Annotated in this window: 50 protein-coding genes (1 of these 50 running past the window's edge); 10 read left to right on the top strand and 40 right to left on the bottom strand. The window is 45.4% G+C overall.

From position 1 onward, the window contains the following. Positions 1 to 1,482 carry the 3' portion of a carbon-nitrogen hydrolase family protein gene (locus LZZ85_RS18970; protein WP_237874927.1) on the top strand. It extends 66 nt beyond the left edge of the window, so only the last 1,482 of its 1,548 coding nucleotides appear in the window; its start codon lies off the left edge, out of view; it ends in the stop codon at positions 1,480 to 1,482. 153 nt (positions 1,483 to 1,635) lie between these two features. On the opposite strand, the gene LZZ85_RS18965 is transcribed toward LZZ85_RS18970, so the two are convergent. The 7 genes from LZZ85_RS18965 to LZZ85_RS18935 all read right to left on the bottom strand — a co-directional run bounded on the left by LZZ85_RS18965 (position 1,636) and on the right by LZZ85_RS18935 (position 10,531). Continuing rightward, positions 1,636 to 1,989 carry a hypothetical protein gene (locus LZZ85_RS18965; protein WP_237874926.1) on the bottom strand — a complete coding sequence of 118 codons (354 nt, stop codon included), beginning with the start codon at positions 1,987 to 1,989 and terminating at the stop codon, positions 1,636 to 1,638. Between the two features lie 1,045 nt (positions 1,990 to 3,034). Continuing rightward, a complete protein-coding gene (gene mnmE, locus LZZ85_RS18960) occupies positions 3,035 to 4,411 on the bottom strand; it encodes a tRNA uridine-5-carboxymethylaminomethyl(34) synthesis GTPase MnmE (RefSeq protein ID WP_237874925.1) in 1,377 nt (458 codons plus the stop codon). Positions 4,412 to 5,940: 1,529 nt separating this feature from the next. After that, the gene (locus LZZ85_RS18955) at positions 5,941 to 6,768 is read right to left on the bottom strand and encodes an energy transducer TonB (RefSeq protein ID WP_237874924.1); all 828 of its coding nucleotides are present in this window, start codon (positions 6,766 to 6,768) and stop codon (positions 5,941 to 5,943) included. A 61-nt stretch (positions 6,769 to 6,829) separates the two neighbouring features. After that, on the bottom strand, positions 6,830 to 7,456 hold the full coding sequence (locus tag LZZ85_RS18950; RefSeq protein WP_237874923.1) for an ExbD/TolR family protein: 627 nt from the start codon (positions 7,454 to 7,456) through the stop codon (positions 6,830 to 6,832). 18 nt (positions 7,457 to 7,474) lie between these two features. After that, entirely contained in the window at positions 7,475 to 8,137 is a 663-nt protein-coding gene (locus LZZ85_RS18945; RefSeq protein WP_237874922.1) for an ExbD/TolR family protein, read from the bottom strand. A 57-nt stretch (positions 8,138 to 8,194) separates the two neighbouring features. Further along, entirely contained in the window at positions 8,195 to 9,052 is an 858-nt protein-coding gene (locus LZZ85_RS18940; RefSeq protein ID WP_237874921.1) for a MotA/TolQ/ExbB proton channel family protein, read from the bottom strand. 201 nt (positions 9,053 to 9,253) lie between these two features. Further along, complete coding sequence (locus LZZ85_RS18935; protein WP_237874920.1) at positions 9,254 to 10,531, bottom strand: ABC transporter permease; 1,278 nt, start codon at positions 10,529 to 10,531, stop codon at positions 9,254 to 9,256. 211 nt (positions 10,532 to 10,742) lie between these two features. Here LZZ85_RS18935 and LZZ85_RS18930 point away from each other — a divergent pair, with 211 nt between their 5' ends. Then, positions 10,743 to 10,904: a hypothetical protein gene (locus LZZ85_RS18930; protein ID WP_237874919.1), complete on the top strand. Its 162-nt coding sequence runs from the start codon at positions 10,743 to 10,745 to the stop codon at positions 10,902 to 10,904. Positions 10,905 to 11,056: 152 nt separating this feature from the next. Here the strand turns inward: LZZ85_RS18930 and LZZ85_RS18925 are convergent, their stop codons facing one another. From LZZ85_RS18925 to LZZ85_RS18845, 18 genes are all read right to left on the bottom strand, one after another. Next, the gene (locus LZZ85_RS18925) at positions 11,057 to 12,427 is read right to left on the bottom strand and encodes an NADH-quinone oxidoreductase subunit N (RefSeq protein WP_237874918.1); all 1,371 of its coding nucleotides are present in this window, start codon (positions 12,425 to 12,427) and stop codon (positions 11,057 to 11,059) included. 9 nt (positions 12,428 to 12,436) lie between these two features. Beyond that, positions 12,437 to 13,912, bottom strand: coding sequence for a complex I subunit 4 family protein (locus LZZ85_RS18920; RefSeq protein ID WP_237874917.1), 1,476 nt, complete (start codon positions 13,910 to 13,912; stop codon positions 12,437 to 12,439). Positions 13,913 to 14,006: 94 nt separating this feature from the next. Next, complete coding sequence (nuoL, locus tag LZZ85_RS18915; protein ID WP_237874916.1) at positions 14,007 to 15,926, bottom strand: NADH-quinone oxidoreductase subunit L; 1,920 nt, start codon at positions 15,924 to 15,926, stop codon at positions 14,007 to 14,009. Positions 15,927 to 16,050: 124 nt separating this feature from the next. Further along, positions 16,051 to 16,380, bottom strand: a complete 330-nt coding sequence (nuoK, locus tag LZZ85_RS18910; RefSeq protein ID WP_237874915.1) for an NADH-quinone oxidoreductase subunit NuoK — start codon at positions 16,378 to 16,380, stop codon at positions 16,051 to 16,053. 125 nt (positions 16,381 to 16,505) lie between these two features. Beyond that, entirely contained in the window at positions 16,506 to 17,003 is a 498-nt protein-coding gene (locus tag LZZ85_RS18905) for an NADH-quinone oxidoreductase subunit J family protein (RefSeq protein ID WP_237874914.1), read from the bottom strand. A gap of 70 nt (positions 17,004 to 17,073) precedes the next feature. Beyond that, positions 17,074 to 17,619 carry an NADH-quinone oxidoreductase subunit NuoI gene (gene nuoI, locus LZZ85_RS18900; RefSeq protein WP_237874913.1) on the bottom strand — a complete coding sequence of 182 codons (546 nt, stop codon included), beginning with the start codon at positions 17,617 to 17,619 and terminating at the stop codon, positions 17,074 to 17,076. A 127-nt stretch (positions 17,620 to 17,746) separates the two neighbouring features. Beyond that, a complete protein-coding gene (nuoH, locus tag LZZ85_RS18895) occupies positions 17,747 to 18,784 on the bottom strand; it encodes an NADH-quinone oxidoreductase subunit NuoH (protein ID WP_237874912.1) in 1,038 nt (345 codons plus the stop codon). Between the two features lie 6 nt (positions 18,785 to 18,790). After that, a complete protein-coding gene (locus LZZ85_RS18890) occupies positions 18,791 to 19,903 on the bottom strand; it encodes an NADH-quinone oxidoreductase subunit G (RefSeq protein ID WP_237874911.1) in 1,113 nt (370 codons plus the stop codon). A gap of 39 nt (positions 19,904 to 19,942) precedes the next feature. Next, positions 19,943 to 20,182: a four helix bundle protein gene (locus tag LZZ85_RS28860; RefSeq protein WP_432422775.1), complete on the bottom strand. Its 240-nt coding sequence runs from the start codon at positions 20,180 to 20,182 to the stop codon at positions 19,943 to 19,945. Positions 20,183 to 20,359: 177 nt separating this feature from the next. Continuing rightward, positions 20,360 to 21,718, bottom strand: a complete 1,359-nt coding sequence (gene nuoF / locus LZZ85_RS18885; protein WP_237874910.1) for an NADH-quinone oxidoreductase subunit NuoF — start codon at positions 21,716 to 21,718, stop codon at positions 20,360 to 20,362. 160 nt (positions 21,719 to 21,878) lie between these two features. Further along, entirely contained in the window at positions 21,879 to 22,379 is a 501-nt protein-coding gene (locus tag LZZ85_RS18880; RefSeq protein ID WP_237874909.1) for an NADH-quinone oxidoreductase subunit NuoE family protein, read from the bottom strand. 88 nt (positions 22,380 to 22,467) lie between these two features. Next, a complete protein-coding gene (locus LZZ85_RS18875; RefSeq protein WP_237874908.1) occupies positions 22,468 to 23,691 on the bottom strand; it encodes an NADH-quinone oxidoreductase subunit D in 1,224 nt (407 codons plus the stop codon). 101 nt (positions 23,692 to 23,792) lie between these two features. After that, a complete protein-coding gene (locus tag LZZ85_RS18870) occupies positions 23,793 to 24,383 on the bottom strand; it encodes an NADH-quinone oxidoreductase subunit C (protein ID WP_237874907.1) in 591 nt (196 codons plus the stop codon). A 50-nt stretch (positions 24,384 to 24,433) separates the two neighbouring features. After that, positions 24,434 to 25,018 carry an NADH-quinone oxidoreductase subunit B gene (locus tag LZZ85_RS18865; protein ID WP_284698430.1) on the bottom strand — a complete coding sequence of 195 codons (585 nt, stop codon included), beginning with the start codon at positions 25,016 to 25,018 and terminating at the stop codon, positions 24,434 to 24,436. Between the two features lie 212 nt (positions 25,019 to 25,230). Beyond that, complete coding sequence (locus LZZ85_RS18860; RefSeq protein ID WP_237874906.1) at positions 25,231 to 25,626, bottom strand: NADH-quinone oxidoreductase subunit A; 396 nt, start codon at positions 25,624 to 25,626, stop codon at positions 25,231 to 25,233. A 169-nt stretch (positions 25,627 to 25,795) separates the two neighbouring features. Beyond that, complete coding sequence (locus LZZ85_RS18855) at positions 25,796 to 27,541, bottom strand: tetratricopeptide repeat protein (protein WP_237874905.1); 1,746 nt, start codon at positions 27,539 to 27,541, stop codon at positions 25,796 to 25,798. A gap of 46 nt (positions 27,542 to 27,587) precedes the next feature. Then, complete coding sequence (locus LZZ85_RS18850) at positions 27,588 to 28,520, bottom strand: PstS family phosphate ABC transporter substrate-binding protein (protein WP_237874904.1); 933 nt, start codon at positions 28,518 to 28,520, stop codon at positions 27,588 to 27,590. Further along, the gene (locus LZZ85_RS18845; protein WP_237874903.1) at positions 28,517 to 28,759 is read right to left on the bottom strand and encodes a DUF2116 family Zn-ribbon domain-containing protein; all 243 of its coding nucleotides are present in this window, start codon (positions 28,757 to 28,759) and stop codon (positions 28,517 to 28,519) included. The genes LZZ85_RS18850 and LZZ85_RS18845 overlap by 4 nt, the downstream gene beginning before the upstream one ends. 262 nt (positions 28,760 to 29,021) lie before the next feature. Here LZZ85_RS18845 and LZZ85_RS18840 point away from each other — a divergent pair, with 262 nt between their 5' ends. The 5 genes from LZZ85_RS18840 to LZZ85_RS18820 all read left to right on the top strand — a co-directional run bounded on the left by LZZ85_RS18840 (position 29,022) and on the right by LZZ85_RS18820 (position 34,499). Next, the gene (locus LZZ85_RS18840; protein ID WP_237874902.1) at positions 29,022 to 29,510 is read left to right on the top strand and encodes a low molecular weight protein-tyrosine-phosphatase; all 489 of its coding nucleotides are present in this window, start codon (positions 29,022 to 29,024) and stop codon (positions 29,508 to 29,510) included. A 4-nt stretch (positions 29,511 to 29,514) separates the two neighbouring features. Then, entirely contained in the window at positions 29,515 to 30,888 is a 1,374-nt protein-coding gene (hisS, locus tag LZZ85_RS18835; RefSeq protein ID WP_237874901.1) for a histidine--tRNA ligase, read from the top strand. A gap of 24 nt (positions 30,889 to 30,912) precedes the next feature. Then, positions 30,913 to 32,556, top strand: coding sequence for a DUF4836 family protein (locus LZZ85_RS18830; protein WP_237874900.1), 1,644 nt, complete (start codon positions 30,913 to 30,915; stop codon positions 32,554 to 32,556). A 92-nt stretch (positions 32,557 to 32,648) separates the two neighbouring features. After that, positions 32,649 to 33,290 carry an ATP-binding cassette domain-containing protein gene (locus tag LZZ85_RS18825; protein WP_237874899.1) on the top strand — a complete coding sequence of 214 codons (642 nt, stop codon included), beginning with the start codon at positions 32,649 to 32,651 and terminating at the stop codon, positions 33,288 to 33,290. 9 nt (positions 33,291 to 33,299) lie between these two features. Next, the gene (locus LZZ85_RS18820) at positions 33,300 to 34,499 is read left to right on the top strand and encodes a hypothetical protein (RefSeq protein ID WP_237874898.1); all 1,200 of its coding nucleotides are present in this window, start codon (positions 33,300 to 33,302) and stop codon (positions 34,497 to 34,499) included. Between the two features lie 84 nt (positions 34,500 to 34,583). Here LZZ85_RS18820 and LZZ85_RS18815 read toward each other — a convergent pair whose 3' ends face one another. The 4 genes from LZZ85_RS18815 to LZZ85_RS18800 all read right to left on the bottom strand — a co-directional run bounded on the left by LZZ85_RS18815 (position 34,584) and on the right by LZZ85_RS18800 (position 41,147). Then, positions 34,584 to 35,171, bottom strand: a complete 588-nt coding sequence (locus tag LZZ85_RS18815) for a DUF4843 domain-containing protein (protein WP_237874897.1) — start codon at positions 35,169 to 35,171, stop codon at positions 34,584 to 34,586. Between the two features lie 21 nt (positions 35,172 to 35,192). Continuing rightward, complete coding sequence (locus LZZ85_RS18810) at positions 35,193 to 36,701, bottom strand: RagB/SusD family nutrient uptake outer membrane protein (RefSeq protein WP_237874896.1); 1,509 nt, start codon at positions 36,699 to 36,701, stop codon at positions 35,193 to 35,195. 23 nt (positions 36,702 to 36,724) lie between these two features. Further along, positions 36,725 to 39,736, bottom strand: a complete 3,012-nt coding sequence (locus LZZ85_RS18805; protein ID WP_237874895.1) for a SusC/RagA family TonB-linked outer membrane protein — start codon at positions 39,734 to 39,736, stop codon at positions 36,725 to 36,727. Positions 39,737 to 39,953: 217 nt separating this feature from the next. Further along, positions 39,954 to 41,147 carry an acetyl-CoA C-acyltransferase gene (locus tag LZZ85_RS18800; RefSeq protein WP_237874894.1) on the bottom strand — a complete coding sequence of 398 codons (1,194 nt, stop codon included), beginning with the start codon at positions 41,145 to 41,147 and terminating at the stop codon, positions 39,954 to 39,956. Positions 41,148 to 41,299: 152 nt separating this feature from the next. On the opposite strand from LZZ85_RS18800, the gene rlmN reads away from it, so the two are divergent. The 3 genes from rlmN to LZZ85_RS18785 all read left to right on the top strand — a co-directional run bounded on the left by rlmN (position 41,300) and on the right by LZZ85_RS18785 (position 44,219). After that, positions 41,300 to 42,352 carry a dual-specificity RNA methyltransferase RlmN gene (gene rlmN / locus LZZ85_RS18795; protein WP_237874893.1) on the top strand — a complete coding sequence of 351 codons (1,053 nt, stop codon included), beginning with the start codon at positions 41,300 to 41,302 and terminating at the stop codon, positions 42,350 to 42,352. 154 nt (positions 42,353 to 42,506) lie between these two features. After that, positions 42,507 to 43,466 (top strand): pseudouridine synthase, encoded by a 960-nt coding sequence (locus LZZ85_RS18790; RefSeq protein ID WP_237874892.1) that lies wholly within the window; start codon positions 42,507 to 42,509, stop codon positions 43,464 to 43,466. A 36-nt stretch (positions 43,467 to 43,502) separates the two neighbouring features. Continuing rightward, a complete protein-coding gene (locus LZZ85_RS18785; RefSeq protein WP_237874891.1) occupies positions 43,503 to 44,219 on the top strand; it encodes an RluA family pseudouridine synthase in 717 nt (238 codons plus the stop codon). A gap of 590 nt (positions 44,220 to 44,809) precedes the next feature. Here the strand turns inward: LZZ85_RS18785 and LZZ85_RS18780 are convergent. The 11 genes from LZZ85_RS18780 to LZZ85_RS18730 form a co-directional block, all read right to left on the bottom strand. Beyond that, on the bottom strand, positions 44,810 to 45,982 hold the full coding sequence (locus LZZ85_RS18780) for an O-succinylhomoserine sulfhydrylase (protein ID WP_237874890.1): 1,173 nt from the start codon (positions 45,980 to 45,982) through the stop codon (positions 44,810 to 44,812). 134 nt (positions 45,983 to 46,116) lie between these two features. Then, positions 46,117 to 47,031, bottom strand: a complete 915-nt coding sequence (locus tag LZZ85_RS18775) for an aldo/keto reductase (RefSeq protein WP_237874889.1) — start codon at positions 47,029 to 47,031, stop codon at positions 46,117 to 46,119. Positions 47,032 to 47,109: 78 nt separating this feature from the next. Continuing rightward, positions 47,110 to 47,664 carry a carboxymuconolactone decarboxylase family protein gene (locus LZZ85_RS18770; RefSeq protein ID WP_237874888.1) on the bottom strand — a complete coding sequence of 185 codons (555 nt, stop codon included), beginning with the start codon at positions 47,662 to 47,664 and terminating at the stop codon, positions 47,110 to 47,112. 342 nt (positions 47,665 to 48,006) lie between these two features. Next, positions 48,007 to 49,509 carry a TSUP family transporter gene (locus LZZ85_RS18765; RefSeq protein WP_237874887.1) on the bottom strand — a complete coding sequence of 501 codons (1,503 nt, stop codon included), beginning with the start codon at positions 49,507 to 49,509 and terminating at the stop codon, positions 48,007 to 48,009. Positions 49,510 to 49,518: 9 nt separating this feature from the next. After that, positions 49,519 to 51,189 (bottom strand): assimilatory sulfite reductase (NADPH) hemoprotein subunit, encoded by a 1,671-nt coding sequence (gene cysI / locus LZZ85_RS18760; protein ID WP_237874886.1) that lies wholly within the window; start codon positions 51,187 to 51,189, stop codon positions 49,519 to 49,521. Between the two features lie 20 nt (positions 51,190 to 51,209). Further along, a complete protein-coding gene (locus LZZ85_RS18755; RefSeq protein WP_237874885.1) occupies positions 51,210 to 52,940 on the bottom strand; it encodes a diflavin oxidoreductase in 1,731 nt (576 codons plus the stop codon). 10 nt (positions 52,941 to 52,950) lie between these two features. Then, positions 52,951 to 53,769: a uroporphyrinogen-III C-methyltransferase gene (cobA, locus tag LZZ85_RS18750; protein WP_237874884.1), complete on the bottom strand. Its 819-nt coding sequence runs from the start codon at positions 53,767 to 53,769 to the stop codon at positions 52,951 to 52,953. A gap of 38 nt (positions 53,770 to 53,807) precedes the next feature. Next, positions 53,808 to 55,049 carry a sulfate adenylyltransferase subunit 1 gene (locus tag LZZ85_RS18745; protein WP_237874883.1) on the bottom strand — a complete coding sequence of 414 codons (1,242 nt, stop codon included), beginning with the start codon at positions 55,047 to 55,049 and terminating at the stop codon, positions 53,808 to 53,810. Between the two features lie 157 nt (positions 55,050 to 55,206). After that, entirely contained in the window at positions 55,207 to 56,115 is a 909-nt protein-coding gene (gene cysD / locus LZZ85_RS18740) for a sulfate adenylyltransferase subunit CysD (protein ID WP_237874882.1), read from the bottom strand. A gap of 12 nt (positions 56,116 to 56,127) precedes the next feature. Then, positions 56,128 to 56,856, bottom strand: coding sequence for a phosphoadenylyl-sulfate reductase (locus tag LZZ85_RS18735; RefSeq protein ID WP_237874881.1), 729 nt, complete (start codon positions 56,854 to 56,856; stop codon positions 56,128 to 56,130). Between the two features lie 101 nt (positions 56,857 to 56,957). Further along, a complete protein-coding gene (locus LZZ85_RS18730; RefSeq protein ID WP_237874880.1) occupies positions 56,958 to 57,593 on the bottom strand; it encodes a peroxiredoxin in 636 nt (211 codons plus the stop codon). Positions 57,594 to 57,671: the final 78 nt, after the last annotated feature.

Raw genomic sequence — 57,671 nt, 5'->3', positions numbered from 1 at the left:
TCTGTTATGAAAGCATCCTACCCCGAATGGGCTGGAAGCTACTGGAGCCTTACTTCGATCAGTAATCTGATACAGAAATTTTCAGATGGCCAGATCGTAATAAAAGCAGATGGAAAAGTGATCGGGTGTGCGCTCTCGATCATAGTGAACTATGAAAAGTTCGAGGATGAACATACTTACAAGCAGATCACGGGAAATTACACGTTCAGCACGCATGATCCAAAAGGAGATACTCTTTACGGGATAGAGATCTTTATTCATCCCGACTTCCGTGGCTTGCGCATGGGGCGGCGCCTGTATGATGCGCGCAAGGAGCTTTGCGAACGGCTCAACCTGCAGAGTATTATTTTCGGTGGAAGGATCCCGAATTATTATAAACATGCAACTGAATTAAGTCCGAAAGAATACATCCATAAAGTACGAACAAAAGAGATCTATGACCCGGTGCTCAGTTTTCAACTGTCCAATGATTTTCACGTAAAAAAGGTATTGAAAGGATATATGCCGGATGATACCGAAAGTAAAGAGTTTGCAACCTTGCTGGAATGGGATAATATTTACTATTCGCCACGTGCAAGAAAAGCTTTCGGTCCCTCCAGTTATGTACGGCTTGGTTTGATACAATGGCAGATGAGACCTTATGCCGATCTGAATGCACTTTTTTCGCAAGTGGAGTATTTTGTGGATGCTGTATCTGGTTATAAAAGTGACTTCGCCTTATTTCCTGAACTATTCAACGGGCCATTGATGGCACCATTCAATCATCTCGGAGAAGCGGAAGCAATGCGTGCTATCGCGCAGTTTACACCAGAGATAAAGGAAAAATTCCTTTACCTCGCTATCAAATACAATGTCAACATCATTACCGGCAGCATGCCAAGTATCGAAGATGGTCAGCTGAAGAATGTTGGCTTTCTCTGCCACCGGAATGGCAAACTTGACACTTACGAAAAGATCCACGTTACGCCGGACGAATCACTATACTGGGGAATGCAGGGCGGCTCACAACTGCAGACTTTCGACACAGACGCAGGCCGGGTGGGCATACTGATCTGCTATGATGTCGAATTTCCAGAACTGGCACGGCTACTGGCCGGCCAGGGAATGCAGATCCTCTTCGTTCCTTTTCTTACCGACACCCAAAACTCCTACATGCGTGTGCGTTGCTGTGCGCAGGCAAGGGCGATAGAAAACGAATGCTTTGTGGCTATTTCAGGGAGCGTTGGGAATTTGCCGAATGTAGAAAATATGGATATCCAGTACTCGCAATCGGTAGTGTTCACGCCTTGTGATTATGCGTTTCCATACAATGGTATCAAAAGTGAAGCAACTCCGGGAACGGAGATGGTGGTGATCTCTGATGTTGATCTTTCATTACTGGATGAATTGCATTCATTGGGTAGTGTACGTAATCTGAAGGACAGGAGGACGGATGTGTATGAGTTGAAGTATATAGCGAAGGGGAAGGAAGGATCGTCCTGAGTGAGGCTAGATTCAAAAAGGGTTTTTGCTCTTATGATTGAATGGCTGAAATTCTTTGAAATATCTAGATTAAATTCCGGCCATTGCCAGGTTTTCTCAGACACCTACTTTACATTGATAGCCATATTTTGATTGTATTTTGTTCTCATAGGTCTAATTTATTTTTTCAAGCTTAAACTCCTCAGCTCTACTAATGCGGTCATTGGTTTGCCCGGGCAGCACACCTGTTGGCTTATTCCGAACTAAACTATACTGACTGTATATCCCGTAACTACTGTTTGTTGAACCAATATTACCATAAGCCGCCATTTCATAAAGAGCACCTCTTTCGAAGGGTGGCAACGGTACACCAAAAGCAGATAGCCCAACATGATCATCCGCTGCAGTACCTGATGATAAGTTATTTGCAAATGCACCAAAATGTATCGCAGCCAAATGTTCTACAAGTCTCCTTGCAAAAGCCATCACGCCTGAAATAGCTCCGAACAATATTATTAGTTCTTTCATACTTAATCGTGTTTTATTCAGTCGAATAAATTCCCTGAGGGAAGTGGTGCATGAGCCTTTTCAAGCGTACCAAACAAAAGCTCCAGGAGTTCTTTCACCAGAACATCCCGCGAAATATGGCATAAAAAAGTCCGGCAAGCACCGGACCCGATAAATTCTATTCATTGACGATAGCCCTTTCCTCAACCGAGGACAAACAGTCCTTTCAAAAACATATTCAGCCAGACTACAACGTATGATTCTTTAAGATTGAAAAGGCTCTTCGGGATACCATTGGAATGTATTCTACTTGTCTTTTAGTTTAAAATACCACCGAACGGCCAAGACCCCTGCAACTGTTTGGAATAAAAATAAAATAACTATTTGTATAATCAAATTATTAAAGACTCCTTCACTCAAGTCTTGCTTCGTAAAAAGCCGATATCTCAATGATTGTAAAATTGCTATAATCAGTGAAAAAAATATAATAAAAATATATCCTCTTCTCATTACATTAATTTAAATTATGCCACCCTTTATTTGCTATTCGAAGGTGCCCTGTTTTCCAATGGATGTACAATCACTATCCCCTTTTTACCTTGACTCCCATCACTACTCGTTGTGCCTGTATAGTTCGTTATCGCTACTATTGACGTAAAATGTAATCTATAGTTAAGCCAGTACAGACACCCGCAACATCTACAACCCTGTCTAGAATTTGAGCAACATTTGTCGTTGGCTGCCCACTTGAATATTTCACAAATTCATTTGTGTTCCCTCTTTTCCACCAATTAGACCGTACCGCCTTTGCTGCGCATGTAAGGCTACCAGCCGAAAAAAAAAAGACAACTAAATTCTCATTAAATACGTATAGAAACCTTGAAGAAAACAAGCAGGAAAAAGTTATCATTCCGATAAATCATCCTCATTCTTGTCACGGGTCAACCGCATTTCTTTACCAGGAGGCTATTAAATAGATGATAATACTACTGGCAAGCTTTATCGCGTGCTACAAGTACAATTCTACAAAACAGGAAGGCAAAAAACATCAAAGAATAGAGCCCCTCTATTTCCCAATACAGAACTTACTAAAAATATAATCCAGCATATCCTCATTACTCACCTGCCCCGTGATCTCTCCCAGGTAATGAAGGGCGCGCCTGATGTCCGGTGCCAGCAGATCTCCGGGGATCAGATTATCCAGGCCGGTCTGTATATCCTCCAGCGACTGCAATGCTTGTTTCAATGCATGGTAGTGACGGGCATTCGTGACAATATTATTTTCGGATTGCACCTCTCCTTCAACTACCGTTGCCGTCATTTGCTCTTTCAGTTCTTCGATATGCAAATGCTGTCTTGCTGAAATAAAGATCAGATCTTCCCATCCGGCAAACTTCTCTTTATGACCCGGGGCCTGATCTATTTTGTTTGCAACAAGCAGATATTTTATCTGTTGTTGTTTCAGGTCATCAACACGCTGAGTGATCTCAGCGAGATCATCAGATGCATCAAACAAAAACAGTACAAGATCGGCCTGCTTCATTTTTTCGAGGCTACGTTCAACACCGGCCGTTTCGATAATATCACTGGTATGCTGACGTATACCCGCTGTATCGATCAGCCTGAATAGTATTCCGCCGATATTGATCACCTCTTCAATAGTATCGCGCGTTGTTCCCGGTATATCGCTAACGATCGCGCGATTCTCATTCAGCAGGGTATTCAGCAAAGTTGATTTGCCTGCGTTTGGTTTTCCTATGATTGCAACACTCACTCCATTTCGGATCACGTTGCCAAGACGGAAGGATTCTATCAGTTGTTTTGTGGAATGGGTCAGTTCATTAACCAGCGAATAAAAGGCTCCGCGATCTGCAAACTCAACATCCTCCTGTGAGAAATCCAGCTCCAGTTCGATCAATGCCGAAAAACGTATCAACTGCTCACGGAGATCCTTTAGCCGTGCAGAGAATCCACCCCGCATCGCATGCAGTGCAGTTTTAAGAGATGCTGCTGTATTGCTTGCAATAATATCTGCTACGGATTCTGCTTGCGCAAGATCCATTTTACCGGCAAGGAAAGCCCGTTGAGTAAACTCTCCCGGTTTTGCAAGTCGTGCTCCTTTCCGCATACATGCATCGATCACCTGTTGATGAATGTAAGGCGAACCATGGCAACTGATCTCGATCACATCTTCACCGGTATAGGAACGCGGACCGCGAAAAAGGGAAAGCACCACCTCATCTACAGGCTTACCGTCTTCCTGCAGGTAACCAACCTGGATCGTATGAGAGGCCGCTTCCAGCAGATTTTTAGAAGGGAAAAGTTCATTCACTATTGGAAAGCTGAGCTTTCCGCTCAGTCTTATCACGCCTATTGCCCCAATACCCGGTGGCGTTGCCAGGGCGATAATTGTATCATCCCAACCTGAAAGTGAGTTATTCATGTGCACCAAAATTAAGAAACGCGGATTTCATAACGCGAATTTCGCGAATTAGATAACAAGAGATGAAACAGTGCGGGCCATACGAAAGTTCAAACCCAATTTTGATCAGCGGAAAACACCGCTCACTGAGCTAATGAAGTATATTTTTATTCAATACTTATCGCGTTTTTTCAACTGATTTTCCTGTTATTTTCTGCTGAGATCTTGTGTTTTACCCTTGTTTTGCCCTACTTGTTGGAGCGATATTTACAGCAGAGAAATTTCTTTAGTCACCGTCATTTTCAGGACTGGTGGAGGAGGGCAGTCCTGAAAAGGGCGGTGCTTTTATTTTTCATTGTTGGTGTAATCAAAAAAGGAAAAGTGAGATAGGAAAGTGGAATTATATACAGATGAAAGTGGGCGACGACGGTCAGACGCAGTAATGCGGTTGCTGTCGTATGCCCATTTGCAGCCGATACTCACTATTTTAGACTGAACGAGCTGGAAGCAATCGCTGTGGCAAGTGGAGCGCAACGATCATTCACTGCGCAGGTAGAAAGCGCGGCATTCATTGGCGGCCCATGCCTGGCTGTTGTCAGCCCCTGCATATGGCTGGTGCGCCTTCAGATAAAGCCCTCGCAACCAAACGCTCTCCCGCCCATCCTGGTTGCGCTACGCGGCCCAGTAAACGATCCACAGCAGGCACTTTCGACCACTTAATCTCGAAAAAACGGATCAAGCGTAAAAGTTGTGGGATGGTTGTCTAAGTGTTTAATGGTTTAAAAGTTTAAAGTTTTTGCTTTTGCTTCGGTCCCTCGCCTGATTTGATCAGGCTTGCCGGTATCCTGCAAACGGGTTATTATACTTGTCCACTTAAAAGTTTTTAAGCGATAGCTGTCTGATCGGGCACAAAAAACGTGAGCACGCCTTGAAGCGATGTATGCTCCTTAGATACGACATTCTGGCACGTGAAGCCAGCTGATGTGTTGACTGATGATGATCATTCAGGGTCAAACTTCGCGTGTTTTTGAAATGCTTGTTAGTCGTCGTTAGTTCGTCTCTTGGTCGTCCTTTGGCCGTCCAAAGTTTGACGGGATTTTAAGCAGTGAAAAATGGTGACAAGCTGACACGCTGAGGGCGATAAATCTTTTGAGCGACTGGCCCAGGTGCCCTCCTCCGCTTCGCTACGGTGGAAGGGCCGGCAGAAGTTTATGCGAGCGATGCTCCCGAACATTTCAACGGAAGCCATTTTGCAGACCATCCCCCAACTTTTCAACCTGATCACTCCCTTGCCCCAACCTTTGTTCCTGATCCGAAAAAACTCTCTTCCTCCTACCAATCAAGTATTCAACTAATTAATAAAAGCAGAGGCCTTACTTCGTCAGTAAGGCCTCTGCTTTATAAGGTCTATTCGCGATCATTCGCGGCCATTCGCACTCATTCGCGTTAAATGAAAAATCCTCCTCCGAACTTCGGAGGAGGATTCAATTTATTACCAGCCTATTCGCGGAATCCGCGTTAAGAGATTCGCGTTAAGAAATTCGCGTTTCTTATTCGCCAGTCACCTGGAAGGTGATCGGTTGTTTACGGTAGGCGTTTACGCTACGGCCGTTTTGAACCGCTGGAGTCCAGGATGGTGCTTTTTTAATTACACGCATCGCTTCCTGTTCCATACCAAAGCCGTGGTTTGTAAGAGGTTTGATATCAGAGATAGAACCGTCTTTACTTACAACGAACTGGATATAAACAGTGTAGGTACCTTCAGCTGCACCATTGTCCACTGGTGTGTTACCGTTCAGGTTTCTTTCGAGGAATTTCCTCCAGGCACCTTCACCACCTTTAAAAGATGCTTCGATCTCCACTTTTTCGAAGATCTTGTTCTCATCTTCTACTTTTTTCTCTTCCACAACACCTTTACCGTCATCGATCACGGCAGGGGCAACGATACCTTCGTCTTTGATACCTTCCTGGCTCACCACGTCAATTTTAGCTTCTTTCAGCTCTTCCTGAGCGGGTGGTGGTTCCTGCACTTCCTCATCTTTTACGATCTTAGGAGGTGTGAACTGTTTCATTTCAATTTTCGGAGGATCTGGTGGCTTCGGCGGAGGCGGCGGAGGCAGCTCTTTTGGCTCCTCTTGCTGTTCCACTTTCTGCAGCGTTACTTCTTTGATTTCCAGCTTTCCATCGTCTGAAGGCTTCAGCTCACTGGCTATAATAGAGCCGATGAGGGCCAGCAGCGCAACGGAGCCTGTGATGATCAAAGCCAGCGTGATCCGCTTGTTATAGCGTCTGCGCAGCTCATAAGCCCCATACTCCTTGTTCCTGCCCTCGAATACGAGGTCAAGAAGATCGGAGGATAATATTTTATTGGCTTCCATTTTTGCTTTTTATTTAAGATTAGATGCTTGTCCTGGTTCATTCCATAAGGAAAATCAGGATTTATTTCGTGGCCGGAGCACTTCCCTCAGTAGCTCTTACCAGGTCTCTCTCAGTATCAGAGATTTTAACCATGGCAAAACGCTTTACTGCATTGATAGTCATTTCGTCAAGGATATCCACCGTGTTCTTGTAAGTGGCATCTTCCATTGGTTTGATCACTATCACCAGGTCTTGGTCCTGGCATTCAGCTCTTGGGTCAGCTTTACCTTTTTCGCGGGCTTTTTGCTCGCAAGCAGCATCTCCGGTGTAAGCAGCGATAACTGCTTTTTTCTTTCTGATGATCTCGTCGCGAATACCTTTGAAAGTAGTCTGCTTAAAGTTCGAACCATCGGGCAACAATTCGCCTTCGTAGTAATAGACCTGGTCTTTACTACCCAGCATGATTGTCAGAGCGCCAGATTGCTTAACCTTGGTTTCTTCTTCCTGTTTATCCGTATCCTTCGGCATATTGAGATCCATGGTTGTTGGAGAGCTCATTGTTGCGGTAAAGATGAAGAATGTGATCAGCAAGAATCCAAGATCCACCATCGGAGTCATGTCCACACGGGTAGACATTCTCTTGGCTTTCTTCACGCCCGGGCCTTTCTTGTGGCCGCCACTATCGCCGCCGCCTTCTATACTTGCCATAATAAATTAATTTACAGATTATTGTTGCTTTTTAAGTCGTTGAATGAACAACTCAGTTCCTTCAGGAGCTCCTTCCTGTGCAGTGATGAGGTTGTATTTGAACTCCTCATTACGACGCAGGGCGTTGATCACTGCTTCAAAAGCTGGATACTTGGAAGTATTGTCACCTTTGATCAGATAAAGCAGTTTTTCGCCGGCGAACGCCTTCTTGGTTTCAGCGATCCACCAGATCAGCTCATTATTTAATGAGTCGAGAACGGGGATGCCTGGCTGAGGCGTTGCACCTTGTTGAGCGTTAGGGATATCGAGGTAGCTTTTAAGGCTTGCAAAAGGAACACCGAGGATCGGCGCGCCCTTAAAGTTCTGCTTTTCAGCATCAGTAAGAGCAATTCCTCTTGAAGTAGCCACTCCGTCGATAATAGTGCCCAACTTATCCTTATTCGCATCATTTACAGACGAGAAGTTCACATATACTTTGCTGTCTTTGTCGATCGTGATCAGCATCGCATTGCTTTCCTTCAAAATGTCTGAAGAAACCGAGTTCGGAGTCTCAACCTTAACGGGCTCTTCAGGTTTAAACTTTGTTGCCATAATGAAGAAGGACAGGATCAGGAACGCGATATCCACGAATGGAGTCATGTCCGTGTCCGTACTCTTCTTAGGCATTTTAATACTTGGCATTTCTACTTCAGTTTAGTATGAGATGAATGATTGGGAAAAATCCACAAACCCGCCTGATTATTTATACAGGGAAGCAAAGCTTTGGGTAAGTGTGAAACCAGATTCATCAATACCATAAGTGATAGAGTCGATCTTAGTAGTAAATACGTTGTACATGATCAGAGCCAGGGCTGAAGTACCGATACCCAGTGCTGTATTATAGAGGGCCTCAGAGATACCTACCGCGAGGTCAGCTGAGTTACCACCACCTGATTCACCAAGAGCAGAGAACGATTTGATCATACCGATTACCGTACCGAGAAGGGCAACGAGTGTACCTACTGAAGTGATCGTAGACAGGAACACCAGGTTTTTCTGCAGCATAGGCAGCTCCAGTGCAGTTGCTTCTTCTACTTCTTTCTGGATAGAAAGAACTTTTTGCTCAGTATCCAGACCAGTTTCGTTGATCATTTCTTTGTAACGACGCAGACCAGCTTTCATAACGTTAGCTACAGAACCGCGTTGTTTGTCACACTCAGCCAGCGCAGCGTCAACGTTGCGGTTAGCGAGGTGATATTGTACTTTACGAACGAAGTCAGAGATAGAACCTGCACCCAAAGCTTTCTGGATAGTCAGGAATCTTTCAATAGAGAAAACGATTACCATCAGGAGCATACCAATCAACAAAGGAACGATGATACCACCTTCGTAGATCCTGTGAAGGGCATCTTTTGGTCCTTTGTGCTCAGGCCAGAAACCACCAGCTGCATCAGGATTATTAAACCCGCTGGCAGCACCAAGAACAAAACGCCAGATTAAAAAACCGGCAATCACACAAACGAGAGGAGCAATCCAGGAAATAGCATTGCCGCTTTTTTTAGGTTGAACAGAAGTAGCCTTAACCGATGCGGTGGCAGTTGGTTTAGTCTCAGCCATGATCTTAATTTTTAGTGTTTTTAAATGTTAAATGAGCCTTACTTTAAGGCTACAATTCTACTGAAAAAGTTTATACAAAAATCTCCTCGCGATGTTTTTTTCAACGAAGGGGGGTCAAGGTAAGGATTTTTTTAACTGAACAACCCGTTCGGCTGAAGAAAATAACGTCATAACATTCTTATAATATAGAAATTTCATTTGTTATTCATACCTCAATGCCTCTATCGGATTTAGCTTACCCGCTTTGAATGCCGGGTACAATCCTGCTGCCAACCCAACCAGGCTGCATATCAGTATTGCCAGACCCACCCAATCCCATGGTACAACAAAACCCGTGTTTAATACAAGCGAAAACACATTTCCCACTACAACCCCCAGAATAATTCCGAAAAATGCACCCATCAAACTAATGATGATCGCTTCCAGCAGAAACTGCATGCGTACCATTCTTTTCTTACCGCCTATCGCTTTTATAAGGCCGACCTCCTTCGTTCTCTCCGAAACGGATACCAGCATGATATTCATCAATGCAATGCCCGCTCCGATCAACGTGATCATCCCGATGATCTTGGAAGCCGTTGTCAGAAACCCAAGGCTGTTCATCGCTTTCTCCGCAACACTATCGCTTCTTTCCAGGATAAAGTTATTGTCCTCTATCGTGGTCAACCTTCTGATCGGCCGGAAGATCGCCTCCGCCTCCCCCATTGCCGCAGGCACCTGCGTCATATTGTTTGTCATTACCGCGATCGTATAAGAACTGTTCGATGGAAATACCCTGTCCATCGACGTATAACTTGTCACGATCATATTATCCCTGCTGAAACCAAACGACGATCCCCTGCTCGCCATAATGCCTATGACGCGAAAAGGAATATTATTCACACGGATCATGGCGTTTGCCGATGCGACGATCTTGTCTTCCCCAAAAAGTTTCCTTGCCACATCATAACCCAGAAGACACACATACGACCCTGTTTGCACCTCGGAGCGATTAATATTTCGTCCCGCCGCCAGCGAAAAACTGTTCAGCAACAGGTAATTTTCGTCGCCACCCATTAATGTAAGATTGGGACTGGTCTTGCGATCCCCAAATGAAGCAATGGCATTCCTGTTACCAAATACTGAAATACCCACCGTTGCCGGATAACGAAAATTAGTCACAAAAAGCTCTGCCTCTTTTTTGTTGATCCGTTTTCCCAGGTTAGATTTCTTCTCTTTCCTGTTGGTCTTTTTTGACAGCTTAACCTCATTGCCGCCACCGCCAAAACGGATATTCCTTTCCCTGAACCGGATCGAAAAAGCATTCGCTCCCATCGTGGAAAAGCTTTCCGAAAACTTCTGGTTCATTGCTTCTATAGCAGTGATAATGCCGACCAGCGCCATGATGCCGAATGCGATGATCGCCACCGTAAGGCCGGTCCTAAGTTTATTATTCCGCACCGTACGGAATGACAGCGAAAAAGTATCGTAGAAATTCATATTGGAGCGTATCCCTACAAAGCTAAGCGTTTGAGAGGCACAAAAGCGGAAAAAGAGAAGTTTGGGATTTCCCCGTCGGCGAAGGCCTGAACGACAGGCCTGACGACTGAAATGAGCACTTCAGCTTCGCCTGGCGGGCTCCCGGGACCCGGCTGAACTTACATAACCAAAATACAAGCAAGGTAGCCTCCTGGGCCGCGTAACAGCTCTTGTGGGCTTAAAGGATCGTATTCCGTCGGGATCTGACCTGAATAACTCCTTTCTTTTTCCGTTCATCGTCCATTATCCTCCATTGAAAAACGGAAGAACAACGGAAGATGAGTGGACGATGAAAGGAGAAAGCCAGATGAGATCCGCATCAGGGCAGCCATAAACATCCATTTAAAGGGTTGGCCAGCAATACTATAGATGAAGACTTCCCGGATCTCCGGGAAATGCTCAGTTTAAGCCGTAAAAAAGAGGCTAAAATGCAAAAAGAGGCCCTGAGGGCCTCTTTTTGACTATGCGGTAATATGCAGTGCCGGCTTAAAAATAAAGCCAGTTGATGAGTATGTTGGGGAAGGTGCCCAGGATGATGATCAGCGCAGCGATCGTCACAAGAGCCCATTTGAAACGTCCGGTTACCGTAATATCCGCCTTGCCCTCTTTAAAGTACATGGCCTGTATCACCCGGAAATAATAATAAACGCTTACTGCCGCCATCAGTACAGCAAAGATCACCAGCCAAAGACCTGTACCTGTATCGATCACAGATTTCAGCATAAAGAACTTGGCAAGAAATCCTGCGGTTAACGGGATACCCGCAAGGGAGAGCAGAAAGATCGTCAATGCACCGGCGACCACCGGCTGCTGTTTTGCCAGCCCGTTAAAGCCTTCGAATGTATAATCATTCAGTTTATTCAGTACAGAGAAGATCCCGATCGTAGCAAGGCTGTAAGCTGCAGCATACAGCAGGATCCCTTCTTTCGCGGAAGTATTCATGGCATACACGGCAAGCAGCATAAAGCCAGCCTGGGCAATACTCGAGTAAGCGAGCATACGCTTGACGCTTTGCTGGAATACTGCGGTGATATTGCCAATGAACAAGGTCACGGCCGCTATCACCGCAAGCCACATCTGCCATTTTACCTGGAATGTTCCAAACGTTTCATCAAACAAACGGATGAAACCAATGAATACAGCTGCCTTCACCACTGTTGCCATGAAAGACGTAAATACAGTCGGGGCTCCATCATAAACATCAGGCGTCCAGAAATGAAAAGGAGCTGCGGAAACTTTGAATGACATAGAGAACAGCAGCAGCAGCATACCTGTTACGGGAAGTACAGCCGGCGTTTCAATCGCAAACTTCATTTTCTCTACATCAAACGTACCCGCGGCACCGTATATCAGGGCGATACCCATCAGCATCAGGCCGGTAGAGAAGGCACCCATTAAAAAGTATTTCAATGATCCTTCATTTCCCTTAAGGTTCCGTTTATCCGCGCCGGTAAGTATATACAATGGAATAGAAATGATCTCGATACCAAGGAACAGGATCAGCAACGATTTGAAGGAAGCAACCAGGATGATTCCGCAAATGATAAAAAATATCAGTGCAAAATATTCGGCATAGTCTGCCCCTACTTTCTCCATATCTTTTGCAGACAGGATGAAATAGACCAGGGTGGCAAACAGCGCGATCGAAATAAATAACAGGGCAAACCTGTCAAAATACATCATGCCCGCAACATCGATCTTAAAGAAATGGATGCCGCGCAATTCAAGAATGTTAACAAGGAGCAAGGCAGCAAGGCCGGTAATAGCTACGCCGCGAACAGCGCTTTTCTGTTTCAGCAGGATCCCGCTGAACATCATGATCACCCCTAAAACTGCCGATAATATTAATGCGTTCATACCTTTCTCTTACTTCTTTAACAGATGTTGTACGTCTGTAATTTTTAAAATCGAATCGCTTATCTCGTTGGTGAGGTCAAGCATTGGCTTCGGATATACACCCATCCAGATGATCAGCGCCACAATCGCACCCAGTGCAATTTTTTCATTCAGACGAAGATCTGTTGCCGTTGCCGTTAATGTATTTGCCTCTCCGAAAAATATCTTGCGGATCATGTTCAATGTATAAACCGCTGCAAGAATGATACACAAACCAGCGAGTACAGTGAACAGGATATTATACTTTGTTACAGTTGATGTAAATACACCTGTGAACATCAGGAATTCACCAACGAATGCATTCGTGAGTGGAAGCGCAATGTTTGCCAGTGAAATGATCACAAAGAAGATGACCATTGCAGGAGCTTTCTGGGCCAGACCACCCAGCTCAGACATCTTGCGTGTTCCGAACTGGCGTTCGATGAGCTCAACCATTATCCAGAGCCCTATAATGTTCACCCCGTGGTTGAACATCTGCACCATAACACCCTGAAAACCGATCTTATTTTCTGAGAAGATCGTCAGGCACATCAGGCCGATATGCGCGATAGATGAGTAAGCGATCAGTCGCTTGATATCATCCTGCCGTATAGCAATGATCGAAGCATAGATCATACCGATGATCGCCAGTCTGGAAACCGTATCTCCATAAGAGTAGGAAGCAATAGGCAGTACAGGCAATAACCAGCGCAGCAAACCAAGTACTCCCATTTTAACCATGATACCGCTCAGCACCATTGTGGTTGCGGTCGGTGACTGCTCATAAGCGTCCGGTTGCCATGTATGCAGCGGGAAGATCGGCATCTTGATCGCGAAGGCTACAAAGAACAGCCAGAACAACCAGTGTTGTGAACCGAGGGGCAGATTGGCTTTATAAAAAGACCCGATCGCAAAAGAATGATCAGCCGTATGTGTGTAAACAAACAGGATCCCGATCAGCATCAATACAGAACCTACGAACGTATAAATAAAGAATTTGAAGGTGACCTGGATCCTTCTTTCACCACCCCACTGAGAGCAAAGGAAATAGACAGGGATCAGCGCAAGCTCCCAGAAGAAGTAGAACAACAGCGCATCCATCGCGAGGAATACACCCATTAATCCCGCCTGAGCAAGCAACATCAAGGCAAAGAAGTTGTTTGCCTTTTTGTAGTTAGAGTGCCAGGTAGATAAAAAGATGATCGGATAGGAAACAGCTGTCAGCAAACAAAGGATCTGCCCCATCCCATCCAGACCAACTGAAAAGCTACTACCTAAACCCTGCATCCACTCACACTGATGGGAAAGATATTTTGCCTGCTTGAGAACGGTCAATCCCAGGATCGAAACCGCCAGCGTTAACACCGATGAGAACAGTGCCCATGAACGGGCTGCCTTTTCATTCCTGAAAAAGAAAGCCGCCAGGCCCGTTAACAGCGGAATCAATATCAATAAAACTGCAATCATAATTCCTGTCACCCCGTTTACGACGGGGTTCTGTTTTAAAAATTAGTTATATCAACAGCCAGGGAATACCCTGCGTCATTTATTATTTCGATGCTTACTTCCTCAGGAAGAATTGCAATGCGAAGATCAACAGCATGCTGATCACCATCAGCAACACATAGCTGCCAACCTGACCGCTCTGCAATAAGCGCAGCTGACGGCTGCTGTAGTTCACAAGCTTACCAACACCGTTCACCAATCCATCGATCACAGGTTTCTCGAGCATATTATCGAGGAAGTCTCCAAGCTTATTCAACGGCCTTACTACTGCCGCGTCATAGAACTCATCCACATACCATTTGTTAGCGAGAATTTTTCCAAACCCGGTTGGTTCGGCTGTATCAGGCTTTTTGCTGAACCTGGTCCAGGCGAATACCACCACAATAACGATCAGTGCGGTAGAGATACCGGTAAGCATCCATTCTTCAGAATGAGATAGGTGTCCTGCCGCATGCGCTGCACCATGATCAACCGAAACAATGACCGGAGCAAGGAAATCATTGAGCGAATGCGCTCCATGCATGATAAATTCAGGTACGCCAACATAACCGCCAACGATAGAAAGTATAGCCAGAACGATCAGCGGAAAAGTGATCGCTGCGGGACTTTCATGCAGATGATGCTCCTGCTCATGTGTTCCCCTGAAGCTGCCTTTGAAGGTGGTAGCATAAAGACGGAACATATAGAATGCTGTCAGCAATGCGGTAAATAAACCAATGCCGTACAGGATCGGTGACTTCATGAACGCACCAGCCAGGATCTCATCTTTGGAGAAGAAACCAGACAGGCCGGGAATACCTGCAATGGCGAGACATCCGATCAGGAACGTGATGTTCGTGATCTTCATGTATTTCGCCAGGCCACCCATTTTACGGATATCCTGTTCGCCACCCATTGCGTGGATCACACTACCACTTCCAAGGAACAACAGCGCTTTGAAGAACGCGTGCGTCATTACATGGAATACAGCAGCGATATAAGAACCGGTTCCCAGAGCCAGGAACATATAACCAAGTTGGGATACAGTTGAATAGGCCAAAACCTTTTTGATATCGTTCTGCTTCAGCGCGATCGTTGCAGCAAGCAATGCTGTCGCGAGACCGACGATCGCAATGACATTCAAAGTAACCGGCGAAAGCGAATAAAGAACATTGCTTCGCACGATCATATAGATACCTGCGGTAACCATCGTTGCAGCGTGGATCAGGGCAGAGACAGGTGTAGGACCCGCCATCGCGTCCGGCAACCATGTATATAACGGGATCTGGGCACTTTTACCGGTGGCACCCACAAAGAGCAACAATGTGATCACCAGGATATCGGTGTTATTCAACCCGGATGTTCCCTCTTTTACTGCAGGAAGAATGGTATCATAAGAAACAGAACCTGTCTTCCAGATCAGCCAGAATACAGCGATCAGGAATGCAAGGTCACCAATACGGTTCATGATAAAGGCCTTGTTCGCTGCTTTATTGTACTCTGGTTTTTTGAACCAGAAACCGATCAGCAGATAAGAACAAAGACCCACGCCTTCCCAACCGATGAACATGATCACGTAGTTACCACCCATCACGAGCAGCAACATAGAGAATACGAAGAGATTCAGATAGGCAAAATATCTTCCAAAGTGTTCGCGTTTTTCTTCATGCATGTAAGACGTTGAGTATACATGTATGAGAAAACCAACGCCGGTAATGATCAACAGGAATAGAGAGGAAAGCTGATCGATCTTGAATGCGAACGGGATCGTGAGTTTATCGGCTGAGATGAAATTGAAGTACTCAGCAGTGAACGTGTTTCCGCCTTTTACCTGCATGAAGATCCAGACACTCACAATAAACGATGCGAGTATGGCCCCACTACCAACGATACCGATCAATGATTTCGACATGGATTTCCGTCCGAGTCCATTGATCAGAAATCCCAGCAAGGGAAACAGTGGCACTAAGTAAGCCAAATGTAAAACGTTGTTCATAAAACCCATTTATCCCGGATCTCATCCCGGATTTTATCCGGCCTTGATCCGGAAGTATTAGTCCCCGGCTTTCACCGGGATTTCATTTATTCATTGAACCATATCCGCTTTTCAACGTTATGATCTAGTGTTTCAACCTGTTCAGGAAGTTTACATCCACAGAATGGATATTCCTGTACATCATCACAATGATCGCCAGGCCAACGCTTACTTCAGCTGCGGCTACGACCATGATGAAGAATACAAACAGCTGCCCATCTGTACCCGCAGTTTCCAGCACAGCTTTACCTGCCAGGTGATGCATTTTGGAAAATGCCACCAAAAGAAGATTCACTGCATTCAGCATTAATTCGATGCACATGAAGATAATGATCGCATTGCGGCGTGTCAGTACTCCCACTATACCAATGCAGAATAATGCTATCGATAAGATTATGTAATAATTAATTGGCATCTTTTCTTATAATTTGTTATCGGCCGACAGAAGAAAGTAAAAAAATCTCGTCTCGCGTAAGTCAGTTTCAATTTGAAGACCCCATTTTCTACTTTTGAATTCTTACTTTTTAATTAGCCACTTTTTTAATCTTTCTTTCCAATTAGAACAGCTCCAACCATTGCGCTCAGGAATAAAATGCTGCTTATTTCAAATGGCACTACATAAGTGCTGAATAATTCTTTTCCAAGATTTTTGATAAGGCCTATACCTCCGGTTGCTACTTCTGCTGTCTGTTGCTTGATCTCGGTATCTTTTAATGCCGCGACGAGCACCAGTAACAAACATCCTCCCGCCACAACGCCGGCCAGTTTGACCCATCGGTTCTTTTTTGGCTCGGCAGTATGATTAAGGTTCATGAGCATGATCACGAAGAGGAACAGTACCATGATAGCACCAGCGTAAACAATGATGTTTACGATAGCGAGGAATTGTGCATTCAGCAAAATGTAATGGCCTGATATGGAGAAAAATGTAAGGATCAGCCATAATACGCTGTACACGGGGTTCTTGCTGGTGATCACCATCATTGCCCCGAACAATGCCATTACTGATAAAATCCAAAATAGTATTTGTGTAATCATCTTCTCTAAGCTGTTGGCTGAGCTGTATGCTTAAGCCATTCGTTTATTTAATCCGTTTAACAGATGCGTCTTATGCGTTGCCGCCTTTTTCGCCCAGTGCTTTCTTATAAGCTTCCGGGTTTTCTATCGGGTGTGGGATCAACAGGTCTTCTTTTTTATAGATAAAACCCTCGCGTCCGTAGTTTGAAGGCGCAAATGTTTGTGACAGATAAATGGCGTCTTTCGGGCAGGCTTCTTCACAATAGCCGCAGAAGATGCAACGCAGCATGTTGATCTCATACTTTGCCGCATATTTTTCTTCTTTGTACAGATGCTCCTCTCCCGCCTGCCGCTCTGCTGCTTCCATGGTTATGGCTTCAGCCGGGCACGCAACAGCGCAAAGTCCGCATGCAGTGCATTTCTCACGTCCTTCTTCATCGCGGTTCAGGATCTGAACACCACGAAACACCTTGGAGAATGTTCTTTTCTCCTCAGGATACTTGATCGTTGCTTTACGTTTGAACAGGTGACTGATCGTGATCATCATTCCCTTCAGGATATTCCAGAGGTATATCCTTTCCAGCAATGTCATCGGTTTACGATCTACCTGTTTAGCTCTTTGTGTCAGTTGCGTCATGTTGCAAATATAATTGCTAAGTATAGCTAAGTAAAAAGTCAAAATTAAAAATTAAAAAAGCTTGAACCGTGCAGGTCTCTACTATCTTAAGTCTCTATTTTTTGAACTTTTACTTTTTAATTTTTAATTATTTTTTCAGCCAGAGTACAATTGCCGCAGTCAAAATCATATTCAGCAATGCCAATGGGATCAATCTTGTCCAGCCCAGTTTCATCAGCTGGTCATAACGGAACCTCGGGATCGTCCATCGTATCCACATGAACACGAATACAAAGAAGAACGCTTTTGACAGCAATACGACGAATCCTATAATAGCAAGCAGGTTCTGGTTCAGTCCCCAGCTTGCTTCATTAACAAATGGAATATCATACCCACCAAAGTACAGGGATGCCATTACGACGCCGCTGATGAACATGTTGATGTATTCAGCGAACAGGTAGAAGCCTAACTTCATGGATGAATATTCCTGGTGGTAACCGAAGTTCAATTCGTTTTCCGCTTCAGGCAGATCGAATGGTGTACGGTTACATTCAGCCAGTGCACAGATAAAAAAGATCAGGAATCCCAGTGGCTGATAGATGATATGCCAGCCATTCTCCAACTGGTTAGCCACAATGGAACTCATGCGGAGATCTCCCACCAGCATCAATACGGCAATCAGGGCAAGGCCCATCGGCAGTTCATAAGATACCATTTGAGAAGCACCCCGGATAGCTGCGAGCAGAGAGAATTTATTATTTGAAGCCCAGCCACCGATCATGATACCATATACACCCAGACTCACGACACCGAATACAAACAGGATCCCAATATTCACATCTGCTACCTGCAGATCGATATTGCGATCAAACAAATGCAGCGGCGTACTCCAGGGAATAACCGCGCTTGTAAGAAGTGCGGTGATCATTGCCAGCGCAGGCCCGAGAATGAACAGGAATTTAGAAGAAACCAATGGGATGATCTCTTCCTTAAAGAACAACTTACCGCCATCGGCAAGAGGTTGGAACAATCCAAAAGGTCCTGCACGGTTCGGACCAATACGATCCTGCAGCCATGCGGCCACCTTGCGCTCGCCCCAGGTTGCGTACATGGCCACCACCATCGAGAGTGAAACGATCAAGCCGACGAGTAGTAACTTTTCAAGAATCAAATAGAATAACTCCATGTCTGCTTATTGTTCTTTTGTTTTAGTAAAAGTTGCACCAGTTGCCGGACCAGGCAATAAGCTCAGGTCTACTTTCGGGTCATTCACATCACTTACATCATGAATATCCATCAACATTTTCGGATTACGTCCCCCCATCAGCTCTGGCAGGAACTCAGCAGGTTTTTGTGCGCCTACGTAATGATTTGTTGAGATAACAGAATGACGGTTGATGTTTGCCGGGCCTTCGATCGTCCAGTCGCTCATCTTCTTTTTATCGAAGCGGCAGGTATTGCAGATCCATCCTGGTTTGCCATCATAGCTTTCCACTTCACCCCATTCGTCTTTTCTTGCTGTTACGCGCAACACTTCATCGCCACGGTTCCAAATGGTCACTTTACCACAGCATTTATCGCAGTTACGATGTGCTGAAACCGGTTTGGTAAACCAGACCCTGTTCTTGAAGCGGAAGGTTTTATCAGTCAATGCGCCTACAGGGCAAACATCGATCATGTTTCCGCTGAAGTCGTTGGAGATCGCTTTTGATATATAGGTAGAGATCTCTGCGTGATCACCACGATCCAGGACACCATGCACGCGGTTATCAGTCAGCTGTGCTGCCACGTATGTACAACGATAGCAAAGGATGCATCGTGTCATATGCAGCTGGATGTATGGTCCGATATCTTCTTTCTCAAATGTGCGGCGGGAGAATTCGTAGCGTGTACCTTCCTTTCCGTGCTCATATCCGAGATCCTGGAGGTGACATTCACCAGCCTGGTCACAGATCGGGCAGTCCAATGGATGGTTCAGGAGGAGAAATTCAACCACACCTGCGCGCGCTTCAGGAACTTTTGCACTGGTGATATTCTTCACTTCCATTCCGTCCATCACCGTAGTGCGGCAGCTTGCGACAAGCTTAGGCATCGGGCGTGGATCTTTCTCTGAACCTTTGCTCACCTCTACAAGGCAGGTACGGCATTTACCGCCACTTCCCTGCAATTTGCTATAGAAGCACATAGCAGGAGGCGTGACATCACCACCGATCTTGCGGGCCGCCATGAGGATGGTCGTTCCCGGCTCCACTTCAACAGTGATGTTGTCTATCGTAACCTTGAATAATTGTTGTTCGTCAGCCATTATGTTAATTCAAAAGTCAAAATTAAAAATTAAAAAATCTTAGAGCCGCGAACTAATAATGATCCGGGCAATGATTTTTGATATTTCATCCGCTTCTTTGATAAGCGATTCAATCACTTCTTTATCGATCAGATCTATTGTATCCCTTATCAGACATAACCAATAAATCGTTTCATTAGCTGATTTCAATGCTATCGAGAAAAAGTTTCTCCAATCTTTCCGGGAAGTTCCTGCTTTACCTTCAATAACGTTAGCTCCTATTGAAGTGGCACTCCTGATCAGCTAATCAAATAAAGAACTATATACATGGTTATATCTGCAAGACTTTACAAACAGTATAACTTCTTTTGAAAAGTAAAAACAACGATGACTTATTTTATACGGTTTTTTATTCTCTGCCTCCTGTTCACTCTTCACGTCTGCCATATTTTTAATTTTTACTTTTTAATTTTTAACTCACACAGTGGCCGCTATCTCCAGCGGATCCGCATAATGCGCAAGCCCGTAATTCCGCTTCACTGCTTCATCCGGATTCAACACGTGCCATTCAAACTCATCCCTGAAGTGACGGATCGCTGCCGCCACCGGCCATGCAGCTGCATCACCTAAAGGACAAATTGTATTTCCTTCGATCTTGCGCTGGATATCCCAAAGCAGATCGATATCACTCATCTTGCCCTGGCCTTTCTCCAAACGCAGCAATAATTTCTCCATCCACCCTGTTCCTTCACGGCATGGCGAACATTGTCCGCAGCTTTCATGACGGTAGAAACGCGCAAGTGTATATGTATTCTTAACTACGCACTGATCTTCGTCGAGTACGATGAAACCACCAGACCCCATCATGGTACCGGTCGCAAAACCGCCATCACTCAGGCTTTCATAGTTCATCATACGTGTTTCGCCTTTTGCTGTTTTCAGCAGGAGGTTGGCAGGAAGAATAGGAACAGATGAACCACCCGGGATACAGGCTTTCAATCTTTTTCCATTTGGAATACCGCCACAATATTCATCGCTGTAAATGAACTCTTCCACACTGATGGTCATATCGATCTCGTATACACCCGGCTTGTTTATATTGCCGCAGGCAGAGATCAGCTTCGTACCGGTTGACTTACCCACACCGATCTTCGCATATTCATCACCACCTTCATTGATGATAGGAACAACCGCACAAATGGTTTCAACGTTATTCACTACCGTTGGACGATCCCATACACCTTTGATCGCAGGGAACGGAGGCTTGATACGCGGGTTACCTCTTTTACCTTCCAGGGATTCGATCAACGCTGTCTCTTCACCACAGATATAGGCACCGGCACCACGATGTACATAGATCTCACAATCAAAACCGGTTCCCAGTATATTCTTACCCAGGAATCCATTGCTGCGTGCCTCTTCGATAGCCTGTTCAAGGATATCGACTATCCACCAGTATTCCCCGCGGATATAGATATAGGAGTTATTGCTGCCTAATGCAAAGGAAGCAACGATCATTCCTTCGATCAGGATATGCGGAAGGAACTCCATCAGGTAACGGTCTTTGAATGTGCCTGGCTCTGATTCATCTGCATTCACCACCAGGTGACGGGGAACTCCTTCTGGCTTTGCCAGGAAGCTCCACTTCATGCCTGCAGGGAAACCCGCACCACCCCGGCCACGGAGGCCTGCCTTCTTCACTTCTTCAGTAACGGCATCAGGAGCCATCGACTTCAATGCTTTTTCCACTGAGCGATAGCCACCTTCACGACGGTATACATCAAAATACCTGATGTTCTCTACGTGTGCTTTTTCCAGTAATAATTTTCTTCCCATCTGAAAAAATTCAAAAGTCAAAAGTAAAAATTAAAAAAGCCCTGCTATCCGCATTTTCTTTTTTAACTGGTACTTCCCTTTATTTGATTTATGTTTTTCAAAAGCAATAAAGTAATCACTACTTGAAGTTTTTTACTTTTTACTTTTTAATTTTTACTTTTTAATTATTTGTCGCTGCTGATTTCCGGCACTCTTCAATGATCTCATCCACACGTTGCGGTGTCAAATGTTCTTTGTAATGTTTACCCATCTGCATCATCGGAGCATAACCGCATGCGCCAAGACATTCTACAGCTTTTAATGTGAACATACCGTCTTCAGTAGTCTGACCAGGTTTGATACCCAGTTTCTGACCGATATAAGACACGATATCATCAGCGCCGCGAACCATACATGGACCTGTCTGGCAGACTTCAAACATGTAGCGGCCGACCGGTTTCAGGTTGAACATGCTATAGAATGTAGCTACTTCATACACCTCGATCGGGGAGAGTTTCAGGATCGAAGCCACATAATCCATTACGGGAACATCCAGCCACCCACCGAACTCCTGTTGTGCCAAATGAAGTACAGGTATCAGCGCACTCTTTTGTCTTCCTTCCGGATACCGTGCGACGATCTTTTCTACTTCTTTTAGTTTATTATCTGAAAACTGTATCATAAACAAAGTAAAAATTAAAAAGCACCCCGCTTAACAATTGTCAGCACATTCAAGTCAAAAGCGGGGTTACTTTTGACTTTTTACTTTTTTACGCGTCCATTTCTCCTGCGATCAGGTTTAAACTACTCATCACAATGATCGCATCGCTAAGCATAGCACCTTTTGTCAGTTCTTCGAAAGCCTGGTAATAGATAAAGCAAGGCCTGCGGAAATGAAGACGGTAAGGCGTTCTTCCGCCGTCACTGACAAAATAAAAACCTAATTCACCATTTCCTCCCTCGACAGCATTGTATACTTCACCTGCCGGCATGTTGATCTCACCCATAATGATCTTGAAATGCCAGATCAGCGCTTCCATTTTTGTATATACATCTTTCTTTTCAGGAAGATAATACTCCGGAACATCTGCGTGATATACGTCTGCTTCAGCGCCTTTGAAATCCTGTAATTTTTGCATCGCCTGTTTGATGATGCTCATAGACTGCCACATCTCCTGGTTACGTACAAGGAAGCGATCATAACAATCACCTGTTGTACCAACAGGAATATCGAATTGAAAATCTTCGTAGCTGCTGTATGGGCTGTGGATACGTACATCGTAGTCAACACCTGCTGCGCGCAGATTTGGACCGGTGAATCCATAATTCAATGCACGTTCTGCACTGATCGCACCGGCACCAATGGTACGTTCCATAAAGATCCTGTTACGGTTGAACAGGTTCTCAAATTCAGTCAATACTCTTGGATATTCGTCCAGGAACTTCTGGATCTTGGTAAAAGCGATATCGTTGAAGTTCCTTTCGAAACCACCGATACGGCCAATATTTGTAGTCAACCTTGAACCGCAGATCTCTTCGTAGATCTCGTAGATCAGTTCTCGGTATTGCATTACATAAAGGAAGCCAGTGAATGCTCCGCTATCCACGCCAACGATTGAGTTACAGATCAGGTGATCAGAGATCCTGGCCAGCTCCATGATGATCACGCGGAGATAATCGACACGCTTAGGAGTTTTTACTCCAAGCAGCTTCTCGCAGGTAAGATGCCATCCCATATTGTTGATAGGTGATGAACAATAGTTCAACCTGTCTGTCAATGGAGTGATCTGGTAAAGGTTTCTGCGTTCAGCAATCTTTTCAAATGCCCGGTGGATATAGCCGATGGTCTGTTCGGTAGACACAATACGTTCGCCGTCGAGCTCAAGTATATTCTGCATCACACCATGCGTTGCCGGGTGCGTTGGCCCCAGGTTCAGCGTGGTGGTAGTTTTCTCAATGCTTCCTTCCGGTAATTTTATATGTTGTTCTGACATGTGCTGCGCAAATTAAAAAGTCAAAAGTAAAAATTTAAAAACCCGATACAATAACCGTTGCCAGATCAGATGTCTCTATTTTTTACTTTTTAATTTTTACTTTATATGATTTCTTCTCCTACGTTGTCCTTATCTGATTCGATGATCGTTCCTTGTTCTGTCTTCTCTGTACCAAATCCCATTGATCCGCCACGGCCGAACATTTCATCGTCTTTATCAACCCTTGTCTGGTCTTCAAGCGGAAACTCTTTCCGCATCGGGAAATATTCCATTTCATCTACGTTCAGGATGCGTTTCAGGTTAGGGTGACCTACGAAGTTGACCCCGTAGAAATCATATGTTTCCCTTTCCATCCAGTTAGCTGCAGAAAATAATGCTGTTGCCGTGTAGACATCCGGCTTTGCAACAGGCGTAAATACCTTGAAGCGGAGGCGTATGTTATCTACCAGGTTATGCAGGTGATACACTACCGCCAGTTCACGGCCGGGCTGATCAGGATAATGAACAGCGCAGAGATCGGTCATGAAACGGAATTTCAATTCTGAATCATCATAGAGGAATTGAAGCACTTTCAGGTTGAGATCTTTCGGCGCTTCAAAGGTGAGCATGCCGTAAGTTTCTTCAAATCCGCTGACTTCTGTGTCGAATTTCTCTATTAACCGTTGTTTGATATGTTCGTTGGTCAATGCCATAAAGTCAAAAAAATTAAAGCCAAAAGCATAACACTTTTGACCTTTCGATGCTATTGAATACCGTAACTTTCGAGTAAGGCTTTATACTGATCACTGTTTCTTCTTCTCAGGCTTTCTTTTCCTACGAGGTCCTGGATACGCATAACGCCGTCGATGATCGCTTCCGGGCGTGGAGGACATCCGGGCACGTAAACGTCCACAGGCACAACCTGGTCGATTCCCTGCAATACGCTGTACGTATCAAATACTCCGCCGCTTGACGCGCAGGCTCCTACAGCGATCACCCAACGGGGCTCCGCCATCTGGAGATAAACCTGTTTTACCACGGGGCCCATTTTCTTTGCGATCGTCCCCATCACCATCAACAGGTCGCACTGACGGGGTGAGAATCCTACACGTTCGCTACCGAAGCGCGCAAGATCATAGTGAGCAGCCATGGTTGCCATGAACTCAATGCCGCAGCACGAAGTTGCAAAAGGCAACGGCCAGATTGAATTTTTACGGGCAAGACCGATCACACTATTTAAAGAAGTGGCGAAAAAACCTTCACCCTGGTGGCCTGCAGGCATTTCAGCCATGCTGATATCGCTTACAAGCTTCTTTTCGTTTACGTTATATGATACTGGACGTGACATAGTTACACAAATTAAAAACGCGAATTCCGCGAATTGATCATTCTGCGGATCAGCGAATTACGCAATTAAGCAATGCGCGAAGTATGTTGATCATGAATCATGCAGAAGACTGGCAATCTCAGGAACTACATAAACCGCGAGTTAACACTATAACAGGTACAACAATCCTGCCCTCATGGCTGTCCGGGCAAACCAGTTTGCCGGATGCCCGGTTAATCTTCCCACTTCAAAGCACCTTTTTTGATAATATAAGTGAAACCGCAGAGGAAGAACCCTACAAACATCAGTACTGCCCAGAAGCCGCTCCAACCTAATTCTTTGAAGTTCACGGCATAAGGGTAGAAGAAGATCACTTCTACATCAAAAAGAACAAATAAAATAGCAGTGAGAAAGTATTTGATAGCCATAGGCTGCCGCGCATCACCGTGCGACTCAATACCACTGGCAAAGTTTTGAAGTTTGTCACTTGTTTTTCGCTTTGGTCCAAGCAGGTGTGTGGCAACCATAAGTACGGAAACCAGGCCAACGGCGAATATTAACTGAATAGCAACCGGCAGATAGGAGCCGGCTTCAGCTGTGGATGGATTAATCTGGAGGAGATGGATCATAATTTCTAAGCCTCGGGCAAAAATAAGGTAGCAACATCAATAATCCTACATTAATTGTGGATAAGAAGGTTTTAAGAGAGGTCGACCAGCTTGTCAATCGCACCTGGAGAGGTGCCGGGGAATAAAAAAAGCCCCTATGAGAGGGGCTTTTTAAAATATTATCTTTCTGTTATCCGGCGCTTGTCTCCCGTTTACCGGAATCAGTTTTACCAGAGGAACCTGTTCTTGGCTGAGTGGATGGAGCTCTTTGGCTACCCGATTTCTCCAACTGCTGTTTGATGCTCAGCAAACTTTGGTTCGCCGGATCCAGTACCAGCATTTTGTTTACAAACTCCAGGGCTTTAGCACCGTCTTTTGCAACGTTAGCATAATATTCTACCAGGAAACCAGCAGCACTGAGGAATTGTTTTTTGTACTTCGCTGTATCTTTCTCTGCGAATTCAACAAGTCTCAATGCGTCAGGAACTGCAATGCTATCTTTTTTGGTGGAATCGATCACACGTGCATTATTGAATTTCCATTCCCAACCGTACACTTCGTCAGGATATTTCTCTGTGAACTTCACGAATGCGGCGTATGATTTGGCATTAGCACCACCGAAGTAATATGCACGACCAACGTCAAACATTTCGTTGATAGTTGCTTTAGGTTTCAGGTCAACAAGCATGCTTGCCAGGTCACCCTCTTTTTCACGAAGGAATTTTTTATCGGGAGCCAGCGCTTTTGTTCTGAACACTTCAGCACCTCTTTTCAGCAATTCGATCTTATTTTCAAGGATCGTATCAGCTTCCACACCTGCTTTGTAAAAAGCAAACAAAGAATCTTCCATACCCGGAATTACTGAATAGATATCCGCTTTCAGTCGGTAGTCATTTGCATTCAGTTCTTCGCGTGGCGCTTTTGCAAACAGCAGATCGATGTATTGTTTTGCAGGCGTAGTGTCTTTTTTCTGAACATACGCATCAGCGATCAGACGGTAAACGATCGGCTTGGTTTTATCACCAGCCTGGGAGATCAGGTTTTTCGCCTCTGCGATAGCCTGGTCAAATTCTTTCTTCGCCCATTTTGTCTGAATAGCAAGGTATGCGTTCTGTGGATCAGGATCTGTATTTTGTATAAACTTTGCAGCATCCAGTTCCGCAGCTGCGAAATCTTTTTTCACCAACAGCTTGTAGTAATACAGGTCATAATATGCAGGAGCGAACTTTGGATCTTTTGCTACCGCATCATTCAGGTATTGCTCATACAATTCCCAGTTGCGCTGAGAATAGAACAGTTGTGCAAGACGATAGTAAGGTGCGCCGAAAGCAGGATTGATCTCCGTTGCTTTTCTATAATTTTCAAACGCTTTTCCACCGCCTTCGCCCGGACGAGCTTTGCGGTAAGCGTTACCAAGGTTCAGGTAGATCTCTGCATTCTTCTGATCGCGCGCTGCCGCTGCTTCCAGTTTCTCGATTGCATAATTGATATCACCTTTTTTCTCTTTGTCAGTATATACTTCTGTGATCGCACGACCAACTGCATTGAGGATAGCAGGATCGTCACCTTTTTTACCGCGGGACATCACGATAGCAGATTCGAATCGCTGGCGGGCTTCACTGACCTTGTTTTCGATCAGTTCAACATGGCCTTTACCCACGATTACCAGAGGAGCGTTTGCGCTCGCCAGTAATGCTTTGTCGTATACATCATTGGCCGCTTTGATATTGTTCGTTTCGATGAAGGTCTGACCCAACCAGTAGATGGCTTCAAGATTGTTAGGATTTGACGCGACAAGCTTTTCAAAAGTAGATTGTGCACTCTTGAAACGTTCTGCGTAAACATCATTAATGCCATCCTGCAGTGACTGCGCCATACCAACACCACTGAACGCCAGCAATGCCGTCACCAAAAATGCGATTGAAAATTTCTTCATGTTACTTTTCGCTTTTTTTTAAGAGTTGTAAATATAACTACTTTGTTCATTCATCCCTGAGTTGCACAGGCCGGAGCGTAAATTTTTTCTGTGTCGGAACCAGGTATGCTCTTCTGAAAATCAGCTGCCCGATCTGACCGCTCATAAAGTCCGCAAATCCGTTTCCAAGGCCTTTGTGCTTCTCTTTCAGTATGTATACCAAATCACGTACCATTGGGTACCTTTTCATGTAAATATTTAGCTGCACGGGCAAAACATAACTTCCCTCCGTATCTGTGCTTTCTAACTGCGCTATTCTGACCTTCTTAAGAAAGCTAAGTTGATTTCCATCATCTTTATTCCCGATCCAGCTTACGCCGATAAACCCTACAGCATCAGGATGTGTTGCCACATAATTGATCACTTCTTCACTTGTAGATGCAGCCATCGCTTTGGGCGTCAGTGCTTCGTCATGCAATACAGAATCGACGATGAACCGTACCGTGCTGGTTGCCTGTACTCCGTCAAAAACGGGGATTAAATTTTTCTTAAATTTCCCCGTCAGCACTGCTTTCAGCTCATTCATCGTAAATAACGAATCAGGCGCTCCGGGATGAACGATCACAGCAACAGCATCTCTTGCAACCGTTAACTGTACCGGCCCTACCAGCAATGAGTCTGTCAGAAATTTTTCTTCGGCAGGACTTGCTTTTCTTGTCGCAATGATCATCCGGATACTGTCATTCAACAGGTCTTTAAGACATTCCGCTTCCGGTTTATACTGGACGGCAATCGTTGTCCCCGGGTTATTGGATTCATACACCGCAACCTGTGCGTCCACTACTGGTTTGAAAGATTCATCAGCACTGATAATGATCCTTCCCCTCTTTTCTGTATCCGTCAGTTTTGCTCGCTTTTCCTGGTATGATTCGCATCCTGCAAACAACACACAGGATAAGACAAGCGCAGTAAAGAAAACGAAGCTTCTATACCCTTTCATTTAAAATAGTTTTTCTTATACCCCCGGTATATCCTCCAGCTTCCATATGCAAAGAACATGACACCAGCCACCTTATCCCAAACATCGGGTTTGAAACGTTCATTGAATGCGATATCAAACTGATCTCTGAAGAAAAGGAACACACCAAAAAACAGGATCACCGCTCCGATGCCGTAGTCGAATACTGCGCGCATGGAAGATACCTGTTTTTTCCTCTTCTTTTCATATTCTTCAATCATGTATGTTGTTTTCGGAACGGGCAAATTATTGATTTTTTGAGTTTTTCACGATTAAATATTGAGATGCAAAGGGAGGGAGTTTTCCATAACGATTGTTAGTATAGTTGCCCATTGATCGTTCAGGGTTGACCGGCCACCGTTGACCAGACAATAGCCATTTTCTCAGAATTGTTCATTTCGCTCCGTTAAGAATCGAAAACCGGGGACAGGGACAACGATGAACGGTCAGCGGACAACGGTCAGTGAGCCCTATCTTTGCCCCATGAAAATCCTAATGGTATGCCTCGGAAACATCTGCCGCAGTCCGCTGGCAGAAGGTATTCTGCAGGATAAGGCCTTTAAGGCGGGGCTCAACTGGAGTGTTGAAAGCGCCGGTACGAATGGGTATCATAACGGCGAGGCGCCCCATCATCTTTCTCAAAAAGTGGCGAAGCTCAATGGCCTTGATATCTGCAGCCAGCGCTCACGCAAGCTTACACCGGATGATTTCGATGTGTACGACCGCATCTATGCCCTTGCCGGAGACGTGAAAAGCGAGATCAGACGCATTGCCAGGGGAAAATATGATGCGTCAAAGGTAGAACTGCTCATGAATGAATTGCATCCGGGCAGCGATATGGATGTGCCGGATCCATGGTATGGTACAGAGCCGGGCTATCATGATGTCTATAAAATGATCGCAGATGCCTGCGATGTGATCATCGAAAAATACGCTAACATTTCCGTGAACAACGGAGTCAATTCTCAATAAAATAATGGCAAAACCAACTGTCAGCTTACCACAGGGGACCCGCGATTTTGGTCCTGACACTGTTCGCAAACGTCAATATATCTTCTCAACCATACGCTCCGTGTTTGAACTCTACGGCTTCCAGCCATTGGAAACACCTGCCATGGAAAACCTCGAAACCCTGATGGGGAAATATGGAGAAGAAGGTGATAAACTTATTTTCAAGATCCTGAATAACGGGGTTGACAATAAAAACAAAGAACAACTTTTTCGGGATGGGTTTGAAAAGATCCTCCAGGGCAAGAACACAAAAGACATTACCGAAAGAGCGCTGAGGTATGATCTCACCATTCCTTTTGCGCGTTACGTGGCGATGAACCAGGGCCAGCTTAGTTTTCCGTTCAAACGTTACCAGATCCAGCCGGTATGGCGGGCGGATAAGCCACAACGGGGGCGTTACCGGGAATTCTACCAGTGCGACGCGGATGTGGTTGGCAGCACCTCTCTTCTTAATGAAGTTGAACTCACTATTTTATATGCTGAAACCTTCAAACGTCTTGGCGTTCCGGTTGAGATCAAGCTCAATAACAGGAAAATACTGGCAGCCCTTGCTGAAGTCTGCGGAGGTGTCGAAAAGATGATCGATATAACCGTGGCAATTGATAAACTGGACAAGATCGGGATCGAGAAAGTTGAGGGAGAGTTAGAGCAGCGGGGCCTTGATGCTGATCAGATCGCAACTATCCGCAAGTACCTTCAGGTAACCGGATCGAATGAAGAAAGGATCGGGCAGATCAAAGCGCTGCTTGGCAGCACCACTTCCGGAGCGGCAGGAATCAGCGAATTGGAATTTATCCTCGGCTATTTCGATCAGTTGGACAGGCCGCCGGTTGCCGTTGACTTTACACTTGCCCGTGGCCTCAACTATTATACAGGCACTATTTTCGAGGTCAAAGCCCTCGGCGCGAATATGGGCAGCATCGGCGGCGGCGGCCGTTATGATGACCTGACCGGCCTTTTCGGCGTACCGGGCATTCCCGGCGTGGGGATTTCCTTTGGGGTTGACAGGATTTATGATGTAATGGACGAACTGAACCTGTTCCCTCCGGACGTACAGGTCGGCAGCCAGGCCCTGTTCTTTAACCTGGGAGATGCTGAGGGCCGGAAGGCATTCAGCCTGTTGCAGCATCTGCGTAATGCCGGTGTCAGGGCAGAACTGTTTCATGAGAACACCAAATTCGACAAGCAATTCAAATACGCGGAAAAGAAGAATATACCGTTTGTGATTATTATCGGCAGTAAGGAACTAGCCGAAAACAACTGTGTAATCAAGGATTTGCGCACTGGCGAACAAAAATCAGTATCATTAGATGAACTGGTGAATTTTTCTTTTCTTTAGACTCCAAAAATCAATGACCCAATCATGATGAAACGTAACCCTCTATTGCTTGCGCTTGCCGCAGCAATAATCCTTTTTGCCGCTTCCTGTAAAAAAGGTGGCAAAACAGGCCTGCTTGTCCCGAAAGAAGCCGCTGTGGTGATCTACTTCAACGCTGGCTCCCTTTCTTCCAAACTCAGCTGGGCTGAGATCAAACAAAGTGAATGGTTCAAAGAACTGCAGAAAGAAACTTCTGACTCACTTGCCCGTAAGCTGATGAATGACCCTGCCGTTTCCGGTCTTGATACAGACAAAGGTTTTTGCTTCTTTATGGCACCAAGAGGCCGTGGTGCATACGTTTCTTTCCAGGGCTCAATAAAAGATCAGGCTGCATTTGAAGCGATGGTAAGATCTTCAGGCGAAGCAGGCGCTCCAAAGAAGTCGGGCGATCTGAACGTACTCGAGTCTGAGGGTGCCATTCTTACATGGAATGCCTCTACGTTCGTGATCATTGCCGACGCACCGGTCAGTGGCGCAAACAACCCGGGCGCCCAACGCTTCTCTAACGACAGTCTCACGCTGTTCGCAAAAAACACCTACGCATTAAAAGGAAAAGCATTGCTTGATGAAGACTCAAGGTTTGCTGACCTGATCAAAAGCAAAGGCGATATGCATATGTGGCTTAGCGTATCCAACCTTTACAGCAGTGCTGGCATGGGTATGGAAATGATGACGAACATGCTTAAGTTAAGTACCCTGACAGAAGGAAACATCGGTACAGCTACGTTGAGCTTCGATGAAGGCAAGATCAATTTTGACGGCAAACAATACTATGGTAAAGAGCTGACCAAGCTACTCTCAAAATACAGTTCAAAAGGGATCGGCGATGAACTGACCGGGAGACTGCCCGCAGGAGATGTACTCGTGGCAGGTGCTTACAGCTACCCTATGGGAGTGATCATGGATATTGTTAAACTCGTTGGCGCTGATGGCCTGGCAAACATGTTCCTCGGACAGAAAGGCATTACCCTTGATGATATAGGAAAAGCCTTCAAAGGCGAAATGGCATTTGCTGTTACTGATGTTGAGCAGCGTATTGACACCGTTAAATACGAAGGCTATGATGGCAAAACACAAAGCTATGCGACGACCAAAACCGACCCTACTTATGTATTCGGAGCAGCTATTGACGATCAAAAATCATTTGATAAACTGTACAACATCTTTGGCGAAGAGATCAAGAAGGTTCCATCAACCGCAGGAACAGTAAAAACTGAAAAAGGCTGGTTGCTGATCTCCAACTCAAATGATGTAACTGCGTCCTTCTATGCTGGCAATAATAAACCTGCTTACGCAGATAAGATCCAAGGTCACCAGTTTGGTGTTTTCTTCAACCTGCAGAAATTGTTCAGTGTAATATCAACAGACGTAAGAGACAGCACTGGCGTCAAAATTCTTGAAGAATCAAGAAAAACATGGCAGGACGTTGTGATGAGTGCTGACTACAAAGGCGGTGAAGGCGAATTCCATTTTGAGGTGAATCTGCTGGATAAAGGCACTAATAGTCTTAAACAGATGAACCAATATGCGGAAAAGCTTAATGCCATCCGACTGCAGGAGCGCAGCCGCTGGAACGAAGTAACGGTAGATTCTGCATCAACAGAAGCTCCACCAAAAGCATTTAATTAATCATTTCAATAACAGGATTGTTCGTTGTGCGATGTTTTATTGAGCATCGGGCAACGAACAATTTTTTTAAAGACCATTTATAAAAACGTCACATGCAATTAGCGATAAGCAAATTACTTCCGACGTATTTTGAGAAAAGCCGCTCCGAAACTTCAGAGATCTGGGGTAAAGATCTCCTATGGAAAAAAGGAGAGATGATCAAGATCGTCGCACCATCCGGCAGCGGCAAATCATCACTGATCAATTTTCTGTATGGAATGCGGAAAGACTATGAAGGCAACATCCGTTACGACCAACACGATCTTGATAAGACAGATGCGGAATCTCTCGCCTCGTTAAGAAAGGATCATATAAGTATTGTGTTTCAGGATCTGCGGTTATTTCCTCACCAGACCGTCCAGGAAAATCTGGAGATCAAACGACAATTGAATCCATATCATCCGAAAGAGAAGATCGCCGAAATGGCAGAACGCCTCGGTATCGGAAAGAAATTACCGTCTTTAGCAAGGACATGTTCTTATGGAGAACAGCAACGTGTGGCAATCATTCGCGCATTGATGCAGCCGTTCGATTTCCTGTTACTGGATGAGCCTTTCAGTCATTTGGACAACAGGAATTCCGAGCTCGCGATGCAATTGATGCTGGAAGAAACAAGAGCCCGTCAGGCTTCGATCGTATTTGCAGATCTTGAACGGATAGAATTCTTCCCATTTACCAGTCTTTATCACTTATAATCTTTTATTGTGGCTGTATCATTTAAACCGATAAAACCATTGCTGCAAACAGGGACCAATTCTGCGTCAAGATGGTTTTCCTATGCAGGTCTTGGTATAGGGGTGCTGCTGTTGCTTTGTTCAATACAAATGTTCATCAACATTCAACGCTTACTTAAAGAAGGAAGTATCCGTAAAGATGGGTTCGATTATATTTCGATCACAAAATCTGTGACGAATGAAACGATGGGAACGCCTGATAAGAATCAGTTCAGTGACAAAGACCTTGCTGAATTGCGCGCACAACCTTTTATAACCGGCGTATCTCCCCTTCTTCCCAACGATTTCCGTGTAACACTGGGAGCCGGCAGTGTTCTCGCATTCAATACAGACATGTTTCTTGAAACGTTGGATGACGACTTTATTGATACACTTCCCCCTACTTTCAAATGGCAGGAAGGTGAAACCAATATACCGCTCATTCTATCCTCTGACTTTTTTGAAATATATAATGTCTTCGCGCCCGGGCAGGGTCTCCCACAGATCTCAAGAGAAACGGCTATGGGTATTCCTGTTCAGATCACCTGCGAAGGGAATGGAGTGTCTGAGGTGTTCATCGGGAAGATCGTAGCATTCAGTGATCGGGTAAATTCTGTACTTGTTCCCAAGAATTTCCTTGTTTGGTCAAACAGGAAGTTCGGCAAGGGACAGGAAGTAAAGGCTTCCAGGATCTTTGTTAAAACAAAAGATGCGAACAGTACTGAATTGCTGCAATTTGTAGACAGCAAGAAGTACAGTCTTAATAAAGACAAAACGCTGCTGGGTAGAAATAAGATGGTGATACAGGGGATATTCAGCGGGCTGGGGATCTTTGGGCTGCTGGTCGTTCTGCTGGCATTGATGTTGTTCTCTTTCTATTTGCAACTGGTGATTGCAAGAAGCAAGGACAGTTTACAATTATTGCTGACGCTTGGTTATTCTCCACGCTGGCTTAGCACGAAGGTGTCTGCCTTATTTATTCCAGTGTATGCGACAGTAGTAATTGCCGCGGTGCTTGTGACACAATTAATGCAATGGTCGTTTCATCATTTTGTGATGTACGATCGACCGGAGTTGTCTTCAGTGCTTCATTGGTCGGTTCTTTGTGTGGCGTTTTTGCTGATACTGCTTTCTGTATTTACCAATAACCGGCTTGTGAGATCATTGCTGTACAAGCTGCATAACAACTAAGAACTGCCGGACCGACCATATACATAATAAAAGAGAAAAGGTTATCCGATTGGATAACCTTTTCTCTTTTATTGAAGACTGGAATTAACGTTGATCGATAGCCAGACCGACTCTTGCGTAGTTCGGATTTGGCCTTAACGAACCTGTCGAATCCAGTTGGATTCCGAGGAATCTTGCTTCGGTTGCTGCCGTACCTGTATTCAGTACATTAACCTCGATAAAACCATACGAGCTATTAGCTGGAATGGTTACCGTACCCGGAAGCGCTGTAAAGTGAGTGCCTGCAGCGGCGCTTTGCAGATTCAGCGTAGCAGCAGCTCTGGTTGGAGTTTGGCCAGTCATTGTTGCGGCAAACGCAGCAGTTGGTGTCGGTGAAGTGGTGAACACTTTATAACCGATTGTTTGATCCTGGGGAGATTGCGGTCCAACCAGGTTAACCCTGATCCTTACGGTTCCGTTGAATCTTCTCAAAGTAGAGTCAGAAGCTGTAACCAGCGGACGTCCACCAAACGGGATTCTTGTAAGAATGGGATAAGTTGCTCCAGTTGCATTGGAGTTGAGTGGAGCAGCGTCAATTTCTACGACTGTCTCTCCTTTGAAAGTTTTATCCAATTGCTTTACGCATGAGCTTAAAACCAAAGGAATACCTATAAATAAAAGTACTTTTTTCATAATTCGTGTTTCATTCAATTTTTAATACCCGAAATTTTGAACCATGTTAGGGTTGCCATCTACTTCTCCTACAGGTATTCTGGGGAGCAGTCTGAAGTCGTTCGCTGGTAAAGTAACAGTAGGGTTCGACTTGGTGATGGTCAGGCCATATCTTTTCAGATCGTAGAAACGGTGTCCTTCGAATGCGAACTCCAGCATGCGTTGACGGAGGATCTCATCCAGCAATGGCTGACCCGCTAAAGGAGCGCCTGGAGTGTAACCAACGATCCTTGCAGTATAGATCGTGGTAAGATCAGCGTTAGCACCGACCTCGTTGCTAAGATGGTAGCGAGCTTCAGCTCTGTTCAGGTAAAGCTCAGGCCAGCGAAGTACAACTGTGTTATCCCAATTGGCAGAACCATTCTTACCCATCCATTTTGTGCACTCTATATAGTGACCGGAAGCATTCACGCCCCATTCGAACAGTCTGTTACGAACGTCACTACTAAAAGTCAAAGCAGGAAGAGGTGCTGATGCAGATAATAATACAGGATATCCCGCGATGCCAAGCTGGCTCAGCAGGAATCCGTTTGGTACGAGGTCACCCTGACCGGTTCTAACACCACCAACTGCACCTGGAGATGCAAGTGTAGTATGTGTTGCCGCGAGAGAGGTGTTTACACCAAGGTTTTCACCCAGGGTTGCAAACCAAACCTGGAAGATCCCTTCCGGATGGTCAGCAGCTCTCCAGCCGGTGATATAGTTAGCGGTAGTGGTCATCGTTCCGATACCACCTGTCAGTGTGATCGCAGCAGTTGCGAACGAATCTGCTCTCTGCCAGTTACCCTGATACAATGCTACGCGTGATCCGAGAGCCAGCGCAGCATGTTTGCTTGCATAGTTACGGCCTTTGTTCGCATTGCTCAACAGACCAACAGCAGCGTACAGATCATTCATGATCTGGTTGTAAACGTCAGCTGTTGCGGCGCGTGAAGGTCTGAACTCAGCAGCAGCAGCAGCTGAATTGAACCCCTGTAAAGTAAGCACGACGCCACCTTTATCCTGAGAAGGAACGGTGAATGTTGGAATGTATGCGTAGTTCTTTACAAGATCGAAGTAATACAGCGCCCGTAAAAATTTAAACTCACCCTCCCATCTCAGCTTTTCAGCATCTGTAGCATCTCCAACTCCGCCGATAGCTGCCAGTGTCAGGTTGATCTCATTGATCGCACCGTAGGAAGTAGTCCAGTTTGCCATGTTTGACAAAGACTGGTTTCGGTTTTCACCTAATAAACGTGAAGAACGTCCGTTTGCAAAAGCGATATCAGCCATCGCATCAGGAACAGAAAACATGTCACGGCCATACTGGCGTTCACTTTTTAAAACCGAGTATACTGAATTGAGTGAAGCTTCAATACCGCTCTTTGTTCTCAAAGCCAGATCCGCATCCAGCGATGTACGTGAAGGAATATCCAATTGCTTCTTGCAGGACTGAGCGAAAACTCCCGCAATAACGCTTAGCATTAATATCTTGACTCTCATTTTTGTCATGGTAATTTTTTTAACAATAAGTACTAGAATCTAACCTGTACACCAGCTGTAAAGTTTTTAGACACCGGAATGATACCGAAGTTGTCACCGGTAAATTCAGGATCGTAGCTTGGCCATTTAGATCTGGTCCAAAGGTTGATTGCCTGTACATATACTCTCACGCCATCCAGCGACAATTTTTTAACCTTACTTGCAGGCAGGTCATACCCAACTGTCAGTTGTTTCAGACGGATATAGTCTGTTCTGAACAGGTATCTTGTACCGCTACCCCAGCCTACGCTGTTGTAATCAGCCAGACCATTAAATGTACGTGGAGTAGCTACGATATCACCTGGATTCTGCCAGCGGTCATTGTAACCGGAAAGCAGTGTGTTCACTGTAGCTCCAGCCATACGCATCATTTGAGTGTACTGGCCATCTTGCCTAACACGACCAATCTCATACTGGAACATCGCGTCTACTGAGAATCCTTTATAAGAAAAAGTGTTATTCCATCCACCGAAGTATTCAGGGTAGATATTACCAACGATCTTTCTGTCAGCAGCAGTTGGGTTGTAAGTGATGTTACCATTGATATCATACCACATACCGCGACCAGTTGCAGGGTTAACACCAGCCCACTCTGAAGTAAAGAATGAACCAAGCGGGTAGCCTACGCGGATAGAGGCATCAGAAGGGAGTGATTCCAATCCGTCATACAGTTCAACCACTTTGTTCTTCTGCCATGCGATATTGAAAGAAGATCTCCATTTGAAGGCGCCTTTGAAAGGATCGATAGACACCATCAGCTCAAGACCCTTATTCTCGATCTTACCAAGGTTCTGTGTAATGCTGGAGAAACCTGTTGTGTTATAGAGTGCACGGCTCAGCAGGATGTCTTTGTTAAGCTTACGGTAAGCATCAACAGTGATCGTCAGTCTGTTTTCCAGTACGGTCAGATCAAGACCTACGTTATGCTCTTCCCTTGTTTCCCAGCTCAGATCGGGGTTACCTAACTGGCTTGGGAAGATACCAGAGGAGTTACCATAGATTCTCGTTGCACCATAAAGCTGTGCGTACAGAACGTTGCCGATCTGATCATTACCAGCCTGTCCGAAAGAGTATCTCAGTTTCAGATCATTGATAGCCGATACATTTCTCAGGAAAGACTCTTCTTTCGCATTCCATGCTACCTGCGCAGACTGGAAAATACCATATTTGTTGTTCAGGCCGAACCTGCTGGATGCATCTCTTCTGGCAGTATAGTTAAAGATATACTTGCTTCTGAAAGAGTAGCCAACTTTCGCGAACTGAGAGAATGTTGCACTTGCAGACCATGCACCGCTTACACCGGTTGGAGTAGATGCAGAGTTAAGGTATTGCAACATATAAGAAGGGAAGCCCTGACCGTCAGCCTGGAACCATTGGTTCTGGTCTCTGCGGTATTCGATACCTCCGAGCAAATTAATGTTATGGTCCTCTTTGAAAGTTTTGTTGTAGTTAACTGTGGCGTTGGTGATAAAGTTAGTATTCCAATCGCTCTGATCAGACAAACGACCGTTTACTGCAAAAGCATCGTTCACCCTTGGATCCTGATAACGGTGATCCTGGGTAAGACGGTAATCGATACCGGCCATACCTCTCAGCGTCAGCTCAGGAGTTACTTTGTATGTAAGAGCACTGTTACCTACCAGTTGATTGGTTCTTGTACTGTAGTTCACATACTCACCGATCGCCATGATGTTATGGTTAAATGTACCAACGATCGCCTGGCCAGACCCTGGCATACCATAATAGGTACCATCAGGGTTATAGATCGGGTTGATCGGTAGCATCATGCCGGCTGCATAAGCTGCGTTACCAAAACCAGTGTTACCAGTACTGTACGGCGCATTCTGGCCTGAAGTACTGATGCTAAGTGTATTGTCCAATGTAACTTTTGGGTTGATCTTAAAGCTGACTTTTGAAAGCAAAGACCCACGCTGGAAGTTGGTTGGAGCGATGAATGCATTGAATTTCTGATAAGAACCTGAGAGGTAGTAGCTCACATTCTGTGAACCTCCGTTGATAGACGCTTCCGCAGAGAAAATGTCTCCCTGACCGAAAACAGCATCCTGCCAGTCATAGGTAGGCAAGCTATCGATTTTTCCCTGAGTTGTGTTGGAAGGAAGACCGAGGTTACTCAATGCAGTCGTATGCGCACTTGCTGGAGTGGCGCCAGCATTGATCAACGCTTCCTTACGGAGTTCAAACCACTGTTGGGTAGTAAGAACTTCTATTCTTCCGAGCTCTTTTGTTTTACCTCCGTAAACGCTTACGTTGAATTTAGGCTTGCCTTGTTTACCACGTTTTGTAGTTACAAGTACAACACCGTTTGCAGCACGTGCTCCATAGATAGAAGCCGCCGCCGCATCTTTCAGTATCTCAATCGATTCGATATCATCAGTATTCAGGAAGTTAAGCGGGTTGTTCTGCGTGTTGATAGAACCAACGCTTGTATTGATCTGAACTCCGTCCACTACATATAATGGAACAGTTCCGGCATTGATAGAACCAACACCACGAATGATCACGCTTAATGAACCACCCGGGATACCGTTTGCAGAAGATACGATCACACCAGCTGCACGCCCCTGCATCGCCTGAGCAAAGTTCGGCATAGCCAGATTATCAATCTCAGAAGCACCGATACGGGAAATCGCAGAAGCAACATCCTTTTTACGGACCGTCTGATAGCCGGTTACAACCACTTCTTCAAGTGCTTTCTCGGCCTGTCTCATTGAAACGTTAATGGTAGAAGATGAGCCAATGTTCATTTCAGTCGGCTCCATGTCAACAGAAGAATAAACAAGAACAGTTCGGCCAGCAGGTACTGAGATCGAATAAACACCTTCGGCATTGGTAGTGGTACCGGTTAATGTTCCTTTTACTGTTACTGATACGTCGCGAAGTGGCGCGCCTTTGTCATCTGTCACTTTACCAGTGATAACCTTTTGTGCCCAGAGCTGACTGGCAAAAAGGATCACCGATAAAACGAGTACTAGTCGTTTCATCATGCAGTGTAGTTTATTTGGTTTAAATCTTTAGTTCGGTTACTAAATTGCGTGGCTTTTCTATTTCTTGGATTTAGGCGGCAAGCAGGGATAGTCCCATTAATTCTCTCATGTGGTTGACGTAAATAATCAGAGTTCCTTAACAATAGTTAAGAAGTGACTAAAATAGGTGAAATACCTTAACAAAAAAATAAAATGGAAATAATTTGAATTCCATTCGTCAAATTTTTTCAAAGATTATCGCAGCACCTTGGCCAACACCCACACACATAGTAGCGAGACCATATCTGATATCCGAACGCTGCATTTCATATAATAATGTTGTAGAAATTCTCACACCACTGCAACCTAAAGGGTGGCCCAATGCTATTGCTCCGCCGTTCACGTTCACTCTTTTTTCATCAAGCGATAACTCTCGCATACAAGCAATCGTTTGCGAAGCAAACGCTTCGTTCAACTCGATCAAGCCTATCTGATCAATACCAATATTTGCGCGTTGCAATGCCTTCTTTGTTGCCATCACTGGACCAACGCCCATTATCGAAGGATCAACACCGTTCATCCCGATAGAAACCACTTTCGCCATCGGCTTCAATCCATATTTTTTTACGGCAGCTTCACTCGCCAGCAGCATGGCAGCAGCTCCATCATTAATACCTGCAGCATTACCTGCCGTTACTGTTCCATCTTTTGCAAACGCCGGCTTCAATGAGGAAAGTTTTTCAAGCGAGGTCTGCCGCGGATGCTCATCATTTACAACCCAGCTTACCAATCCGTTTTGAAAAACCTCAAGGCTGGTGATCTCATCATCCCATTTATTAGCGGCCTTCGCTGCAAAATATTTTTTTTGGGATGACAGAGCGAATGCATCCTGCTCTTCACGCGAAACATTCCATTGTCTTGCGACATTCTCCGCGGTTTCACCCATGCTGAACGGATGGTACATGCCTGCAAGCTTCTTGTTCACAAAACGCCACCCCAGTGTAGTGTCGAACGTTTCCGTGCTGCGCTGAAAAGCGGTCGTTGCCTTAGCAGTGACGAAAGGAGCCCGGGTCATACTCTCCACACCGCATGCAATGATCAGTTCCGCATCTCCGCACATGACCTGCCTCGCCGAATCAGCAATAGCCTGCAACCCGGAAGCACAGAGGCGATTGACCGTATTTCCGGGAACTGACACCGGCAGACCGGCCAGTAGCGCTGCCATCCGGGCCACATTCCGGTTATCTTCTCCCGACTGGTTTGCCGCACCAGCGATCACATCCTCAATTGCATTCACATCAATCGAAGGATTTCTCTCTATCAACACGCTGATCACCTGGGCCAAAAGGTCATCCGGGCGAAAGGCAGAAAGGGCACCACCGTATTTACCAATGGGCGTACGGGTAGCATCAATGATATAAGCTGTATTCACGTAATGGATTGATTTTATTTATATTAGGTGGGATTTGCCCGGGCATGGCGGTGTACCTGATCAAGAGGAAAACGTAAAAATAAATACACAAACAGAACATGGGGCGATCGTATACTTTCTCTGGTAGCCGTGCAATATACTATCTTTGCAGCATGGCAAAAGCAGTAAAGCAAAATATCCGGACGCTGTCGCTCAGGGATATGGAGGCTTATTTTGAAGAAATGGGAGAGAAGAAGTTCAGAGCCAAGCAGGTATATGAATGGCTCTGGCTGAAGCAGGCACAGGACATCGAAGCCATGACCAATCTCAGCAAAGAGATCCGCACCAAGCTTAAAGAAGATTTTACCCTTCCGGCACTTACAGTCGACACAACACAATATTCCTCCGACGGAACCGTGAAATCCAGGTTCAGGACCCATGATGGCCACCTGGTAGAAGGCGTGCTGATCCCAACCGAAAGCAGGGTAACAGCTTGTGTATCATCACAGATCGGCTGTTCTCTCAGCTGTAAATTCTGCGCAACAGGGTATATCGACCGGAAACGAAACCTCGATTTTGACGAGATATATGACGAAGTGGTGCTGATCAACCAGCAAAGCGAACGTATTCACGGAAAAAAACTGACCAATATTGTTTTTATGGGCATGGGCGAACCGTTGCTTAACTATAAGAACGTATTGAAAGCGATCGAAAGAATCACTTCTCCTGACGGCCTCGGCATGAGTCCCCGAAGGATCACCGTATCGACCGCTGGCGTGGCAAAACAGATCAGGCAACTGGGTGACGATAATGTGAAATTCAAACTCGCTCTCTCATTACATGCAGCGAATGACAGGAAACGTCATGAGATCATGCCGATCAATGACAGTAATAATATCCAGTCGCTCATCGAAGCACTGAACTATTTCTATAAGAAGACCAAGAACGAGATCACCTTTGAATACATTCTGTTCAACAACTTCAACGACAGCCTGATGGATGCCGATGAACTGATCAAGATCTATCGCCAGGTGCCAGCCGATCTCGTCAATATAATTGAATACAACCCGATCGATTTCGCAAAATTTACCAAACCCACTGAAGAAAAAGTGGAAGCCTTTATGGCATATCTCGAAAAGAACAGGGTCAATGCACGCTTACGCCGCAGCCGGGGTAAAGATATCGACGCAGCTTGCGGACAGCTGGCAAATAAAGACACTCATTAAGCATTAAGTAAAAGTCAAAATTAAAAAGAACTCATGTGAACAGGAGTATCTAACAAACATTACTTTTTACTTTTTACTTTTTACTTTTTACTTTTTACTTTTTACTTTTTACTTTTTAATTTTTAATTATAAATCCTGTTGTAAAACAGCAATCATGAAAAAAGCTCCTTCCCAATTCGTTAAGTTTACAAAAACGAAAAGCAACGCTGCCAAGAAAGAAGAATTCAAAGCAGAGAAAAGAAAATACAAGAAAGAACGCGAAGAATACTTCGAGAAGAAGAAAGCGGAAACCCGTAAACTGCAGGGCGGAACAGATGGCCGCAGCAGGATGGGTAAGCAGGCAGGCGATAAGCCTGTTCCAGCGCCGGTGATCAACCGCCCCGAATCGGCAGGCACTATGCCGCTGAACAAATACATCGCCCATGCAGGTATTTGCGGACGCAGAGAAGCGGCCGATATTGTAAAGAGCGGTGTGGTGAAAGTCAATAAAGAAGTCGTGACTGAACCTGGCCATAAAGTTTCACCGCAAGACGAAGTTGTTGTAAACGGGAAAAAGATCTTCCTCGCAAAAAACCTGGTTTATATTCTTCTTAATAAACCGAAAGACTATATCACTACAACAGACGATCCGCAGAAAAGAAAGACAGTGCTTGACCTGATCAAACAGGCTACAAAAGAAAGAGTTTACCCGGTTGGACGACTCGATCGTAATACGTCCGGTGTCCTCTTACTGACCAATGATGGTGAGCTTGCTCAAAAACTCACGCACCCAAGCAACGAGATAAAAAAGATCTACGCTGTTACTCTCGACAAACCTTTAGATAAAAAAGATTTTGAGCAGATCCTCAAAGGTGTGACGCTTGAGGATGGCCTTGCCAATGTAGATGTACTTGCATACGCTGATCTGAAAGACAAAACGCAGATTGGTGTTGAGATCCATAGTGGCCGTAACAGGATCGTTCGCCGCATCTTTGAATCGCTGGGATATGATGTAAAGAATCTTGACCGCGTTACTTTTGCCGGTTTGACAAAAAAGAATGTAGAACGTGGCAAGTATCGTTTCCTGTCTGAAAAAGAAGTAAGGGATCTTAAGCATTTCAGAAAAGGAAAATAATTTACTACCCATCTCAAAGCATACGCACTCCTGATTATGAAGGATTGGATCATCTTTAAGAACGAAGATTTCATTGCGATAAATAAACCCTCCGGCCTTCTGTCCATCCCGGACAGAATGGGTAAAGACATTTCTCTGAAGGCCATGTTACAGGAGACGTTCGGCCATGTGTATACTGTCCATCGCCTCGACAAAGACACCAGTGGTCTCATCATTTTTGCTTTTAATGAAGCTGCGCACAAACATTTTTCGCAACAATTTGAAGCCAGGTTGACAGAAAAGATCTACCAGGGATTAGTGATTGGTACGCCGGTTAATCACGAAGGCAGCATCGATGCACGCATCGCTGAGAATACCGTCAGAAAAGGATTGATGATGATCCATTCCAGAGGAAAAGATTCATTGACAGATTATAAGCTCCTGGAAGACTTTGGCATTTATTCCTGGATGCAGTTCCGGATCCACACAGGCCGCACACACCAGATCAGGGTTCATATGAAAGAGATCGGCAACCCGATCGTTTGTGATGAACTGTATGGTGACGGGAAACCGGTGTTGCTATCTTCCTTCAAGAGCAAGTTCAAGTTGTCAAAGAATGAATTAGAAGAAAGGCCGATACTTGGCCGCCTTGCACTTCATGCATTCCAGTTGAAGTTGAATGGAATGGATGGTCAAAAAATTGAACTGGAGGCGCCATTACCAAAGGACCTTCGGGCTACATTGCGACAGTTAGAAAAAAGGAAGAAGAAATAGCCAGGTTTTTTTCCCGGCAATTAATGTTTTTTTCCCATTGACATTTTTGGAGATAGCGCGAGATTTGAGAACTGATTGATCGGTGTGTTGAAGAGTTGTTCAAGTCTCCTGCTGAAGATGGCATAAGGGCGAGGTACGGGTATAGATCACTCCTGCCTCATCCGCACTGTCATGCCCTTCAGCACCCAATCAAACATTGGTGGTGGAGGCGGGGGAGGGAGCCCGTCAGGGCGGAGTGGGTGAAGGAGGAGCGAATGATCAATCAGCGGATCCCCAACTTCCCGCTCTGGAAACCCACCCTCAAAATAACCGCTGCCAAAACCCCAATAATCAACCCCTCCATAGAACCCCGGCTCAACTCCGCATAGATCCAACCTCACCGAACTCATACTACGCCAGCGCAGTCTTCAACCAGTTCCAAAAGCTGCCACCTAAAATCACCAATCACCGCCGGAAGATCGTCATACCGAAATCTTCAACACCCTCGCCGTCACAAAAAAAGCCCACAACTTTCGTCATGGGCTCCTCAACAAATTATTATCAGAAGAAAAACTATAAAAGAATAAATACTTCTTCAGCTCTTGTTATTATTAGCTCTTATCCAAAGCCTGGCGCAGATCCTCCAGGATATCATCCACATGCTCCAGGCCAACTGACACACGGATCAACCCCGCGGTGATACCTACCGAACTCCTCTCCGTCTCTGTTAGTTTCGAGTGTGTCGTTGAAGCCGGATGCGATGCGATCGTTCGGCTGTCACCCAGGTTATTCGTCATAGAGATCATCTGCAGCGCATTCAAAAATTTACGCCCTGCATCCACTCCCCCTTTTATTTCAAACGATACGATCGCTCCACCATTGCGCATCTGCTTTTTGGCAATAGCATGCTGTGGATGATTCTCCAGCATCGGATACTTTACTGAATTCACTTTCGCATGGCCCTGTAACCCCTGTGCAACTTTCATCGCACTTTCAGCATGACGATCCATTCTTACAAAAAGTGTTTCAAGACTCTTCGTGAGTACCCACGCATTGAACGCACTCATTGACGGACCCGTATTTCTGACGAAGAGATAAAGCGGGTTGATCAATTCCTTGCGACCAACCACAACACCACCAAGTACACGCCCCTGACCATCCATAAATTTCGTGGCAGAATGCAACACAAGATCAGCGCCAAATTTAATCGGCTGTTGTACTGCAGGTGTGGCAAAGCAATTGTCTACTACAAACAATACGTTATGCTTTTTACAGATCGCAGAAACGTATTCAAGATCGATGATATCAAGACCCGGATTGGAAGGCGTTTCCAGGTAAAGCATCCTGGTGTTTGGCTTTATCAGTGCTTCTATTGTTTCAGGCCTGGTCATGTCAAAATAAGAAAAATCAATTCCCCATTTTGGCAGATACTTGGTCAGTATCGTATGTGTGGAACCGAACACAGCAGAAGCAGAAACGATATGATCCCCCTTACTTAAGAACGTCATGAATGTTGAGAAGATCGCCGCCATCCCCGTACCGGTTGCAATACCATCCTCAGCACCTTCAAGCGCGGCAACTTTATTAATAAACTCATCAACCGTCGGGTTCGAGAACCGCGAATAGATATTCACATCAAGCGTGTCGTCCGAAAAAGCAGCTGCCATATCTTCTGCTGAGTCATAAACAAAGCTGCTGGTCAGAAACAATGGCGTCGCATGTTCTTTTTCTTGCGTGCGGGCAGTCTGCAAACGGATAGCCTGTGTCTCGGGACGATATGCCATATAGGGTCATTTTTGTGTGACCGCAAAGATAAGCTAAGCAAGGAAAGAGGGAAAGGAGAAAGAGATGTTTGTTTTGAGCGGGATAAAAATAGGCCGGCAGGTAAGAGATATCCGGCCGGCCCTGTATAGCTTCTTTACTCCGCGCCGGCTGCTGGAGCTTCTTCACCCTTGGAGGTAATATAAAGATCATACCAATCCTGGCGATCCAGCTGGATCTCGAAGGCTTTAACAATGTTGCGGATCCGCTGTTCCTTCAACGTACCGATCAGCGGGAGCGCACCCAGTTTGATCAGCCAGGCTACGGCAATGGATTCAAGATTTGCCCCGTACTTCTTACCTATCTCATCCAGCTTATAATTAACCCGCAACGCAACAGGATCCGTACCGTTCTCAATACGCCCTCCCGCAAGCGGAGCCGCTGCAATAGGACGCATATAACGTTGCTTGATATAGTCGATCTGCCCATTGTCCAGCGCCGTCGTATTCAACAGATTCAGGTCGATATGATTCGTAACGATCGGAACACGCAGATAAGATGCCAGTAACTGATGCTGGAAAACAGAAAAATTGGCCACCCCTATATTCCGGATCTTGCCCGATGTTCGCAGACGCTCCAGTGCAAGAGCGGTTTCCTCGAGATCTGAAAGAGGGTCCAGCTGGTCAAGCAAAAAGATATCGATATAGTCGGTCCGAAGTTTTTGCAGCGAACTATCCACACTTTTCAAAATATGCGTTGCCGAAGTATCATAGTACTTCACCCTGATATCGGGTCTCGCGGGATGAGGAAGATTTACGCCGCATTTTGAAAATAATACAACATCTTCACGCCTGAAAGATTTCTGCTTCATCACATTGCCAAAAAGCTCTTCACACTGATACCCGCCATAGATATCCGCATGATCAAATGTATTGATACCAAGTTCCAGGCAAAGATTGATCAGCTTTTCCATGGCAGTCACACCACTTGCACTGGTATCTTCCCATCTCCAGAAACCGTATACGGCCGGAGACACTTTAGGTCCTGAGTCGCTTAAATAAATTTTCTGCATTCTGTTCGTTTTAAAGTTAGAGTAGAGTATTTGTAAATGCTAAAGCAATAGCCGGGTCTCCTTTTCGCCCAGGTTCTCTTATCTCGCGTTTTGCCAGATCGACCGTACCGGCGGCAGATAGTCAAGCAAGAATTCATCCATATCTGTTTCCATCACATTATTGAAAATATTGGTCGCTATCATCTGACCAGCAAAAGCAACCAGTATCACGATCTGCTGCTTGGAATATCTATTGCCAAGAGGATCATAGACATGATCAGCAATATTTCCCTGGCACTTCGCAATACTGCTCCCAAAATCAAGCAGCAACCTTTCCTCTTTTGTTAATACCAACGATTCAGGTCTTTCACCTCCATCTATGATCTGCTTTCTAAAAAATGTTGCACACAAAGGACAATCGGCAGAATAAGAGATCGCATACGCAAATAAATACGCCATACGTTTTCCTACGATCTTTTCAACTTCCTCATAAAGCGGATACCACTGCGTATACACGTCAAACGCAAGAAGGGAATGACCGAGTATGTTTTTCATATTGGTCACACGCGCCTGATACTGCTCCACATGACGCTCAAAAGCCACCTTCACTGCGGGTGATAACTCCTGCCTGCTTACCGATGCGATTCTCGCCATAATTTTGTTTTTGACACCGTGGTCGGATTCGAACCGACGTATCAGGTTTTGCAAACCTCTACCTCTCCTCTCGGCCACACGGCTGAAATAGGGCATCCCGGAGAACCGGGACGCCGTTACTACTCTAACGTTTGCTTTAAAACGATAAGCAAAACTTTTTTAGATATTTCAATCAGCTTGCAGTTCCTCTGTTGAAGTAAATTAGTCTACTGTTTTAGTATACTAATAGTTTATAAAAAAAGGACTCGTGGTCCCGTGAGTGCAAACATAGTATATAAAGTTTAGTCCACAATACTTGTAGACTAAATAATTTTTTACTGCAAAAGTGCTGGTATTTTTGTGCTAAATCGCCCTGACAAGTATCCGGATGCTCCAGGCAACCACCACTACTCCCAACAAGATGAAAGACGCCTTTCGGGGAAGCTTTCCATTAAGCCGCGCAGCAAGAGGCGCTGCGATCAGCCCACCAACGATCAACGCTATAATAACCTGCCAGTGCTGAACCCCTATCAGCGTAAAGAACGTGAAAGCACTCGCAAGCGTAACAAAAAACTCAGTCAGACTAACAGAACCTACAACATACCTCGGAGTACGCCCCTTGGTGATCAATGTAGCTGTCACGATCGGGCCCCAGCCCCCTCCTCCGAATGAATCAAAAAAACCACCAGCCCCAGCCAACCAGCCGTAGCGTTTAAATTTCTTTTTCACATTCGATTTCTTAAAAGCAGTAATAAAAATACGGATGCCCAGCACTAAAGTATACATAGCCATAATAGGCCGTATGTAGGCAATATGGGTTTCTCCGAACTTCACTAATAATACCGCACCTAACACCGCACCTATCACTCCGGGGACCAATAGCGCTTTGAAAAGCTTCTTATTTACGTTCCCAAATTTATAGTGGCTATATCCTGAAGCACCACTTGCAAACATCTCCGCAGTGTGAATACTGCCACTGATCGCTGCCGGGCTTACATTAGCAGACATCAGTGCGATCGCACTCGTTACGCCATATCCCATACTCGTTGCACCATCCACCATCTGCGCAAGAAACCCCGCCAGCACCATCCAGTGAAAATTTGCATCGAGCCCACGATAAAGGGTCAACGTTTTTTCAGCGATCACCTGTAATGGCAAATATGAAAAGATAAAATGCCCGATCAGCATGAATGCAAACGCAGCCACCGAATAGCTGGCAACCCTTTTCCACCGCTTTTCACTAAAACTGGAATCACTCTCCACTAATACCTTTGTAAGCGCATTCAGCTTTTTCACCTTGTTCTCAAAATTTCCATTCAGCTTACCCCGCACCTGGTGCAGATTCCGGATCACCTCGTCAAGCTCCGCAGGCAAAGCATCATTCAATACTTCCTTTATTCGCTTGGCCGCCGTCGGAGATTTTCCGTTAGTGGAAATAGCCAGCTTAAGATTCCCTTTCTTTACAACAGAGCTCAGGTAAAAATCACAGAGATCAGGAGTATCTGCCACGTTCACCAGCTTTCCCGAACGTTTCGCAATTTCATGTATCGAAGCGCTTACGTCCCGCTTATTTACCGCAACAATGATAATGTCACGCCCTTCTATGTCACTCTCTTCAAATGGTCTTTCATGTAACTCAACTTTCGGGTAATCCTGCACAAGTGTTTTGATCGCATGACTGATCTCGGTTGCAACCAGCGTGATACCTGACGCAGGAGAATTATGCACTAGGGCATGCAATTTCTCCAACCCAACCTTCCCACCTCCAACGATCAGTACATTCAGTTGATCCAGTTTCAGAAATACAGGGAACAGCTCATTCGTATCCTGCTTAATAGCTGTAGTAACCGTTGTTGTATTCTCCATGATCATTTTTTAATGCTTAGCGATCCATTTTCTGTACGAAAAATCACCGAAGGTTTCCCCTGCTTCCCGTTCTGAACTGTAGGCAGAGAACAATTCATCGAGGCTCTGAAGAATAACATCCTCGCCAATATTGTCTTTATACTTTGTATTCAACCGCTCGCCGATCCTGTCTCCCCCGATATGCAGATTGTACTGACCATAACTTGTTCCCACAAAACCTATTTCCGCGGCAGGGGATCTTCCACATCCATTAGGGCAACCTGTCATCCGTAGTGTGATCTCCTCGTCTTCCAAACCATATTTCTCCACTATCGGCTCGATCTTTGAAATAAGCGTTGGCAAATAGCGCTGCGCTTCAGCCAGGGCGAGCGGACAGGTATTGAACGCAACACAAGCTATCGAATTCTTCCTGATCTTCCCAGCCTTTTCCGTGTGCTGAATCAAACCAAAACGATCCAGTATCTCACCGACAACTGTTCTATCTTTTTCATCAACATCGGCAATGATCACATTCTGATTGCCTGTAAAGCGGAAATTTGCTTTCCCTGACTTTGCAACTTCCAGCAGTCCGGTCTTCATTGGTAACTCATCACTATCGAGAACGCGCCCATTTTCAACAAACAACGTGTAATTCCACTTCCCTTCATGATTTTGTTGCCATCCAAAATGATCTTTCCTTTCCGTGAATTTATATGGCTTCGCTTCTTCAAGCTTAAATCCTGTTCTTCTCTGCAGCTCCTCGATGAATTCAGGAACGCCGATCCGGTCGATCGTATATTTCAGCCTGGCCAGTTTACGATCTGCCCGGTTCCCATAGTCACGCTGGATCGTCATGATCTCGTACACCGTTTTCAAAACCTTTTCTTCAGTGGCAACAAACCCGAGCATACTTCCCAGTCTGGGATAAGTTTGCGGATTTCCATGCGTTGCGCTTAAACCACCACCCGCTGCGATATTGAATCCTTTTAGTTTTCCACCTTCAATCACAGCGATCAAACCAATATCATTGGTAAATACATCTATATCATTATTAGGAGGTATCGCTATCGCGATCTTGAATTTCCGTGGCAGATACCTGTCCTGGTACAGTGGGTCATCTTCTTTCTTATCGGCCAACTGTTCTTCATCGAGCCATACTTCATAATAGGCACGTGTCTTCGGAAGTGCCAGCAAACTGATCTTATCCGCATAACGAAAGACTTCTTCATGCAAAGGCGACTCACCCGGGTGCGCACTGCACATCACATTCCGGTTCACATCACCGCAGGCAGCAATAGAGTCCAGCGCCAGCGTATTAAACGCCTTGATCGTAGGTTTGATGGATGATTTGAGAATACCATGCAATTGCACGGTCTGCCTAGTAGTGATCTTGATCGTGCCGGTTGAATAATCCCCGGCCACATGATGCAATCCTATCCACTGCTCCGGTTTCAGAAAACCGCCAGGCAACCTAAGCCTGATCATATAAGAATACAACCACTCCAATTTCCTGGCACTGCGCTCTTCCCGCCGGTCACGATCATCCTGCTGATACATTCCGTGGAATTTGATCAGCGACTGATCGTCTTCACGCAACGCTCCGGTGATATCATCCTTCAGGCTTTCTTTCAATGTGCCACGCAAACCATCACTGGCCTTCTTGATGCGTTCGACTGGTGACAGATTTTTTCCTTCACTCATGGTTGGTCGTTACTTTAAAATCAATAAACATCCTTACTGTATCTGCCTTCCTTCCGCAGTTGTTCAAGGTATTTCACGGCGGCATCAGCAGATAGATTACCCTGCTCTTCAATAATCTTTATCAGAGAGATCTCCACATCTTTACTCATGGGGTCCTTGGTGCCACTAACATATATAGCCGCTCCTCCTTCTATCCAATTGAATAATTCCTGCGCATGCTGTTGCATCCGGTGCTGGACATATAATTTCTCCTGCTGATCCCTGGAGAATGCCAGATCAAGTTTTGTCAACACACCGGTCTGCACGAAATGCTGCATCTCCGTCTGATATAGGAAATCCGTTACAAAGTGCTGATCACCGAAAAAGAACCAGTTCCTTCCAGTGGCGCCGGTTGCATCTCTCTCAGCAAGAAATGCGCGGAACGGCGCAACGCCGGTGCCCGGCCCGATCATAATTATATCCTTATCAGCTGACGGAAGTTTAAAATTCTTATCCTTATGCACATAAAATGTGATCCCCGATCCTATCGGCTGATCTCCCAGGAACTCACTGCACAATCCAAAGCGCTGCTCTTCCTGTGCAAGGAAGCGATCTCTTGCCACGGTGATATGTACCTCGTTCCTGCCATGGCCTTCAGGAGATGATGCAACGGAATACAAACGCGGCGCTATCGGGATCAGGATCTGCAATACCTCTTTGAATTGATCCGCATCTTTAACCGGATAGATCCGCAAAAGATCGACAAGATCCATTCTTGTATCCGGAATCTCCTGTCCAATGATCGATGCATACTTTTTTACGGTACTCGTCAGCAGGTAACAGATATTCAATTGTGTCGCCAAAAGATCACTAACTGATCCGGAGGCCTTCGCTGTCTGTACTTCCTCTTCAGGGTCGACGCCAGTCAGCTCAATGATACGCCTGATAACTTCAGGTCTGTTACGCGGAACAATACCTATTGTATCCCCCGGCTCGTATTCGATCTCTTCCTCTGTGACGAGTTCAATATGATAGGTCTGCTTATTTGACCCGCGATCATTCAGGTTAATATTCGCCTGTATGGTGGAATGGTAAAATTTCTTCTCGGTTTTCTTCTTTGACACCACAGATTGGACCGGGGCCACGGGAACAACAACTGGCGACTTTGCTTCGGCACTGATCACCGACAAAACCCTGTCAAACCATTGCATCGCATCATCTTCATAATCCACATCACATTTCTGCAATGGCAGGATCCTGTTCGCTCCGAAAAGTTGAAACTGTGTGTCCACGTCTTCACCCGTCTTACAATACATAGGATAAGATGTATCACCCAATGCAAGTACACCATACTTCAGATTAGGTAGTTGAAGTTTGTTTTCATGAATGTACTCATAAAACTTTTTTGCCGGGATCGGAGGCTCACCTTCCCCCTGCGTGCTGATCACAACAAACAGGTACTCTTCTTTAGCAAGATCAGCTACACGATACTGATCAAGCCCGGTCAGCTTTGCATTCACACCCTTCTTCTTCGCCACGGCCGCCAGTTGCGTAGCAAGCTTTTTGGAATTTCCCGTTTCTGTACCGAATACAAGACTGATCTTCTTTACAGATGCAGGTACAGCCGTTTGCTGAGCAGCAGGTGGCGCGGCTACCTCTTTATTGCCATTTGAGACAAGAGCCGACAGATAGCCGTTGATCCAAACCAGTTCTTCACGTGAAGAAGTTTGGATCAATTCCTCTAGTGTTTTTAGTTTAGGAGCTGAGAGCATACTTTGACTTTTAAACGGCCTGCCTGCGCAGAGATTCAACGGGTTCAAAATACTGTTCCTGGCTATTGCTATTCCGGATCCACGCAAACTGCTCATGCAATGCCACTACTTTACCAATGATCAGCAAAGAAGGAGACGCGAACTCCCTCCCATCAAAATTCTGTCTGTGCTGGTAAATATTAGAAACATGCACATTCTGCAGACGTGTAGTCGCCTGTTCTACCACCGCAAGAAATTTATCGGAGGTAATGCCATTCTTCTTCAGGTTCTCAACAATATCATCAAGCGTACCCGATGACATGTAGAATACAAGCGTATCATCCGTTTGTGCAAGCTCCTTCCAGTATGTATCGGAAAGAAGGTCTGTTTTATAGAACGTCAGAAACCTTACGGCGTTGGCGTAATTCCTGGCAGTAAGAGGAATACCGGCATAAGCAGCAGCTCCAAATGCAGCAGAGATGCCGGGAATGATCTCATAGGCGATCCCATTCTCTACAAGCACTTGCAGCTCATCAAGCATATTGGCAAACACAGAAACGTCGCCGCCTTTCAGCCGGACCACGGTCTTACCCGCTTTACTATGTTCGATCATCAACTGGTTGATCCTTTTCTGCGGCGTGGAAGTCCCATACCTGCCCTGTTTACCGACACAGATCACTTCGGCTTTCGGGCCGACATACTCATCGAGGATCTCATGACTGACTAATCTGTCCGTCAACACAACATCCGCCTTCTGCAACCAGCGAACAGCCTTGACAGAAATAAGCTCGGGGTCGCCGGGACCAGCTCCGGCAAGAATTACCTTCCCTTGTATACGCTGTACATTCATAGTCTACCAGTTTAGTAGATTTAATAAGTAAAAAAATATTACTGCAGCAGCAGCGCTGCTACAGTATTATTGCTTGTTTCATCAATCAGGATAGCACTACCTGTTCCCTGAATAGAGGAATAAGGATCATATACCAACGGTGATGCTACTTTAATTGTAGCCTTCACCACTTCATTGAGTTTTACGCCGCTGTCAACCGGCAGCTGCTGTAATGTATTTACATCCAGCTTGTATTCTACATTACGTACTACGGCACGAACCAGCCGGCTATTGTGCTGCAGGTAATACTTATTTCCAGGCTGTAACGGTTTCTCATCAAGCCAGCAAAGAACCACGTCCAGTTCGTTAGCAACCCTGGGCTGATTGTTAACGCTCACGATAGAATCACCCCGGCTGATATCTATATCATCTTTCAAATGGATCGTCACACTCTGTGGCGCAAATACTTCCTCTGCTTCCACCCCGCTTACTTCAAGCTTTGAGATCTCTGTTTCAATACCAGAAGGCAGCACAGCCACTTTATCTCCTTTTCTGTAGATCCCGCTGATCACTTTCCCGGCATAGCCGCGGTAATCATGCAGATCACTTGTCTGCGGCCGGATCACCAACTGCACCTGGAAACGCGGGTCTTCAAGATTGATGTCCTGATCAGTTTCAACCTCCTCCAGCATTTCAAGCAAAGGCTTGCCGTCATACCAGGGGATCGAAACCGACTTATCTACGATATTGTCTCCATTTAGCGCACTGATCGGGATATAAGTAACATCCTTCAATCCCAATTGGCGTGCTACTTCTGCATAATCGATCAGGATATTGTTATAGATATCCTGTGAATACTCGACCAGGTCCATTTTATTCACCGCCACCACCACATGCGGTATTTTTAAAAGAGATGCGATAATGGAGTGGCGGCGGGTTTGCTCTACCACTCCCTGCCGTGCATCTACCAGGATAATAATGAGATTCGCATTCGAAGCCCCGGTGATCATATTCCTCGTGTACTGCACATGCCCGGGAGCATCCGCTATTATAAATTTTCTTTTCGGGGTCGAAAAATAACGGTAAGCCACATCGATCGTAATCCCCTGCTCACGCTCGGCCCTCAAACCATCCGTCAGCAAAGCAAGATCAATCGGGCCGGCATCCTTATTCTTCGTCTGCTTTTCCAACGCCTCCAGCTGGTCTACCAGTATATTCTTGCTATCATACAGCAGACGCCCGATAAGCGTACTCTTACCGTCATCCACACTGCCCGCTGTTATAAACCTTAGTAAATCCATGTGAGTTTATTAGTGTATGAAGGGAAGTAAAAATTAAAAAATCAAAATTAAAAATTACGGATACGGTACAAGAAAAGCTGTTTAAAAGAAATACTTTTTACTTTTTACTTTTTACTTTTTACTTTTTACTTTTTACTTTTTACTTTTTACTTTTTACTTAAAAATATCCATTCTTTTTCCTGTCTTCCATCGCTGCTTCCGTGACCCTGTCATCGATCCTTGTTTCGCCACGCTCACTGATCCTTGCGGCGGTGATCTCATTGATGACATCATCGAGTGTTGACGCAGATGATTCAACGGCTGCGGTACAGGTCATATCGCCAACGGTCCTGTATCGAACAGTCTTGTTGACAACAGTGTCGGTATCTTCTATCTGTATAAATTCGGATATAGCGATCAGCTGTCCTTCATGCACCAGCACTTCACGGTCATGTGCGAAGTAGATCGAAGGCAGTTCGATCTTTTCTTTGCGTATATAATTCCAGATGTCCAGCTCTGTCCAGTTGCTGATCGGGAATACGCGAACGTTCTCACCTTTATGTATTCTTCCATTATACAGGTTCCACAATTCCGGTCGCTGCAGTTTCGGATTCCATTGTCCAAATTCATCTCTTACAGAAAAGATGCGCTCTTTAGCCCGTGCTTTTTCTTCATCGCGCCTGGCGCCTCCAATGCAGGCATCGAAGCCAAATTCTTCGATCGTATCAAGGAGTGTATATGTTTGTAGCCAGTTACGGCTGGCGAATTTTCCCTTTTGCTCAGTCAGCTTTCTTTCACGGATCGTGTCTTCAACCTTCCGTACCACCAGATTCGCATTTACTTCCGCAGCCAGCTGATCACGGAATGCGAGTGCTTCTGGAAAGTTATGCCCTGTATCTATATGTACCAATGGAAAAGGGATCTTACCCGGAGCAAATGCCTTTCTGGCAAGATGCACGAGCGTGATCGAATCCTTCCCGCCACTGAACAGCAAGGCAGGCTTTTCAAACTGTGCAGCAATTTCGCGGAAGATAAAAATACTTTCCGCTTCGAGTTGCTCCAGGTAATCGAGGTGATGTTTACTCATACGCTACATTTCTTATTTAGCCTCTACTTGTTTGTTAATAACGTTTGCGATGGTGGAATGCAAACCACATTCCTTATGTGATGTTTCCCACCACCAGCGTCCCGCACGGGCATCTTCGCCCGGCTCGATCGCTCTTGTACAGGGAGCACAACCAATGCTCACAAAACCTTTATCATGCAAAGGACTGTAAGGAACATTATGTTCCCGGATATAGTCCATCATTTCCTCAAAGCTCCACCTGATCAGCGGATTGAATTTGTACAGCTGCCGGTCTTCCATCCATTCGATCATTGGCATCTGCTGCCGGTTACCCGACTGCTCCGCACGTAAACCCGTGATCCACACCCTCGCTCCCGCCAACGCACGGTTCAACGGTTTTACTTTTCTGACATGACAACACTCTTTCCGGTTATCCACAGATTCATAAAAACTGTTGATCCCTTTTGTCTGGACGAACGTTTCCACATCTGCCGCTTCCGGAAAAAAGATGGATACTTTATTACGGTATCTCGCTTCTATGCGGTCAAGCAATTCATACGTTTCATTGAACAAACGTCCTGTATCGATCGTGAAGATCTTTACATCCAGTTTATTCCGGAAGATCACATCTGTCAATACCTGGTCTTCCTGACCGAGCGAAGTGGAGAAAACGACTTTGCCGGGGAACATTGCGGCTATATGCGCAATGCCCTCCGGCAAGGAAAGCTCTTCCAGCTGTTGTATCTGCTCGTTTGTCAGCACCCAAAAAAAGTTATTTCGTTAGTAGTAGCACTTCAAATTAAAAAGTCACCCCGCTTAGCAAAGAAAATCTCTTTAAACCGACAAGCGGGGTTACTTTTTACTTAAAGATCTGGCTGCGGTGTATACCTCAAATAAGGCTTCACCACTTTCACACCTTTAGGGAATTTTTTGATCGCATCTTCTGTTGATACGGCTGGTACAACGATCACGTCTTCGCCATGAGTCCAGTTAGCGGGTGTGGCCACGCTATGGCTGGCGGTCAGCTGTAATGAATCGATCACCCGCAGTACTTCCACAAAATTCCGGCCTGTTGATGCAGGATAGGTAATGATGAGTTTAACTGCTTTATCCGGGCCGATGATGAACAGTGAACGTACTGTCGCTGTTGCCGATGCATTCGGATGGATCATATCGTACAATGTGGCAACATTCCTGTCCTCATCAGCGATGATCGGGAAGTTGACCGTTGTATTCTGTGTTTCATTAATGTCTTTTACCCAGCCATGATGCTTATCCAGCGGGTCAATACTTACTGCAAGTACCTTCACATTTCTTTTCGCAAATTCATCACCAAGCAAGGCGGTCCTGCCCAGCTCTGTTGTGCAAACAGGAGTATAGTCAGCAGGGTGTGAAAACAAAACACCCCAGCCATTACCCAGGTATTCATACAGATCAATTTCACCTGCGGTGGTCTGTGCTTTAAAGTTTGGTGCTGCATCGCCAAGACGTAATCCCATAATTTTTCTTTTAAGTAGTTAACAAAAATAGGGGGAAATGAATACCCCACCAAGTTTGTGGACTAGTTTCTTGGGAGA

The sequence above is a fragment of the Terrimonas ginsenosidimutans genome, assembly GCF_022012415.1.
GTDB lineage: Bacteria > Bacteroidota > Bacteroidia > Chitinophagales > Chitinophagaceae > Terrimonas_A > Terrimonas_A ginsenosidimutans.
The sequence above is the reverse complement of the archived record's forward strand: the minus strand, read 5'-3'. Positions and strand labels throughout refer to the sequence as shown.

Excerpts from the sequence above, each read along its gene's own strand:
- LZZ85_RS18965 (WP_237874926.1), bottom strand. The coding sequence starts at position 1,989 with ATGAAAGAACTAATAATATTGTTCGGAGCTATTTCAGGCGTGATGGCT.
- mnmE (WP_237874925.1), bottom strand. The coding sequence starts at position 4,411 with ATGAATAACTCACTTTCAGGTTGGGATGATACAATTATCGCCCTGGCA.
- LZZ85_RS18955 (WP_237874924.1), bottom strand. The coding sequence starts at position 6,768 with ATGGAAGCCAATAAAATATTATCCTCCGATCTTCTTGACCTCGTATTC.
- LZZ85_RS18950 (WP_237874923.1), bottom strand. The coding sequence starts at position 7,456 with ATGGCAAGTATAGAAGGCGGCGGCGATAGTGGCGGCCACAAGAAAGGC.
- LZZ85_RS18945 (WP_237874922.1), bottom strand. The coding sequence starts at position 8,137 with ATGCCAAGTATTAAAATGCCTAAGAAGAGTACGGACACGGACATGACT.
- LZZ85_RS18940 (WP_237874921.1), bottom strand. The coding sequence starts at position 9,052 with ATGGCTGAGACTAAACCAACTGCCACCGCATCGGTTAAGGCTACTTCT.
- LZZ85_RS18935 (WP_237874920.1), bottom strand. The coding sequence starts at position 10,531 with ATGAATTTCTACGATACTTTTTCGCTGTCATTCCGTACGGTGCGGAAT.
- LZZ85_RS18925 (WP_237874918.1), bottom strand. The coding sequence starts at position 12,427 with ATGAACGCATTAATATTATCGGCAGTTTTAGGGGTGATCATGATGTTC.
- LZZ85_RS18920 (WP_237874917.1), bottom strand. The coding sequence starts at position 13,912 with ATGATTGCAGTTTTATTGATATTGATTCCGCTGTTAACGGGCCTGGCG.
- nuoL (WP_237874916.1), bottom strand. The coding sequence starts at position 15,926 with ATGAACAACGTTTTACATTTGGCTTACTTAGTGCCACTGTTTCCCTTG.
- nuoK (WP_237874915.1), bottom strand. The coding sequence starts at position 16,380 with ATGCCAATTAATTATTACATAATCTTATCGATAGCATTATTCTGCATT.
- LZZ85_RS18905 (WP_237874914.1), bottom strand. The coding sequence starts at position 17,003 with ATGATTACACAAATACTATTTTGGATTTTATCAGTAATGGCATTGTTC.
- nuoI (WP_237874913.1), bottom strand. The coding sequence starts at position 17,619 with ATGACGCAACTGACACAAAGAGCTAAACAGGTAGATCGTAAACCGATG.
- nuoH (WP_237874912.1), bottom strand. The coding sequence starts at position 18,784 with ATGGAGTTATTCTATTTGATTCTTGAAAAGTTACTACTCGTCGGCTTG.
- LZZ85_RS18890 (WP_237874911.1), bottom strand. The coding sequence starts at position 19,903 with ATGGCTGACGAACAACAATTATTCAAGGTTACGATAGACAACATCACT.
- nuoF (WP_237874910.1), bottom strand. The coding sequence starts at position 21,718 with ATGGGAAGAAAATTATTACTGGAAAAAGCACACGTAGAGAACATCAGG.
- LZZ85_RS18880 (WP_237874909.1), bottom strand. The coding sequence starts at position 22,379 with ATGATACAGTTTTCAGATAATAAACTAAAAGAAGTAGAAAAGATCGTC.
- LZZ85_RS18875 (WP_237874908.1), bottom strand. The coding sequence starts at position 23,691 with ATGTCAGAACAACATATAAAATTACCGGAAGGAAGCATTGAGAAAACT.
- LZZ85_RS18870 (WP_237874907.1), bottom strand. The coding sequence starts at position 24,383 with ATGGCATTGACCAACGAACATATCAAACAACGGTTAATAGAGAAATTC.
- LZZ85_RS18865 (WP_284698430.1), bottom strand. The coding sequence starts at position 25,018 with ATGTCACGTCCAGTATCATATAACGTAAACGAAAAGAAGCTTGTAAGC.
- LZZ85_RS18860 (WP_237874906.1), bottom strand. The coding sequence starts at position 25,626 with ATGATCCATCTCCTCCAGATTAATCCATCCACAGCTGAAGCCGGCTCC.
- LZZ85_RS18855 (WP_237874905.1), bottom strand. The coding sequence starts at position 27,541 with ATGAAGAAATTTTCAATCGCATTTTTGGTGACGGCATTGCTGGCGTTC.
- LZZ85_RS18850 (WP_237874904.1), bottom strand. The coding sequence starts at position 28,520 with ATGAAAGGGTATAGAAGCTTCGTTTTCTTTACTGCGCTTGTCTTATCC.
- LZZ85_RS18845 (WP_237874903.1), bottom strand. The coding sequence starts at position 28,759 with ATGATTGAAGAATATGAAAAGAAGAGGAAAAAACAGGTATCTTCCATG.
- LZZ85_RS18840 (WP_237874902.1), top strand. The coding sequence starts at position 29,022 with ATGAAAATCCTAATGGTATGCCTCGGAAACATCTGCCGCAGTCCGCTG.
- hisS (WP_237874901.1), top strand. The coding sequence starts at position 29,515 with ATGGCAAAACCAACTGTCAGCTTACCACAGGGGACCCGCGATTTTGGT.
- LZZ85_RS18830 (WP_237874900.1), top strand. The coding sequence starts at position 30,913 with ATGATGAAACGTAACCCTCTATTGCTTGCGCTTGCCGCAGCAATAATC.
- LZZ85_RS18825 (WP_237874899.1), top strand. The coding sequence starts at position 32,649 with ATGCAATTAGCGATAAGCAAATTACTTCCGACGTATTTTGAGAAAAGC.
- LZZ85_RS18815 (WP_237874897.1), bottom strand. The coding sequence starts at position 35,171 with ATGAAAAAAGTACTTTTATTTATAGGTATTCCTTTGGTTTTAAGCTCA.
- LZZ85_RS18810 (WP_237874896.1), bottom strand. The coding sequence starts at position 36,701 with ATGACAAAAATGAGAGTCAAGATATTAATGCTAAGCGTTATTGCGGGA.
- LZZ85_RS18805 (WP_237874895.1), bottom strand. The coding sequence starts at position 39,736 with ATGATGAAACGACTAGTACTCGTTTTATCGGTGATCCTTTTTGCCAGT.
- rlmN (WP_237874893.1), top strand. The coding sequence starts at position 41,300 with ATGGCAAAAGCAGTAAAGCAAAATATCCGGACGCTGTCGCTCAGGGAT.
- LZZ85_RS18790 (WP_237874892.1), top strand. The coding sequence starts at position 42,507 with ATGAAAAAAGCTCCTTCCCAATTCGTTAAGTTTACAAAAACGAAAAGC.
- LZZ85_RS18785 (WP_237874891.1), top strand. The coding sequence starts at position 43,503 with ATGAAGGATTGGATCATCTTTAAGAACGAAGATTTCATTGCGATAAAT.
- LZZ85_RS18780 (WP_237874890.1), bottom strand. The coding sequence starts at position 45,982 with ATGGCATATCGTCCCGAGACACAGGCTATCCGTTTGCAGACTGCCCGC.
- LZZ85_RS18775 (WP_237874889.1), bottom strand. The coding sequence starts at position 47,031 with ATGCAGAAAATTTATTTAAGCGACTCAGGACCTAAAGTGTCTCCGGCC.
- LZZ85_RS18770 (WP_237874888.1), bottom strand. The coding sequence starts at position 47,664 with ATGGCGAGAATCGCATCGGTAAGCAGGCAGGAGTTATCACCCGCAGTG.
- LZZ85_RS18765 (WP_237874887.1), bottom strand. The coding sequence starts at position 49,509 with ATGGAGAATACAACAACGGTTACTACAGCTATTAAGCAGGATACGAAT.
- cysI (WP_237874886.1), bottom strand. The coding sequence starts at position 51,189 with ATGAGTGAAGGAAAAAATCTGTCACCAGTCGAACGCATCAAGAAGGCC.
- LZZ85_RS18755 (WP_237874885.1), bottom strand. The coding sequence starts at position 52,940 with ATGCTCTCAGCTCCTAAACTAAAAACACTAGAGGAATTGATCCAAACT.
- cobA (WP_237874884.1), bottom strand. The coding sequence starts at position 53,769 with ATGAATGTACAGCGTATACAAGGGAAGGTAATTCTTGCCGGAGCTGGT.
- LZZ85_RS18745 (WP_237874883.1), bottom strand. The coding sequence starts at position 55,049 with ATGGATTTACTAAGGTTTATAACAGCGGGCAGTGTGGATGACGGTAAG.
- cysD (WP_237874882.1), bottom strand. The coding sequence starts at position 56,115 with ATGAGTAAACATCACCTCGATTACCTGGAGCAACTCGAAGCGGAAAGT.
- LZZ85_RS18730 (WP_237874880.1), bottom strand. The coding sequence starts at position 57,593 with ATGGGATTACGTCTTGGCGATGCAGCACCAAACTTTAAAGCACAGACC.